50 protein-coding genes, 4 tRNA genes and 1 pseudogene are annotated in these 51,246 nt (G+C 59.1%); 30 read left to right on the forward strand and 25 right to left on the reverse strand.

Features of this window, described 5'->3' with window-relative positions; all coding sequences use genetic code 11:
* Positions 1–64: 64 nt before the first annotated feature.
* The 6 genes from BUE21_RS09835 to msbA form a co-directional block, all read right to left on the reverse strand.
* Positions 65–319 (reverse strand): hypothetical protein, encoded by a 255-nt coding sequence (locus BUE21_RS09835; RefSeq protein WP_073356514.1) that lies wholly within the window; start codon positions 317–319, stop codon positions 65–67.
* A 298-nt stretch (positions 320–617) separates the two neighbouring features.
* Positions 618–863 carry a helix-turn-helix domain-containing protein gene (locus BUE21_RS09840; protein ID WP_073356515.1) on the reverse strand — a complete coding sequence of 82 codons (246 nt, stop codon included), beginning with the start codon at positions 861–863 and terminating at the stop codon, positions 618–620.
* Between the two features lie 220 nt (positions 864–1,083).
* Positions 1,084–2,316, reverse strand: a complete 1,233-nt coding sequence (locus BUE21_RS09845; RefSeq protein WP_073356516.1) for a tyrosine-type recombinase/integrase — start codon at positions 2,314–2,316, stop codon at positions 1,084–1,086.
* Positions 2,317–2,693: 377 nt separating this feature from the next.
* Positions 2,694–3,479, reverse strand: a complete 786-nt coding sequence (locus tag BUE21_RS09850) for a hypothetical protein (protein WP_073356517.1) — start codon at positions 3,477–3,479, stop codon at positions 2,694–2,696.
* 21 nt (positions 3,480–3,500) lie between these two features.
* Positions 3,501–3,695 carry a hypothetical protein gene (locus tag BUE21_RS09855; RefSeq protein ID WP_073356518.1) on the reverse strand — a complete coding sequence of 65 codons (195 nt, stop codon included), beginning with the start codon at positions 3,693–3,695 and terminating at the stop codon, positions 3,501–3,503.
* Positions 3,696–3,793: 98 nt separating this feature from the next.
* Positions 3,794–5,578, reverse strand: coding sequence for a lipid A export permease/ATP-binding protein MsbA (gene msbA / locus BUE21_RS09860; protein WP_073356519.1), 1,785 nt, complete (start codon positions 5,576–5,578; stop codon positions 3,794–3,796).
* Between the two features lie 325 nt (positions 5,579–5,903).
* Between msbA and tolB the strand changes: the two genes are divergently transcribed.
* The 11 genes from tolB to BUE21_RS09915 all read left to right on the forward strand — a co-directional run bounded on the left by tolB (position 5,904) and on the right by BUE21_RS09915 (position 14,847).
* On the forward strand, positions 5,904–7,226 hold the full coding sequence (gene tolB / locus BUE21_RS09865; protein WP_073356554.1) for a Tol-Pal system beta propeller repeat protein TolB: 1,323 nt from the start codon (positions 5,904–5,906) through the stop codon (positions 7,224–7,226).
* 59 nt (positions 7,227–7,285) lie between these two features.
* Positions 7,286–7,855 carry a peptidoglycan-associated lipoprotein Pal gene (gene pal / locus BUE21_RS09870; protein ID WP_073356520.1) on the forward strand — a complete coding sequence of 190 codons (570 nt, stop codon included), beginning with the start codon at positions 7,286–7,288 and terminating at the stop codon, positions 7,853–7,855.
* 29 nt (positions 7,856–7,884) lie between these two features.
* Positions 7,885–8,643 (forward strand): tol-pal system protein YbgF, encoded by a 759-nt coding sequence (gene ybgF, locus BUE21_RS09875; RefSeq protein ID WP_073356521.1) that lies wholly within the window; start codon positions 7,885–7,887, stop codon positions 8,641–8,643.
* Between the two features lie 19 nt (positions 8,644–8,662).
* Positions 8,663–9,517, forward strand: a complete 855-nt coding sequence (locus BUE21_RS09880) for a tRNA threonylcarbamoyladenosine dehydratase (protein WP_084523145.1) — start codon at positions 8,663–8,665, stop codon at positions 9,515–9,517.
* Between the two features lie 109 nt (positions 9,518–9,626).
* Positions 9,627–9,702: transfer RNA gene (locus tag BUE21_RS09885), tRNA-Lys, on the forward strand.
* A gap of 80 nt (positions 9,703–9,782) precedes the next feature.
* Positions 9,783–10,220, forward strand: a complete 438-nt coding sequence (locus BUE21_RS09890; protein WP_073356522.1) for a PACE efflux transporter — start codon at positions 9,783–9,785, stop codon at positions 10,218–10,220.
* A gap of 59 nt (positions 10,221–10,279) precedes the next feature.
* Positions 10,280–11,065, forward strand: coding sequence for a serine O-acetyltransferase (gene cysE / locus BUE21_RS09895; protein WP_073356523.1), 786 nt, complete (start codon positions 10,280–10,282; stop codon positions 11,063–11,065).
* Between the two features lie 22 nt (positions 11,066–11,087).
* Positions 11,088–12,041, forward strand: coding sequence for a branched-chain amino acid ABC transporter permease (locus BUE21_RS09900; protein ID WP_073356524.1), 954 nt, complete (start codon positions 11,088–11,090; stop codon positions 12,039–12,041).
* Positions 12,042–12,046: 5 nt separating this feature from the next.
* Positions 12,047–13,345: a branched-chain amino acid ABC transporter permease gene (locus tag BUE21_RS09905; protein WP_234971114.1), complete on the forward strand. Its 1,299-nt coding sequence runs from the start codon at positions 12,047–12,049 to the stop codon at positions 13,343–13,345.
* Positions 13,329–14,129 (forward strand): ABC transporter ATP-binding protein, encoded by an 801-nt coding sequence (locus BUE21_RS09910; RefSeq protein ID WP_143164492.1) that lies wholly within the window; start codon positions 13,329–13,331, stop codon positions 14,127–14,129. The genes BUE21_RS09905 and BUE21_RS09910 overlap by 17 nt, the downstream gene beginning before the upstream one ends.
* On the forward strand, positions 14,122–14,847 hold the full coding sequence (locus tag BUE21_RS09915) for an ABC transporter ATP-binding protein (protein ID WP_073356526.1): 726 nt from the start codon (positions 14,122–14,124) through the stop codon (positions 14,845–14,847). The genes BUE21_RS09910 and BUE21_RS09915 overlap by 8 nt, the downstream gene beginning before the upstream one ends.
* Positions 14,848–14,869: 22 nt before the next feature.
* Here BUE21_RS09915 and BUE21_RS09920 read toward each other — a convergent pair whose 3' ends face one another.
* Positions 14,870–15,472, reverse strand: a complete 603-nt coding sequence (locus tag BUE21_RS09920; RefSeq protein WP_073356527.1) for a C40 family peptidase — start codon at positions 15,470–15,472, stop codon at positions 14,870–14,872.
* A gap of 253 nt (positions 15,473–15,725) precedes the next feature.
* On the opposite strand from BUE21_RS09920, the gene BUE21_RS09925 reads away from it, so the two are divergent.
* Positions 15,726–16,331 (forward strand): isochorismatase family protein, encoded by a 606-nt coding sequence (locus tag BUE21_RS09925; protein ID WP_073356528.1) that lies wholly within the window; start codon positions 15,726–15,728, stop codon positions 16,329–16,331.
* A 10-nt stretch (positions 16,332–16,341) separates the two neighbouring features.
* Here BUE21_RS09925 and rmuC read toward each other — a convergent pair whose 3' ends face one another.
* Entirely contained in the window at positions 16,342–17,853 is a 1,512-nt protein-coding gene (rmuC, locus tag BUE21_RS09930; RefSeq protein ID WP_073356529.1) for a DNA recombination protein RmuC, read from the reverse strand.
* Between the two features lie 119 nt (positions 17,854–17,972).
* Between rmuC and BUE21_RS09935 the strand changes: the two genes are divergently transcribed.
* The 6 genes from BUE21_RS09935 (at position 17,973) to BUE21_RS09960 (ending at position 21,894) form a co-directional block, all read left to right on the forward strand.
* Positions 17,973–18,674 carry a transposase gene (locus BUE21_RS09935; RefSeq protein WP_073356530.1) on the forward strand — a complete coding sequence of 234 codons (702 nt, stop codon included), beginning with the start codon at positions 17,973–17,975 and terminating at the stop codon, positions 18,672–18,674.
* A gap of 264 nt (positions 18,675–18,938) precedes the next feature.
* Complete coding sequence (locus tag BUE21_RS09940; protein ID WP_143164493.1) at positions 18,939–20,027, forward strand: hypothetical protein; 1,089 nt, start codon at positions 18,939–18,941, stop codon at positions 20,025–20,027.
* 31 nt (positions 20,028–20,058) lie between these two features.
* The gene (locus BUE21_RS09945; RefSeq protein WP_073356532.1) at positions 20,059–20,601 is read left to right on the forward strand and encodes a GTP-binding protein; all 543 of its coding nucleotides are present in this window, start codon (positions 20,059–20,061) and stop codon (positions 20,599–20,601) included.
* On the forward strand, positions 20,602–20,997 hold the full coding sequence (locus tag BUE21_RS09950; protein WP_073356533.1) for a roadblock/LC7 domain-containing protein: 396 nt from the start codon (positions 20,602–20,604) through the stop codon (positions 20,995–20,997). It abuts the gene before it with no gap.
* On the forward strand, positions 20,994–21,362 hold the full coding sequence (locus BUE21_RS09955; RefSeq protein WP_073356534.1) for a roadblock/LC7 domain-containing protein: 369 nt from the start codon (positions 20,994–20,996) through the stop codon (positions 21,360–21,362). Before BUE21_RS09950 ends, BUE21_RS09955 begins: the two co-directional genes overlap by 4 nt.
* 172 nt (positions 21,363–21,534) lie before the next feature.
* Positions 21,535–21,894, forward strand: coding sequence for a hypothetical protein (locus BUE21_RS09960; RefSeq protein ID WP_073356535.1), 360 nt, complete (start codon positions 21,535–21,537; stop codon positions 21,892–21,894).
* A 167-nt stretch (positions 21,895–22,061) separates the two neighbouring features.
* On the opposite strand, the gene BUE21_RS09965 is transcribed toward BUE21_RS09960, so the two are convergent.
* Both BUE21_RS09965 and BUE21_RS09970 read right to left on the reverse strand, forming a co-directional pair.
* Positions 22,062–23,288, reverse strand: a complete 1,227-nt coding sequence (locus tag BUE21_RS09965; RefSeq protein ID WP_073356536.1) for a CaiB/BaiF CoA transferase family protein — start codon at positions 23,286–23,288, stop codon at positions 22,062–22,064.
* 112 nt (positions 23,289–23,400) lie between these two features.
* Positions 23,401–23,844, reverse strand: coding sequence for a universal stress protein (locus BUE21_RS09970; protein WP_073356537.1), 444 nt, complete (start codon positions 23,842–23,844; stop codon positions 23,401–23,403).
* A gap of 243 nt (positions 23,845–24,087) precedes the next feature.
* On the opposite strand from BUE21_RS09970, the gene BUE21_RS09975 reads away from it, so the two are divergent.
* A tRNA-Pro gene (locus tag BUE21_RS09975) sits at positions 24,088–24,164 on the forward strand.
* 100 nt (positions 24,165–24,264) lie between these two features.
* Here BUE21_RS09975 and capA read toward each other — a convergent pair.
* Entirely contained in the window at positions 24,265–26,340 is a 2,076-nt protein-coding gene (capA, locus tag BUE21_RS09980; protein WP_073356538.1) for a caprolactamase subunit alpha, read from the reverse strand.
* 54 nt (positions 26,341–26,394) lie between these two features.
* Entirely contained in the window at positions 26,395–28,137 is a 1,743-nt protein-coding gene (gene capB / locus BUE21_RS09985) for a caprolactamase subunit beta (RefSeq protein ID WP_143164494.1), read from the reverse strand.
* A gap of 256 nt (positions 28,138–28,393) precedes the next feature.
* On the opposite strand from capB, the gene BUE21_RS09990 reads away from it, so the two are divergent.
* Positions 28,394–29,734: a purine-cytosine permease family protein gene (locus BUE21_RS09990; RefSeq protein WP_234971115.1), complete on the forward strand. Its 1,341-nt coding sequence runs from the start codon at positions 28,394–28,396 to the stop codon at positions 29,732–29,734.
* A 69-nt stretch (positions 29,735–29,803) separates the two neighbouring features.
* Here BUE21_RS09990 and BUE21_RS09995 read toward each other — a convergent pair whose 3' ends face one another.
* The 9 genes from BUE21_RS09995 to BUE21_RS10035 form a co-directional block, all read right to left on the reverse strand.
* The gene (locus tag BUE21_RS09995) at positions 29,804–30,793 is read right to left on the reverse strand and encodes a helix-turn-helix domain-containing protein (RefSeq protein WP_073356541.1); all 990 of its coding nucleotides are present in this window, start codon (positions 30,791–30,793) and stop codon (positions 29,804–29,806) included.
* A 226-nt stretch (positions 30,794–31,019) separates the two neighbouring features.
* Positions 31,020–31,532 (reverse strand): Fur family transcriptional regulator, encoded by a 513-nt coding sequence (locus BUE21_RS10000; RefSeq protein WP_159435841.1) that lies wholly within the window; start codon positions 31,530–31,532, stop codon positions 31,020–31,022.
* A gap of 283 nt (positions 31,533–31,815) precedes the next feature.
* Positions 31,816–33,138, reverse strand: a complete 1,323-nt coding sequence (locus BUE21_RS10005) for a class I SAM-dependent methyltransferase (RefSeq protein WP_073356557.1) — start codon at positions 33,136–33,138, stop codon at positions 31,816–31,818.
* 63 nt (positions 33,139–33,201) lie between these two features.
* A complete protein-coding gene (locus BUE21_RS10010; RefSeq protein WP_073356543.1) occupies positions 33,202–35,310 on the reverse strand; it encodes a TonB-dependent receptor domain-containing protein in 2,109 nt (702 codons plus the stop codon).
* Positions 35,311–35,676: 366 nt separating this feature from the next.
* A complete protein-coding gene (locus BUE21_RS10015) occupies positions 35,677–38,232 on the reverse strand; it encodes a FepA family TonB-dependent siderophore receptor (protein WP_073356544.1) in 2,556 nt (851 codons plus the stop codon).
* Positions 38,233–38,245: 13 nt separating this feature from the next.
* The gene (locus BUE21_RS10020) at positions 38,246–39,406 is read right to left on the reverse strand and encodes a FecR family protein (RefSeq protein WP_159435845.1); all 1,161 of its coding nucleotides are present in this window, start codon (positions 39,404–39,406) and stop codon (positions 38,246–38,248) included.
* Between the two features lie 19 nt (positions 39,407–39,425).
* Entirely contained in the window at positions 39,426–39,971 is a 546-nt protein-coding gene (locus BUE21_RS10025) for an RNA polymerase sigma factor (protein ID WP_073356545.1), read from the reverse strand.
* A gap of 196 nt (positions 39,972–40,167) precedes the next feature.
* Positions 40,168–40,243 (reverse strand) — tRNA-Arg (locus BUE21_RS10030).
* 24 nt (positions 40,244–40,267) lie between these two features.
* Positions 40,268–41,035: a YggS family pyridoxal phosphate-dependent enzyme gene (locus BUE21_RS10035; protein WP_073356546.1), complete on the reverse strand. Its 768-nt coding sequence runs from the start codon at positions 41,033–41,035 to the stop codon at positions 40,268–40,270.
* A 48-nt stretch (positions 41,036–41,083) separates the two neighbouring features.
* Here BUE21_RS10035 and BUE21_RS10040 point away from each other — a divergent pair, with 48 nt between their 5' ends.
* A complete protein-coding gene (locus BUE21_RS10040) occupies positions 41,084–42,127 on the forward strand; it encodes a type IV pilus twitching motility protein PilT (RefSeq protein WP_073356547.1) in 1,044 nt (347 codons plus the stop codon).
* 18 nt (positions 42,128–42,145) lie between these two features.
* Here BUE21_RS10040 and aroQ read toward each other — a convergent pair whose 3' ends face one another.
* From aroQ to BUE21_RS10055, 3 genes are read right to left on the reverse strand one after another with little or no spacing between them, the layout of a single operon-like run.
* Complete coding sequence (aroQ, locus tag BUE21_RS10045) at positions 42,146–42,622, reverse strand: type II 3-dehydroquinate dehydratase (protein WP_073356548.1); 477 nt, start codon at positions 42,620–42,622, stop codon at positions 42,146–42,148.
* Positions 42,623–42,651: 29 nt separating this feature from the next.
* Positions 42,652–43,788 (reverse strand): PilT/PilU family type 4a pilus ATPase, encoded by a 1,137-nt coding sequence (locus BUE21_RS10050; RefSeq protein WP_073356549.1) that lies wholly within the window; start codon positions 43,786–43,788, stop codon positions 42,652–42,654.
* Positions 43,789–43,847: 59 nt separating this feature from the next.
* Entirely contained in the window at positions 43,848–45,044 is a 1,197-nt protein-coding gene (locus tag BUE21_RS10055) for a phosphoglycerate kinase (protein WP_073356550.1), read from the reverse strand.
* Positions 45,045–45,369: 325 nt separating this feature from the next.
* Between BUE21_RS10055 and BUE21_RS10060 the strand changes: the two genes are divergently transcribed.
* The 9 genes and pseudogenes from BUE21_RS10060 to BUE21_RS15005 form a co-directional block, all read left to right on the forward strand.
* Positions 45,370–45,446: transfer RNA gene (locus tag BUE21_RS10060), tRNA-Ile, on the forward strand.
* 63 nt (positions 45,447–45,509) lie between these two features.
* Positions 45,510–46,604 (forward strand): integrase, encoded by a 1,095-nt coding sequence (locus tag BUE21_RS10065; protein ID WP_073356551.1) that lies wholly within the window; start codon positions 45,510–45,512, stop codon positions 46,602–46,604.
* A gap of 280 nt (positions 46,605–46,884) precedes the next feature.
* Positions 46,885–47,082, forward strand: a complete 198-nt coding sequence (locus tag BUE21_RS10070; protein ID WP_017172570.1) for a hypothetical protein — start codon at positions 46,885–46,887, stop codon at positions 47,080–47,082.
* On the forward strand, positions 47,079–47,930 hold the full coding sequence (locus BUE21_RS10075) for a helix-turn-helix domain-containing protein (RefSeq protein ID WP_011257508.1): 852 nt from the start codon (positions 47,079–47,081) through the stop codon (positions 47,928–47,930). The genes BUE21_RS10070 and BUE21_RS10075 overlap by 4 nt, the downstream gene beginning before the upstream one ends.
* A gap of 261 nt (positions 47,931–48,191) precedes the next feature.
* The gene (locus BUE21_RS14825; protein ID WP_162899400.1) at positions 48,192–48,347 is read left to right on the forward strand and encodes a hypothetical protein; all 156 of its coding nucleotides are present in this window, start codon (positions 48,192–48,194) and stop codon (positions 48,345–48,347) included.
* Between the two features lie 217 nt (positions 48,348–48,564).
* On the forward strand, positions 48,565–49,302 hold the full coding sequence (virB5, locus tag BUE21_RS10090) for a P-type DNA transfer protein VirB5 (RefSeq protein WP_084523151.1): 738 nt from the start codon (positions 48,565–48,567) through the stop codon (positions 49,300–49,302).
* A gap of 11 nt (positions 49,303–49,313) precedes the next feature.
* Positions 49,314–49,793: a hypothetical protein gene (locus BUE21_RS10095; RefSeq protein ID WP_073356552.1), complete on the forward strand. Its 480-nt coding sequence runs from the start codon at positions 49,314–49,316 to the stop codon at positions 49,791–49,793.
* Entirely contained in the window at positions 49,790–50,056 is a 267-nt protein-coding gene (locus tag BUE21_RS10100; RefSeq protein ID WP_003480886.1) for an EexN family lipoprotein, read from the forward strand. Before BUE21_RS10095 ends, BUE21_RS10100 begins: the two co-directional genes overlap by 4 nt.
* Positions 50,057–50,058: 2 nt before the next feature.
* Positions 50,059–50,832, forward strand: a pseudogene (locus BUE21_RS15005) (type IV secretion system protein); the annotation flags it as partial.
* Positions 50,833–50,902: 70 nt separating this feature from the next.
* Here BUE21_RS15005 and BUE21_RS10110 read toward each other — a convergent pair.
* On the reverse strand, positions 50,903–51,246 hold a 344-nt coding region (locus BUE21_RS10110; RefSeq protein WP_234971017.1), incomplete at its 5' end, for an integrase core domain-containing protein.

Consider the following 51,246-nt stretch of genomic DNA (forward strand, 5'->3'; position numbering starts at 1 on the left):
AAAGGAGGAAAGGCAGCAAGAAATCTGTTTCCAAACCAACGCCAGAAATGGCCGATCCAGTGTTCTATACCCTCCGGTAATGTGGGGGAACTTCAGTGACTTTGGCGGTTTCAGTATCTCCAGACATGGCGAACTCCAACTTGATCTTGTTCGGGTCAACGGTCTTCGGCTTCGTCGAAAGGCCGCGTTTCACTCGCTCCCGTTCCAAGGCGGCTTCCTCGCCCTTGCGGAAGTCCTCAAGCGCCTTGTTGCGCTGCGCCTGTTCGCCGCTGTCCTTCCAGAACAGGCCCTGGCTGTCACGCGGTGGTATTTCAGCCATTGCGCACCTCCCCGGCAGCGGGCCGCGTGCAGGCTGCATAGGCCGCGATCGGCCCCGGCTCGGTAGTAGGGTGGCGGTGGCTGCAATGCGTAGCGCGTAGCGCCCGCGCTGGTCGCTGCAAATTCTCCGAGCCGCCCGAAGTGGCTTGTCTTACGCTATACGTGCTGTGCATGTTGTTCCTCTCTCAAGCCGTCCTGACCCGACGGCTTTTTTCTTGATGGACTTACGCAGCGCTTTTCAGCGGGTGTGCGGGGGCGGCAAGTTGCGCGGCTGCATTGGGTTTGCGTCGCCATGAACGTCAAACAGCTTGTTTGGCGTTCGGCGCGTAGGCGCTGGTACTGCGGAAGGACTGCGCCTCGATGAACTCGAAAATCTTGGTGCGCAGGTAGCGGATGGGCGCGGACTTGGTGTGCCCGAGCTTCACGAACTCCGGGCCTTTGCCCTTCGTGCGCCAGATTTCGAGGGTGTTGGGCTTGATGCCGAGCAGTGCGGCAGCTTCTTCGTTCGTCAGCAGGTCGGGGCTGAGCGCGGAAAGCGTGGTCATGGGTGGAGTCCTCGGACTGTCCACCGCGCGCAAACAAATGGGCAGCGCGATGGGATCGGCCACCTGTTTCCAGATGACTGATACCCGCCGCCTGCCCATGCAGCGCGTCTTCTCCAGTCCGAACCCTTTCGGGTTATCGCGTCACGCTCGAACTGGAAAGCGAGTTAGTTGGCGTTACTATAGCAGCGCTTTATGATAAGTGTTTGATATTTTTAACTGTTTAGTTTTCCGAACGGTCGTTTACCGCCACCGCCTGCTGCTCGATCCAGTCGGATATGCGCTGCGTTTCAGGTTTGAGATATTGCAGGTGCGAAGTCTCAAGGTAATGGCGCGCTGTCACACCCTTTGGCACATGGTTCGTCAGTAGCTCGACCTTGTGCAGGTCGATGCCGCAATTGGCGATGCCGATGGTCGTAAAGGTGCGGCGCAGGTCGTGCGGCGTGATCTTCGTACCCGCGGCCTCGCTGACCTTCTTCATGGTGTCGCGTGGGTCTTTGATGTGCCCAGCCTTGCCCCAGGACGAGAACACGAACGGGCTACCCTTGATGCGCTGCCGGGTCTTGAGCAGTTCCACCGCCTGCGTGGATAGCGGCAGCCATACGGGGTTGCTGTTCTTCGGGTCGGGGATGTGAATCCAGCCTTCCTCAAGGTTCACCCGGCTCCATTCCAGTGCGCAGCATTCTCCGATCCGAAGCCCGGTCAGCATGAGCAGCATCACAAGGTCGATGCTTGCCAGGGTGTCGCGGTTGTAGGCTTGATCGCGAGCATGGGTGAGGAATGACCACACCGCGCCGACTTTGCTATCTGGCACGCGGCTGGTACGCGGCTTCAGCGGCACCCACTTCTTATAGAGCACATCGACGGGGTTATCCGTCAGCACCGGCGTTCCGTCCGGCTCGCGGTATTCGCGGATGGCGTAGTTGAACAAGGCGCGCAGCACCGCGAAGGCTTGATTGGCTTGCGCCGGTGCCGGGCCGTTGCCCGTCGTGCCCTTGGTCTTGATCTCGTTGAAGCGCTTTGTGACCGCCTCGCGGTTGATGTCCTTGAGCGGCTTCTTGAGCCATGCCTCGAAGGTTGTGGTCACATGGCGCTCAATCTCGGCCTTGCTGCTGTCCTTTAACGGTCGGTCGCGCTTGTACCCGTCCGCAACATCGCGGAGGGTGACGCGCTGTGCCGCTTCCTTCTTGGCAACGGCGCGAGGGTCGATGCCCATGCGCATGCTGCGCAAGTGCTCGCGGGCAACATCACGGGCTTGATCGACGGTGAAGACCCCATGCGGGCCGATGCTGATACGGGGCGAACTGCCGTTGACGCGCCCCTGCACGATGTAGGTGATCTTGCCGGTAGGAGTGACCCGGAGGCCGAACCCCTTGAGCGAGTCGTCCCAATGGAACGCCTCCTTGTCAGCGGGCGCGGTGATCTTGTCGATGTAGTTCTTCGTCAGCTTAGGCATATAGCGCCTCGCTGACTGGTGCGGTTGTGGTGAGATTCGAACTCACGGAAGGCGTAAACCTTCGACGGTTTTCAAGTTTCCCGGTCAACCGCTTTACCCCGCTTTAAGCAGCTATTGTAAGCCTTGCGTACCTTTACAGGTCAATGGGTTGCGTTCGCTTTTTGTTTTGTGGAACTTGTCGTAACTTTACCGCAGGCGCTTACGAACTGCTTATGAGCGCCTGAAAAGATGCGGCCGGCGACTGCGCCAACAGTCCCGACCGCGTGGTCAACTCCCTTAAGTACGAAGGAAGCCAACGTGACGATAGTAACCGCTTCCGCCAAATACAAGATTGTTCCTATCCAGAAAACCACCGAAAGGTGGTTTTTGTTTGTCTGTCAGATGGATGTGGCAGCAATTTCGGGTGATTCACTGTCCTTTGGTGGGTTCCAGTTCTGGTAAGCCTCGAAATCGAATTCGGTAGCCGAGACGATGGCATCCTGTCGCAGGGAAAGGTAGATGGCGGCTTCGGTTTCGTCGTAGTGGGTGGTGAATTTGACGGTGAGGTCATCCTTGTGGCGGTAGCCGCTCATCAGCGGCATGATGGATATGTCCTGGTCCATGCCGCTGGTCTCCGATGGTTCTCCCAGGCTGATGACCTTGCCTACGTATACCTTGCGGTCGTTCATCGTCAGCATGGCATATTTATCTTTGTGCAGCGAGAGCTTGAACAGCAGGTTGTCCAGTGGGCTGTCTTCCAGCAGTTCGCCAATGACAAATACTCTGGCGTTGCGCGTGCCAAAGCGGCGCAGCAGGCTCAGGTGTCCCCAGCCTTTGATGATGAAGGCGGCACCCAGCGTCAATACGGAGAGGATGAAGAACCACGCTAGTTTGCTCGCTTCTGTGGCCGTTGCTGCCACACCGGCGGTCTGCATGGCCGTGGCGAGTTCGGGAGCGAGTGCCAGGCTGATGCGGGTGTTGCCGATGGTCAGGGAGCTGGGTAGCCAGAAGTGGGCGGTCAAGGCGGCGATCAACGCAATGGCCAGGCATTGGATGCCGAGCTGGGCACTTTTGAGATAGAGGTATTGGCCTTCGTAACGGTGCAGGTGGTAGGCGTATATCGGGTGCAGATGGCAGGCCAGAAACCCCGCCACCAAGACAGGAAAGATCAACAACAGCAGCATGGCACTGGAATGCTCCCGCTTTTATCGGGTAGCGACGATTGCCTTGGCCTGGGCGCGTGCCTTTTTGAATTCGTCGGATCGGCTGACTTCCTGCGGATCGATCTTGACGGTTCCTCTGCCCACGACCCGAACGGAATCATAGGACTGGGCAACCAGTTCCTTGAGTTTTTTGTCGCGCTGGCTGGGAGCCAGTCCCAATGATTTGAGTATGCCCATGGTGAAAACCTCCGGTCAATAAAGTCGCCGCACGAAAAACGAGGGATGGTTTTGGGCCAGTTTAGCCCAACTTCTGCCGGTTTTCAAAGGGTGTTTTTTCATGGCTGATGGCTTCCCTGGTGGAGGCTGGCGTAAAGTCCCTGGTTCGCCAGCAACTGTTGGTGGGTACCTTGCTCGACGATTTGCCCCCGATCCATGACGATGACGCGGTGCGCATGTTCGATGGTGGCAAGACGGTGCGCAATGATGATGGTGGTGCGGCCTTGCATGAGGGTTTGCAGGGCATCCTGCACCAGCCGTTCGGATTGGGTGTCCAGGGCAGAGGTGGCTTCGTCCAGAATCAGGATGGGGGCGTTCTTGTAGAGCGCGCGGGCAATCGCCAGCCGTTGCCGCTGGCCCCCCGACAGTTGCGAGGCGTTGTGGCCGACCAGGGAGTCGATGCCGTCTGGCAGGCTTTGCACCCAGTTGCCCAGGTTGGCGGCTTGCAGGCATTTGAGCACGCGCTTGCGATCCGGGGTGCTGCCCAGCGCGACGTTTTCGGCGAGGCTGACGTGCAGCATGACCACGTCCTGACTGACCATGGCAATGTGCTGGCGCAGGCTGGCGAGTTGCCAGGTCGGCAGGGCAACACCGTCGAGCAGGATTTCGCCACTGGTAGGCTCCAGGAAGCGGGGGATGAGGTTCACCAGCGTGGTCTTGCCTGCACCGGAAGGGCCGACCAGGGCGACGATTTCACCGGGCTGAATTTCCAGGTCGAGGTGCGAGAGGGCTGCGGGCGCGTCGGGCTGGAACTGGACGCTGACGTTGCGCAGTGCCAGGTGGCCTTGCACGGTGGTGGCGCGGTGCTGTCCTTCGGGTTCGGTGGGGCTGTTGTCCAGCAATGCCAGGCCCCGTTCGAGGGCGGCGAGGCCACGCGTGAGCGGGTTGGCGACATCGGTCAGACGGCGTATGGGGGCGATCAGCATCAGCATGGCACCGGCAAACGAGACGAAGCCGCCGACGGTGACGTTCGCGCCGCTGATGCCGTTGCGGCTTTGCCAGAGGGCAATGCAGATGACCGCGGACAGGGCGATGGAGGCCATGACCTGGGTCGTGGGGGTCATGGCGGCAGAGGCAATGGTGCTTTTGACGGCCAACTGGCGCAGGCGGCGGCTGAGGCCACCAAAGCGGCTGATCTGCTGCTGTTGTGCGCCATGCAGGCGAATCATGCGGTAGGCGAGCGCATTTTCCTCGACCACATAGGCGAGTTCGTCGGTGGCGTGCTGGCTGAGTTTGGTGACTTGGTAGAGTCGGCGCGAGAGGGTTTTCATGACCCAGGCCACGAATGGCACCATCAGCGCGATGATGAGGGTCAGTTGCCAGTTCTTGTAGAGCAGGTACGACAGCAGGGCCAGCAGGGTGAAGCCGTCGCGTGAGATGCTCAACAGGGCCTGCACCAGTTGGGATGCACCGTTCTGGGTTTCATAGACGATGGTGTTGGCGAGTTTGCTGGCCGAGTGGTGGCGGTACAGGCCCATGTCGCTGAGCATGATGCGCTCGAACAGGCGGGTGCGTATTTGCAGCATGCCATCGTTGGTGATGCGTGCCAGGCAGTACTGGCCGGTGAACTGGGCAATGCCGCGCACGATGAAGATGCCCACCAGCATGACCGGAATCCACACCAGACTGAGTGTGCCTGCGGTGAAGCCCTCATCCAGAATCGGCTCCAGTGCCGACATCATCAGCGGTTCGGTGGCAGCGGCCACGATGGTGGCCAGCAGGGCCAGTGCCCAGGCCCAGCGTTGCTGGCTGAAGTAGGGGGTGAGCCGGGCCAGCCGGGTCTTGAGGGGGAGTGCCGGGGTCTCTGTCGGCACTGCGGTGGAGGTGGAGTCGGGGGCAGACATAAGGGAGAGATTCTAGAGGCTATCGGCATTCCGGCATGAATTGGCACCAGAACGCAATGGCAGGCCAAGGGAAACGCTGATTCATTCCTCCCGGCCGCCGCATTTCTCTCTCGGGCGGAATGAATCAGCGTTTCCCAAGCCGGATGCACCCGAAGGTGCGGGTGAGATAAACGATAGAGGGAACGTTTTTGTTGTTTCGAGGCACTACTGCCGGGCATAATCTGAAGCAATTTTGGGTTTTATGGCACATAATTTCGCGTTTTCAGGCTCTGAAAGCAATCTGGCGCGTGCCACGCAGATGTTCGGTTGGATGTGTATGAAAAATATGAATTTGATTTCATTGGGCAATGGTTTTGTGGGCGATCTGGCAGCACGCATCAAGCGGCGCAATGTCATTGGCGGCGCATTGGCTCTGGGCGTGGTGCCTGGGCTGTCGGCACAGGCATTGCGCGTGGAGATTTCGGGCTACGAGGGGCGGCAGTATCCGGTGGCCCTGCCGGTATTCAAGGGCGAGGCGGCAGCCCCCCAGAAGATTTCCAGCATTGTCCAGGCCGATCTGGAGCGCAGCGGTATTTTTCGCATCGTCAATGCCACTGGCGTGGAGCTGGACGAACTCTCTCGCCCGGACCTGGCGATGTGGCGGCAGCGTACAGCCGAGTGGCTCAACACTGGCAGCATCCACCGCACTGCCGATGGCCGCTTCGACATCCGCTTTCGCCTGTGGGACATCGTCAAGGCAGAAGACCTCGGCGGCCAGAGTTTCGTGGTGCCCGCTGCCGACCTGCGGCTGGCGGCACACCGGATTGCCGATTTCATTTACGAGAAAGTCACTGGCCAGCCCGGTGCGTTTTCCACGCGCCTGGCGTATGTCACCAAATCGGGAGCACGCTATACCCTGTGGGTGGCCGATTCGGATGGCGAGAATCCCCAGGCGGCATTGACCAGCCCGGAGCCGATCATCTCGCCCTCGTGGTCGCCCAACGGCAGCCAGTTGGCCTATGTGTCGTTCGAGTCGCGCAAGCCCGTCGTGTATGTGCACGAAGTGGCCAATGGCCGACGCAGGCTGGTGGCCAACTTCCGTGGCTCCAACAGTGCCCCGGCATGGTCGCCCGATGGCCAGCGTCTGGCCGTTACGCTGACACGCGATGGACGCTCGCAACTCTACACCATCAGCGCGTCGGGGGGCGAGCCGACCCGCATCATGCAGAGTGCGGGCATCGATACCGAGCCGGCTTTCTCCAGCGACGGCTCCTACATCTATTTTGTCAGTGACCGTGGCGGTTCGCCCCAGGTGTACCGGGTGCTCAGCATGGGCGGCGGTGCGCAGCGCGTGACCTTCCAGGGCAACTACAACATTTCACCTGCCATCAGCCCCGATGGCACCAAGCTTGCGTACATCTCCAGGGTGTCGGGAGGATACCGGCTGCATGTCATGGATTTGACATCGGGCACGGTGACGCCACTGACCAGCACCGGTGCCGATGAAAGCCCCAGCTTCGCGCCCAACGGCCAGTTGATTGTCTATGCGACCCGTGAAGGCGGACGCAGTGCCTTGATGACCACCACACTGGATGGCAAGATCAAGGCACGCCTGTCGGGTCAGGGAGGGGAGATTCGGGAACCCGATTGGGGACCGATCCAGCGTTGATTTTCTCGTTGTCACATCATACTTTTTGCCGCAAAGCGGTTTTTTGAGGAGCTTTTCAGATGTTTAAGCCACTGTCCTATTCCATGATTGCGTTGGCCGTGCTGGTGGCCGGGTGCAGTTCCGGGGTCAAGTTGCAAGACCCCGATGCCACGGGCACGTCTGGCGCAATCCCTGGGGGAGAGGTTTCCAGCCTGGGGACGGATATTTCAGGCCCTTCCGGCTCCAGCATTTCGGGAATCGACCTGACCACGGCCAGTCAGGTTCAGGGTGAGGGGCCAGCCAATATCACCCACACGATCTATTTCGACTTCGACAGCTACAGCATCCGCCCTGACTTCCAGTCGGTGCTCCAGGCCCATGCAGATTTTCTGCGGGCCAACCGCACCCGTGTCATCATGCTCGAAGGGCATACCGATGAGCGCGGCGGTCGTGAGTACAATCTGGCCTTGGGGCAAAAACGTGCCGAAGCCGTGCGCCAGGCACTCGATCTGCTGGGCGTGCCCGCCAACAGTCTGGAGCCTGTCAGCTATGGCAAGGAAAAACCCGCTGTGACCGGCTATGACGAAAACGCCTACTCGCAGAACCGCCGGGTGGAAATCCGCTACAACCTGCCTCCCCAGCGTCAGTGACGCCGTAACCCGTCCGCAAGATTCCTGCCATGCAACGATACAATTCTCTTTCCGCTCTGAACCGTACCCGCCTTCGCGTCTTGTCAGCCATCGTCATGATGGCTTTTTCGGGTGCGTCCCACGCGCTGTTTGAAGATGGTGATGCCCGCCGCGCGATTCTGGATTTGCGTGCGCGGTCTGAGCAGTTGCAGGCAGCCGATCAGAATACGCTCAACGAGATTCAGCAACTGCGCAACAGCCTGCTGGACTTGCAGAACCAGATTGGTGCCCTGCGCACTGAAATTGCGACATTGCGTGGCGAGAAGGAAGAACTCAACCGGCTGGTGGAACAGTACCAGCAGGGAGTGGACAGCCGTCTGCGCCAGTTCGAGCCGAAGCCGGTCGAATCCGATGGCATGGCCTTTCAGGCACAGCCTGCCGAGCAGCAGGCCTACGAGTCGGCATTGAACCTGTTGCGACAGGGTGAATTCGAATCTTCCAGAGATGCGTTCACGACATTTCTGAGGCAATACCCGCAAAGTGGCTACAGCGCGTCTGCGCGTTTCTGGCTGGGCAATGCCTACTATGCCACGCGCCAGTACCAGCCAGCCATTGAGCAGTTCAATGCCTTGCTGGCCAGCAATCCGCAACACGCACGCGCCCCGGAAGCGGCACTGTCGATTGCCAACAGCCAGATCGAACTCAAAAGTGTCGATGCGGCCCGCAAGACACTGGAGAATCTGGTAACCGTATATCCCGATTCCGAAGCGGCAGTGGCCGCCAGGGAACGGCTCTCGCGTCTGCGCTGATGCGGGTGTCATTTAGCGCATGACCGTGCAATTGCCAGAGCCGGCTGCCGCAGTGCCAGCCGGTGGCTTCTCCCATTCTGCCGATGCAGTTGATTTTGAACGCCGATTTGGTGGATTGGCGCGTCTGTACGGTCGCCAGGGAGCGCAGCAGATTGCCCAGGCGCGGGTCGCAGTGGTGGGCATTGGCGGTGTAGGCTCATGGGCAGCGGAGGCTCTGGCGCGCAGCGGTGTGGCGCAACTGGTGCTGGTGGACCTGGACAATGTCGCGGAATCCAACATCAATCGGCAAATCCACGCCACCAGCCTGACCTTGGGGCAACCCAAGGTGCAGGCCATGCGCGAACGCATCGCCCTGATTCATCCATCCTGCCGGGTGCATGAGGTGGAAGACTTTGTGGATGAAGACAATGTGGGCCAGATTCTCGGGGCCTGTTCCCTGACCGCTGTGATCGATGCCTGCGATCAGGTGCGGGCCAAGGCCGCGATGGCGTACTGGTGCGGGCAGCAACGGTTGCCGTTCATCAGTGTCGGTGCGGCAGGCGGGCGAAAAAGTGCCCACCAGATGGAAATTGCCGACCTGGGAGCCGTGACCCACGATCCGCTGCTGGCGCAGTTGCGCTACCGTTTGCGCAAACATTACGGTGCGGAAAAACGCCCCCATAAACCCTTGGGCGTTCCGTGCATATTCAGCCGCGAAGCCGTGGTGCGCGCACACCAGGCCGATACGGCCGATGGTGGCAGCCAGGCGTGCGAGGTGCAGGCCGACCACAGCCTCAACTGTGCAGGCTATGGCTCCAGCGTGGCGGTGACGGCGAGTTTTGGCATGGCGGCAGCGGGCTGGATCATGCAGCAGTTGGCGCGCAAGCGTGGTTGATACAACCGATTGGCCAGGCGTATTTTTTGGGAAAGTACAGGAATTCTGTGTGCAAGCTTGTGCTATAATCTCGGTCTTTCGCAAGAAGCGAAGCTTTTTACGAAAAGTGGGGACGTTAGCTCAGTTGGTAGAGCAGCGGACTTTTAATCCGTTTGTCACAGGTTCGACCCCTGTACGTCCCACCAATTCAAAGGGTTGCAAAGGTTTTTCCTTGCAGCCCTTTTTGCTTTTCTGTTCAGAGGGTGTGTCTCCAAGGGGTATTCCGATGCAGTTACAGGGAATCAAAAGGCGGGTGGTGTATGTGGCCTTGTACGAGGCCATTGCGATTGCGGTCTCCAGTCTGGGGCTGGCGTTGGCCAGCAGCCACGATGTTCACATGGCACTGCCTGCGGCGGTGGCTGCATCGGCCATTGCGATGGCCTGGAATTATGTCTTCAACCTGTTTTTCGAGCGGTGGGAGGCACGCCAGCAGGTCAAGGGGCGCAGTCTGCGCCGACGCATCGTGCATGCCATCGGGTTTGAAGGCGGGCTGGTATTCTTTCTGGTGCCCCTGTTTGCCTGGCGGTTCGAGGTCAGCCTGTGGCATGCGTTTGTGATGGATTTCGCGCTGATGGTGTTTTTTCTGGTGTACACCTTTGTCTTCAGCTGGTGTTTCGACAAGGTGTTTGGCCTACCGGCTTCTGCCCAGCCAGTAGCCGCCTGATCGGGCAGTTTGTCATAATGGCAGGCTGGTTGTTTATTCCCACGTTGAAATATTGACCCATGTTCTCCCGTCTGCGCTCCGATGTCCGCTGCGTGCTTGAACGCGATCCTGCTGCGCGTAACACCTGGGAGGTTCTGACCTGTTACCCTGGGCTGCACGCCATCGTGTTGCATCGGCTGGCCCACTGGTTCTGGCAGCGGCAATGGCATTGGCTGGGACGCTTTACCTCCCACTGTGCCCGCTGGCTCACGGGCATCGAGATTCACCCTGGTGCGCGCATTGGCGAGCGTGTCTTCATCGACCACGGCATGGGGGTGGTGATTGGAGAGACGGCCGAGGTGGGCGATGGTTCCACCATTTATCAGGGGGTGACGCTGGGCGGTACGTCGCTGACCAAGGGCAGCAAACGCCATCCGACGATTGGCCGGGATGTGATCGTGGGAGCCGGTGCACAGGTGCTGGGCGGCTTCACGGTGGGCGATGGTGCGAAGATCGGCAGCAATTCGGTGGTCACCAAAGCGGTGCCGGCTGGAGCCACGGCGGTGGGCAATCCGGCACGCATCATCGTGCAGAAGACCGATGCACAGCGCGAGCAGGCGGCCTCGCGCAAGGGCTTCAGTGCCTATGGGGTGACGCAGGGCGATGACCCGGTGGCCCAAACGCTGCGGGGTCTGATCGACGCCGCTGCGACGCATGAGGAGCAGGTGGCCTTGCTGTGGCAGGCGTTGGAATCCTTGCGCAGTGGCCTGGCGGCCGATGTGCCACCTCCCCCGGCTGCGGCACAGACCGATGCGCCTGCCGAAGGCTCCCAGGCAGATCGGCTGCGCGATCTGATCGGCAAGTGACGGCAGCGGGCAGGGGCGCGACATGGGCATGGAACTGCTGCTGATCGCGCTGCTCAACGGCATCGGCTATGGCCTGCTGTTGTTCATGCTCAGTGCCGGGCTGACGCTCATCATGAGCATGATGGGGGTCATCAACTTCGCCCATGCCAGTTTTTACATGCTGGGAGCCTATCTGGCCTACAGCATTTCGCAGGTGCTGGGCTTCTGGCCTGCTTTGTTGCTGGCTCCGCTGGCGGTGGGGGGGCTGGGTGCATTGTTTGAACGCTATGCCTTGCGGCGGGTTCATGCCCACGGGCATGTGGCCGAATTGCTGGTGACATTTGGTCTGTCGTTTCTGGTGCTGGAGCTGGTGCAACTGGTGTGGGGCAAGTCGTCGGTTCCGTATGAGTTGCCTCCCGCCTTGCAGGGGTCGCTGTTCTCGCTGTTTGGCGTGCAATTCCCGCGTTCGCGGGCCTTCATCATGCTGGTGGCGGTGCTGATGCTGGGCGGGTTGTGGCTGGTGCTGACGCGCACCCGGCTGGGACTGGTGATTCAGGCCGCGCTCACGCACCCGGAGATGGCGCAGGCCCTGGGACACAATGTGCCGCGTGTCTTCATGCTGGTGTTTGGCGGTGGCGCGGCACTGGCGGCACTGGCCGGGGTCATCGGTGGCAATACTTACGTCACCGAGCCGGGCATGGCCTTGTCGGTGGGGTCGATCATTTTCGTGGTGGTGGTGGTGGGTGGCATGGGGTCGCTGGGCGGGGCGTTCCTGGCTTCGCTGCTCATCGGCCTGTTACAGAATCTGGCAGTGGTGCTGGATGTCTCGCTGCTCGATGGCCTGCACCTGCTGGGGGTGGCGGTGAACGAGCGCAACTGGTCGTATCCGCTGTTGCGCATCACGCTGGCGCAGATCGCTCCCATCCTTCCTTACGCGCTGCTGGTACTGGTGCTGGTATTGCGCCCGCGTGGCCTGCTGGGCCAGCGCGAGGGGTGATGGGCATGAAGCAGCCGCACCGCAATACGGCCATCGATGGCATGTCTTTCTGGAGCCGCAGCAGCGTCGCTGGGGCGATCTGGCTTGGTTTTGCGTCGGCACTGGCGGTGGCACCGTGGCTGTTCGACAGCAGTCTGGCTCTGACCATGCTCACGCAAATCGGCTACCTGGTGGTGATCTGCCTCAGTTACAACATCCTGTTGGGGCAGGGTGGCATGCTCAGTTTTGGCCATGTCGTGTATGTCGGCATGGGGGCGTTTGCCACCGTGCATGTGCTCAACCGGGTGGGAGACGGCGCATTCTGGTGGCCGGTGAGCCTGTTGCCGCTGGTTGGTGGGCTGGCGGCGGCACTCGTGGCAGCGGTGTTGGGCTTTGTGAGCGTGCGCCGGGGTGGAACCACTTTTGCCATGATTACGCTGGGTCTGGGTGAACTGGTGGCGGCAGTGGCCCTGATGTTGCCGGGCGTATTCGGCGGAGAGGGCGGCATTGCCACCGACCGCGTGGTGGGTGAGCCGGTGCTGGGCATCAGCTTCGGCCCCCCTGTCGAACTCTATTATCTGGTCGCGCTCTGGTGCCTGGTGTGTACTGCGCTGATGTTCGCCTTCACCCGCACCCCGCTGGGGCGGATGCTCAACGCCGTGCGCGACAACCCGCAGCGCGTCGCCTTCGTGGGCTATGACCCGCAACGTGTGCGCTACCGTGCGCTGGTGATTTCTGCCTTTTTTGCGGGCATTGGTGGGGCCTTGATGGCCCTGCATCTGGAGATGGTCACCGCTTCCGACAGCTTCAGTCATGAACGCTCGGCAGCCTACCTGCTGTTCACTTTTGTGGGCGGGGTGGGCGCGTTCGTTGGCCCCATCATCGGCGCAGTGCTGATGGTGCTGACCACCATTGGCCTGTCGCAGTTCACCCTCGCCTGGAAGCTCTATCTGGGACTGCTGTTCATGCTGATGGTCATGTTCGCGCCTTCCGGTGTGGTGGGCATCTTGCGCTGGCATGGACAGGTGGTGCGCCAGCGGCGCGTGGGGTCGATGGCCATGCCCTATCTCGGTCTGTGGCTGGCTGCGGCATGGGCGGTGACGGCCACTGCCGTGCTGGTGGAAATGCTTTACCACCTGCAACTGGGCAGCATCACTGGGCATGAACTGCATTTTCTCGGGCTGGTGCTGGACGTGGCATCGCCCCGCGACTGGACGCTGGCCGTGCTGGCAGCCCTGACCGGATTGGGGCTGCTGGTGGCCGCGCAACGGCGTGCGCGCCAGCGTTGGCAGCGCATTGAAAGCGGGGATGCCCATGACGCATGATGCGCCCGTGCTGCAACTGCGCGACATTCATCGCCACTTTGGCGCGACGGCCATCATCCGGGGCGTGAATCTGGCGGTGCGGGCGGGAGAGCGCGTGGCCTTGATCGGCCCCAACGGGGCGGGCAAATCCACGCTGTTCAACCTCATCAGCGGCGCGCTTGCACCTTCGGCCGGGGAGATTCGCCTGCTGGGTCGGCCCATACAGGGCATGCGCCCCGAAAAAATCCACCGGCTTGGATTGGCGCGCAGCTTTCAGGTCAGCAGCCTGTTCGAGCAGCTCAGCGTGCAGGAGAATCTGCGCTGCGCCCTGCTGTGGTCGCAGGGCTACCGCTACAGCTTCTGGCATTTTCTGGCGCGTCAGCCGCGCCTGAATACCGCAGTGGCGCAGTGGCTGGAGCGACTGGGCTTGCAGACGCAACGCCACGAGGCCGTGCGCAACCTCAGCTATGCCCAGCAACGTGCCCTGGAACTGGGCGTGACGCTGGCCGGGGGCGCATCCGTCATCCTGCTGGACGAACCCACCGCAGGCATGAGCCGGGACGAAACCCGCCACTTCGTGGCACTGATTCGCCAGATCACCGAAGGCAAGACCCTGCTGGTCGTGGAACACGACATGGACGTGGTCTTCGGTCTGGCCGACCGCATTGCCGTGCTGGTGCAAGGCCAGATCATGGCCTGCGACAGCCCGGCGGCCGTGCGCGACAACCCTGCCGTGCAACAAGCGTATCTGGGCGCATTGCCACCATTGAGAGACGAACCGAACGGGCAGGAAAACCATGCTTGAAGTGCGCGATCTCCACGCCGGATACGGCAAAAGCCATGTGCTGCATGGCGTGGATTTCTGCATTCAGCCGGGTGACATCGTCGCCTTGCTGGGCCGCAATGGCTCGGGCCGCTCCACCACCGCCAAGGCCATCATGGGGCTGATCGCGTGCCAAGGGATGGTGCGCTGGTCGGCAGCAGCGGGCATGGTTGATCTGGTCGGGCGCAAGCCTTTTGAAATCGCCCGCCTTGGCATTGGCTATGTGCCCGAGAACCGCGATATTTTTCCGCGCCTGACGGTATTGCAAAACCTGTTGCTGGGGCAGAAATCGGGCGGCCAACGCTCTGCGTCTGCGGCCGGGTGGATGTTGGACGATGCGTGGAGTCTTTTCCCGGTACTGCGTGAACGCGCGGCGGTGCAGGCCGGGCGTTTGTCGGGTGGCGAGCAGCAGATGCTGGCCTTGTGCCGCACCATGATGGGAAACCCGCAACTGGTGCTGATCGATGAGCCATCCGAAGGACTGGCCCCGCAGATGGTGCAACAGGTTGCCCGGTTCATGCTGGCCCTGCGCGAGCGCGGAGTGGCCGTACTATTGATGGAGCAGAAACTGCAATTCGCGCTGGAAATTGCCAACCGCTGCCTGCTCATGGGACATGGTCGCATCGTCTTTGATGGCACTCCAGCACAGTTGCTGGCCGATGCCACGCTCAGCCGCCAGTGGCTGGAGGTGGCGGGGTGAAAGTGGATGTGGTGGAAGGGGCTCAGGCAGAAGCAGTGGTCACCCGGCGGGCACCATTGAAGCGTTGCTTCCAGTAGCTGATTTCCATGTTCTCAATGCGGATCACTGCGCCCGCGCGCGGTGCATGGATGAAGCGGCCATTGCCCAGGTAAATGCCCACATGGCTGTAGCGGCGTTTCATGGTATTGAAAAACACCAGATCGCCGGGGGCCAGTTCGTGCTTTTCGATCTTCTCGGTGGCATGGGCCTGTTCGGCGGCGGTGCGCGGCAGTTTCAGGCCCAGTGAACGCTGGTAGAGCGACAGCACAAAGCCGCTGCAATCAAAACCCTTGTCCAGGCTCTGCCCACCATAGACATAAGGCTTGCCCAGATAACCCAGTGCCGTGACCACCACATGCGACATTGGCTCTGTACCATGCCGTGCCCGTGGAGCCTGAAGCTGTGCCCGACCGGCTGTGGTGGGGGTGCTGCTGCCCGGCAGGGACTGAAGGGATGTGGCAGCTTTCAACTGTTTCTGCGCAAAAGCCCCCAGCGGATCGTCGGCGAGGGGGGAGGCATGGCTGGCGTGAGAGGACAGTCCCAGAAGCAGGGCTGCAAGGCATGAAGAAATGGCTGGTTTTTTCATGGGGCAGAATATTAGCACATGATGATAAATTGAAAATCAGAAAAAACATTCAATTATTTGATTTGATTGAATGTTTTTGTTGATTTTCGGTGAGAAAGACCGCGCTCGCCATGGGCGGACAGAGCGTGAATGCGGGAACAGGGCACTGCGTGTACGGCTTTTGTCGCTGGTGTGAGCGATTCCCGCTAGCATACACGCTGTTTTCATCATTTTTACGGTTTTTTATCTCCAATTGGAAGAAGGATGTTTGCCGATGTTGCTTGAAGCCGATCAATCCCAACTGGTCTTGGTGGATTACCAGGAGAAGCTCATGCCTGCCATCCATGAACATGGGCAGGTGCTGGACAATGCCGTGACGCTGGGCAAGCTGGCGCAGGTGTTCCAGGTTCCTTGCTGGGGCACGGAGCAGAACCCCGAAAAACTCGGTGTCAATGCCGATGTCATCCGCGCACTGTGTCAGCAGACTGTGGCCAAGATGTGTTTCGGTGCAGGCTACGATGGCTTGCTGGAAGTGTTGCGTCCGCCCGTTCGCCAGCCATCGGGCAATGCCCGCAGCCTGCCCAAGCATTTGCAGAGGCCGCGCGAGGAGCAGGGCGAAACCCGCGACCAGATCGTGATTGCCGGTTGTGAGGCGCATGTATGCCTGTTGCAGACTGCACTGGAACTGCTGCAAGAGGATTTCGTGGTCTGGGTGGTGACGGATGCGTGCAGCTCGCGTACCGAGCGCAACCGCGATGCGGCCTTTGACCGGCTGGCCTCTGCGGGAGCGGAACTGGTCACGACTGAAATGGTGGCTTTTGAGTGGTGCCGCTCGGCGGAAAACCCCCGGTTCCGCGAAATGCTGGAACTCATCAAGTAATTCGGATGGTTCAGGTCATCGTCGGTGGTGTGGCCTGTGCCTCTGTGGCATCCTCGCCTGCACCCACTTGCACGGCGTGCAGCAGCACTGATGCCGGAATGCTTTTGCTGGGGCGGATGCCCAGTTCCTTGAGCATTTCGGCCTGTCGGATGACGTTGCCGCGCTGCTGGCTGAGTTTGGCCAGCGCGCTGTCGTAGGAGCTTTGGGCCATGCGCAATTGCTGGCCGACCTTTTCCATCTCGGTGACGAAGGCGGCCAGCTTGTCGTAGAGTTCCGCACCACGCTTGGCGATCTCCTGTGCGTTGCGTGTCTGTGCCTCCTGTCGCCACAGGTGGGCGATGGTGCGCAGCACGAACAGCAGCGTGGAGGGGGTGGCCAGCAGCACATTGCGCTCCCAGGCTTCCTGGCTCAGGCGTTCGTCTTCGTGGATGGCCAGCATGAAGGCCGGTTCGATCGGTACGAACATCACGACGAAATCCAGCGATTGCAGGCGGTGCAGCTTCTGGTAATTGCGTTCGGACAACTCGCGGATATGCCTGCGCACGGATTCGATATGCTGGCGCAGTGCGGCCTTGCGCTCGGATGTGGTGCCATTGTCCTCGCTGGTCTGTGCCAGATTGACGTAGCGTTCATAGGCGGTCAGCGAGATTTTGGCATCCAGCACCAGATGGCGTTCCTGTGGCAGGTGGACGATCAGATCGGGCTGTGAGCGTCTGCCATCTTCCAGCGTGAACGAGGGTTGCAATTCGTAGTCGCTGCCCTTGCGCAGCCCGGCCTGCTCCAGCACGCGCTCCAGCAGCATTTCGCCCCAGTTACCCTGGGTCTTGGTGGTGCCTTTCAGGGCTTGTGTGAGGTTGTGGGCTTCGTCGCTGAGGCGGCGGTTCAGTCCCATCAGGTCGTGTACCTGTTGCGACAGGGCGGCGCGTTGCTTGCCTTCCGCGTCGTAAAACTGTTCCACGCGCCCCTGAAACTCGTGCAGGCGATGGCGCAGCGGATCCAGTAATTGCCCCAGATGCTGCTGGTTCTGTTCGGTGAATCGCTGGGTTTTTTCTTCCAGGATGCCCTGTGCCAGTTGCTGAAACTGGGCCTGAAGGCGTTCACCAGCCTGTTCCAGGAATTGCAGTTTTTCCGCAGCATTCTGCTGGCCGAGTTCGTGCTCGGTTTCCAGCGCGGCCAGGCGGCTTTGCAGCTCGGCAATCTCGCGCTGGGCAGTATGGAAATCCTGCTGGCTGGACAGCAACTGGGCTTCCAGCACCGGCACGCGCTGGCCACGTTCCTGCCACTGGGCGCGTTCTTCGCGCAGGGTTTGTGTGGTGTCTCGTGCCTGGGTGAGTTGCGCTTGCAGGGCATCTGTCGTCTGTTGCTGCTGGTCGAGCCGGGCCTGCCATTGCAACTGCTGTTGGGCGTTGCGCTGGGCTTCCTGCCGCTGTGCCAGCCATCGCCCCAGCCCCGCTCCTGCCAGTGCGGCGAGCAGTACCAGAATCAGGGTGAGCGGCAGGGCAGTCCAATCGGAAGCAATCATGGGGTGAGGCAGTGGGTGGGGGAAATACAATGGATATTAACCGCTCAACGCCCTAGAGCACGCAGCAGGTTTTCTCTTTCCGATTGGCCATTTCTGTTCCAGAAGGTTTTCGTCACCGCATGGCACGACTTCCCCGTTTGATCGTCCCCGGCCTGCCGCACCATGTGGCATTGCGGGGCAACAATTCGCAGACCATTTTTGCCGATACGCAGGACTATGAGGCGTTCCTGCAAATGCTGCCCACGGTGCTGGGCCAGCACACTGTCGCACTGCACAGCTATGTGCTGCTGTCCAATGCCTTGTATCTGTTGCTCACCCCTCCGGATACGGTTGCGCTGGGCAAGCTGATGCAGGGCCTGGGGCGCAGCTATGTACGCTACTTCAACCAACGCTATGCGCGCACCGGCACGCTTTGGGAAGGCCGGTTCCGTTCCACGGTGGTGCAGCCTTCGCCCTATGTGCTGGGGGTGATGACTTTTCAGGATATTCTGCCGGTGCGCCAGGGGCTGGCTGCCAGTGCCGTCGATTATGCCTGGTCCAGCCATCGGCACTATGTCGGGCAGGAGAGCCGCCGGTTCCTGACCGCCCATCCGCTGTTCTGGCAGTTGGCCGATACCCCGTTCGGGCGCGAGGCGGCCTACAAGGCGGTGGTGGATGCCGGCATTGGATCGACCATGACCGAACAGATCCAACAGAGTGTCATGGGTGGCTGGGTGCTGGGCAGTGACAGTTTCGTGCAGGAACTGGGCCTGAAAACCAGCCGCCGTCTGGAGAAGCGCAAGGCCGGGCGGCCGCGCAAGACGCAGCTTGTGTCTTCATGATGGGGCCGTTGTCGGTGCCGGTGCTTCCATATGCCCCGACACAGTGAACGTGTACGGCATGCTTTATGAATTTTTAACCGAATTACGCTTACAATAAATTTCCCAAAATGTGTCTGCTGATGTTTTTTGTAAGAAACATGTATTTTTCCTACAGATTCAGCGTGTTCGTCTGTTTAAAAAAGGGGCTGTAAAGTGGAGACTCATTTCACCGGGCGTTTGGGGGTGGCGTGGCTCAGGCCCGAAGACCGCATTTTGATCAAGACCATGTTGCAGCTGCATTCCTTGCGCCATGGAATCAGTTTTGCCAAACCCCGCTGGAATCTGGTCACAGAAGCCCCCTATGATGCCATTGTGGGTGATGTTCTGTTGCTGCCTGCGGACTCCGATGTGGGCCGCACGCTGTCCTGTCCTGTCTTGCGTATCGTGCCGTATGGCACCGATGCCGAGGATGCCGACAGCATTGCCCGTCCGCTTACTGCCGACACACTGTATGTCTGGGTGACCCGTGTCTGGGAAGCCTGCGCGGTGGCGCGTGGTATTGCACCCTCCGGTTCATTGCCTGAAAAAATAGCCACCGGCTCGCCTCCCGTGGCTGCGTCGCCGAAGGCAGGTGCCAGCCCCAGTGCAGTTGCGGCCACTCAGGAAAAGGTTCGCATCGATCCTCCACTGGATCGTGTCGGTTCCGAACCGAAGGCTGCTTCACCTGTTGCCGCCACGGTGCCTACCCCTCCAGTCCCTGCCACTGCCGCCAGGGCACAGGACGAGCAGCCGCAACAATCGGAGCAGAATGCTTATTACAAGCTGAAGCGATGGCCGCCTACCCATCTGCTGCAAAACGACGCGCTCAATATCCGCATGGCTTCCCTTTTGTCGCGTCATCCGTTGCAGGTTCGCGATCTGGAGTGGCTGACGGGCGTGGATCTGGAGCGTTGCCAGCGTTTTGTGGATGCTTTGCTGGAAGCGGGCTTGCTGGTACTGCACCAGAATGCGGTAGAAACGCCGGTCGATTCCAAGGTGGCAGCATCCCGGGTGTCTGCGTTGGGCGTGGGTGCCATCATGCCCAGTTTCTCGCGCACTTCCAGGCATTCTGTGGCCAAGGAGGCTTCTGCCTTTCTGCAAAAGAGTTTGCAGCAACGCGGCATGGCTCCTGCTGCGGGGGCGGTTGCAGCCCCCTTGGTCTCGCCGTCACAGGGGCAAACCGATGTGCTGCCCAATGCAGCAACCAGTTCTGCCACAGCCCACGTTCCGGACATCCCTGGAGGCACGGATCACAATCCAGCACCGGCTGCATCTTCGCAAGGCTTCTTCAGGCGTGGCCTGATCGGCAGTATTCGCAAAAAGCTCGGCATCTGACCCTCTTCCTTGCCAAAGGCCTGATACTTTCATGACTGAATACAAGATATTGTTTACCGGCACGATGGGTGCCGGGAAGACCACTGCCATTTCCAGTGTCAGTGATACCCCGACGGTGGTGACCGATGTGGCGAATAACGACTCTTCGGTGGCCAAGGAACGCACCACCGTGGGGCTGGACTTTGGACTGCTGACCCTGGATTCGGGCGATCGCATTCGTCTCTTTGGTACGCCAGGGCAGGAGCGTTTCAGCTTTCTCTGGGACATCCTGGCCAAGAATGCCCTTGGAATCATCATCCTGACCGACAATTCACGCCCGGATCCTGTGCAGGATATGCTGGTCTATGTGGATGGTTTTGCCGAGCAGTTGAGTCGGCTGCCCTGTGCGGTGGGCGTGGGGCGCACGGAATCTCATTCATCCCCCAATCTTGACGATTACAGCGAGGCCCTGAGCCAGCGTGGTTTCGTCTTCCCCGTATTGCCCGTCGATGTGCGGCGGCGTGAGGATGTGGTGTTATTGATCGACACCCTCCTGTCACAACTGGAAACTTTCATATTAATGGAGAATCGATAAATGGCGGTATTAAGTCAATTGCCTGAGGCAGTCAGAGTGCTGGCACAGGTAGAGGCCGACAAGTTGCTTGCAGACATCTTCAGCCTGCAAGCCGTTGTCATTGCGTCCGAGGACGGATTTGATGTGGCATCGGCTGCCAGGGATGGCATTGACCCTTCTCGCATTGCGGCCATGGCCAGTTCGATTGCTGCCATCAGTTCCGTTGTGTCACAGGAAGCTCACCTGGGCCGCAGCCGCAGCGTGACCATTGACACGGATGCCGGTTTTGCCGTGGTATTCACCGTGCGCCGTTCGGATGTTCAATTGGTCATCAATATTGTGGCTGGGCCTGATGTGCTGATTGGCGAAGTCATGTACCGTGCCGGTCAGTTGGCGCGTCTGCTGGCACAGTCATGACCATCGGGGTGCGTTTGCGGGAGGAAGTGGAGCGCATGGCGCAGACGCCCCAGTTCTCGGGCTGCGCATTGGTGGAGGTCGATACCGGCATGGTCTGGCACAGTGCCGGCAGATTGCAGGGGCTGGATCAATTGGGAGAGGCGGTCAGTGACTACTGGCGGTTGAACCGTCGGCTGGCTGGGGCTTTCACCGAGCTTGGTGACTTGCGAATCAGTGTGTTCCTGCACACGAAGGGCCGTGTCACGTCCATGCCATGTGGTAGCGGAATGATTATTGTGGCACTCTCTGAACATCAGGCTCCAATTGACTGGGGTTTGTGGCGCACACATACCCGTTTGATTGAATCCTTGGTTCAGCAGCTTTGATTCTGGCCCTGCTGTCAGGGCACTTCCACGTTTTTCTCCATCTGTTTGGTTTTTTCAGCGTATGCCTTATGGCGTACACTCAAGGCTCACAGGCCTTCCCACTGGGCAAAGCATTCAACATTGTGTTTTGCCTGCTTTTTTGATCTTGGTTCTACAGAAAGGAAATGTAAAAATGGCGACAATTAAGCAAACCCTGGATGAAATCCTGACACTGGACGGTGCCATGTGTGCTGCCATCGTGGACTCCACCAGTGGCATGATGCTCGGCTCTGCCGGTTCTGGCGTGGATATGGAAGTGGCCGCAGCCGGCAATACCGAAGTCATGCGTGCCAAGAACAAAACCATGCGCGCATTGGGTTTGAATGATCTGGTCGAAGACATTCTGATCACTCTGGGCAAGCAATACCACATCATCCGTCCTGCTTCCCGCAAGGAAGGCGTGTTCATTTATGTGGTGCTGGACAAGCAACGTTCCAACCTGGCCATGGCTCGTCGCAAGGTGCAGGATGTGGACAAGGAACTGGCCTTCTGATCTGGCAATCCAGGTATTGAAGACCGGCGTATCCGGGAAGGCGTCAGCCATAGGCGGTGGTATCCCGTTGTCGCGTGATTGTTCGGACCGCTTGTTCTGCTGGTGTGCACAGCGCATCCAGGGAGCAGGCGGTCTTTGTTTTTTGGCATGGGATGAATGCAGGCACATCATGCAATGATCTTGCGCTGGTACCAGTCTTGCAGGGCCGTATCGGGAATGCCCAGTGAGTGCAGGATTTCCTGGGTATGTTCGCCCAGGGCAGGGGGATTGTGTCGTGTGTGCAGGCGTTGATGGTTCAGGCGCAGGGGCAGCAATGCGGCGTGTACCGGCTTGCCTGCATGAATGCCATCCACCAGATGCACGGTGTCCAGCCCGTGCGTGGCCGTCAGGTGGGGGTCATCCAGCAATTGTTCGGGCCGGGTGATGCGTGCGTAGGGCAGGCCGTGCTGCTCGAACAGTGAAGTGATTTCTGTCATGGAGCGGTGCGCCAGGCGTTGTCGCAACTCGGCCAGCAGCCAGGCATCGCGGGCGCGTACCCGGTCGTTATTGCTGGCCAGAGATGCGTTGGCCAGAAGGTCCGGCCAGTCCAGAATCCGGCACAGGGTTTGCCAGTGGCTATCGCTGACGGCTGCCAGAAAAACCTGCTGCCCCTCCTGCACGGTGAAAATATCGTAAATGCCCCAGGGTGATATGCGCTCGGGCATTGGTGAGGCGGCTTGTCCGGTCACTTCGTATTGCAGAATGTGCTGGCCGACCAGGAATACATTGTTCTCGAACAGGGCGGCATCGACCTCCTGGCCTTTGCCAGTGCGAGTGCGTTCCAGCAAGGCGGCGAGGATGCCAATGGCACCGAACATGCCACCCATGATGTCGTTCACGCTGGAGCCAGCGCGCAGCGGATCGCCGGAACGTCCGGTCATATAGGCCAGTCCACCCATCATCTGCACCACTTCGTCCAGTGCCGTGCGATGTTCGTAGGGGCCAGGCAGGAAACCACTGTGATTGGCGTAGATCAAGCCTGGGTTGTGCTGGCGCAGGCGGGCGTAGTCCAGCCCCAGTTTGTCCAGCACGCCGGGCTTGAAGTTGTGCAGAACCACATCGGCACTGGCACCAAGCTGCAAAGCGATCTCTACCCCTTCCACGCTCTTCAGGTTCAGCCCCAGGCTCTTCTTGTTGCGATTGAACATCGGGAAGAAGCCTGCGCCCGCTCCCAGCAGCGTGCGGGTCTTGTCGCCCCCGATGGGTTCGACCTTGATGACTTCTGCGCCCAGATCACCCAGAACCATGCCGCAAGTGGGCCCCATGACCATGTGGGTGAATTCAACGACACGAATGCCTGCCAGCGGCAGAGGGGAGGCCGCCGCTGCATGGGTAGTGGAGGAGTTGCTTTGCATGTTGTGGGGGCTGGAGCAGGAAAAAGGCAGCCTAAGCTGCCTTGCTGGGAGCGTGATGGTGGCCGGGAACGGGTACAGGAGCATCCCGCTTCCGGCTTCCAATGTCAATTCATCAACGCAGCACCAGTACCGGAATATTGGCGTTGGTCAGAACGTGTTGGGTTTCACTGCCCAGCAGCAAACGGGCAATGCCCTTGCGGCCGTGCGAAGCCATCACGATCAGATCGGCACCCTGTTCCTTGGCGGTTTCCAGGATGGCATCGGAAATATTGTCATTGTTCACAATGACAGGAGTGACGAGAACGCCCAGCTTGGCACCATCTTCCTGGATGCTGTGCACATATTGCTGGGACTCGGCACGCCACTTGGCCTCGATTTCCTTGGCTTGCTCGGCGTTGATGGGCATACTGCCTTCCAGGTAGGTGACAGGGTAGGCGGGTGTGACGGTCAGCGCGATCAGGGATGCGCCAGTGGACTTGGCCAGTTGCAGCGCATGCGAGGCTGCTTTCTGGGAAAGTTCGGAGCCGTCGGTCGATACGAGGATTCGTTGGTACATAGGGTATCTCCTTGTGTAGCAGGTGATGAACAATCGGGAATGTCTGAAGTGGTCTTTGCCATTGTCGCTGTTGCCTCCCATTCTGGGGGAGTGGCCCACATGCGACTTTGATTTCCATCAGGGGTGTTTCTATTGTACGGATAGTGCCGCCTTCTGGTGCAACCGAATGCAGACGGGGCATTTTCTGAAATTTTTGCCATTTCCCCAAGTGGGCTGAAAAATAGCATATAATTTACAGCTTGTCGGAGCGTAGCGCAGCCTGGTAGCGCATCTGCTTTGGGAGCAGAGGGTCGCGAGTTCGAATCCCGCCGCTCCGACCACCATACCATCAACGGGTTGCAGTATTTACTGCAACCCGTTTTTATTTGGGTCCATGACTTGAACTGTTTAGCACAGTAGGCCAATCCCGTTGATCCAGTTCTAATTTTGGTTTTGGGTCATTACATAGGTACCGCTGGCATCCAGTCGCAACGTCCAGCCGGGATACACCACAATGGTGGTGGTGAGTTCTTCGACTACAGCCGGGCCCTCAATCACGTCACCTGCTCCCAGGCGTTCACCATCGTAGACGGTGGTCAGTACTGTGGGCGTATTGGCATGGAAGGTCATATGGCGGCGCGTTCGGACAGCATCGGTCACACGTCCGCCGTCGGCCAGTCTGGGTGGCTGCAACGGTTGCGTTTGACCGATGGCAACGCACTCGATATTGATGATTTCAATTAGGCTTTCGGGCTCGTTGTAGGTAAAAAGCTGTTGGTGCAGATCGTGGAATCCCTGTGTGATGAGTGGCAGATTGGCGGCATCGACTGGCAGGGTACCGATATCCACGGTGCATTCGTGTACTTGGCCAACGTAGCGCATGTCAATGCTTCGGCGGAAACGAATGCGTTCTGCTGGTGTGCCTTCGGCACGCAGTGTCTCGAAAGCCGCTGCTTCCAGCTCCAGGAAGCGTGCCTCAATGGCAGCGAGATCCGCGCTGGTATCAAGGCGCATCGGTGTGGCTGCCATGTGGTTGTAGCGCACGTCGGAAATCACCTGGCCGAAGGCGCACAGTCCTGATGCAAGCTTTGGCACCAATACAGTGCGACAGCCGATGTCTTGTGCCAGTGCGGTCAGGTGCAGGCCTGTGGCACCGCCTGCCCCGACCAGCGCAAAGTCGCGTGGGTCATAACCGCGCTCAATCGAGACGCGTCGAATGCCATTGGCCATGTTGTTATTGACGATGTTGTAGATGCCATGTGCAGCTTTCTCAACGCTGATATTGAGTGGTTCGGCAATGTGCCGGGCAATGGCCTGGCGTGCAGCGGAGGCATCGACTTCGAGTCGGCCTCCCAGCAGATGTTCAGGGTTGAGGTAGCCCAATGCCATATTGGCATCGGTGACGGTTGGCAAGGTGCCGCCGCGTTGGTAGCAGGCAGGTCCGGGCTGTGCACCGGCTGATTGTGGGCCGACATTGAGGATGCCCATCTGGTCTATCCAGGCGATGGAGCCGCCACCTGCTCCCAGCGTTTCGACCTGGATCATTGGTGTGCCAATGCGATAGCGCAGAAAGTCAATGTCCTTATTGACGTTGGTTTTGCCTTGGTGGGTCAGTGTGATATCGAACGAGGTGCCACCCATATCGACGGTGATGTAGTTGGAAATACCCAGTGGCTCGCAGAAGTAGGAGCCAGCCATCGGTGCCGAGGCTGGGCCGGAGTTGATGGCATTGACTGCGCGCGAGACCATGGCCTCGCGTGAGGCCATGCCACCGTTGGACTGGAAGTAGCGCACTGGTACCTGAGTGCCTTGCTCGCGGTAGAACTGGTCGATGCGGTCTACATACGCCTTGAGTACCGGCCCCAAGTAGGCGTTCACCACGGTAGTGGATGTACGGGTGTACTCGCGCATCTGTGGGAATACTTCCAGTCCTGCCGAAACATAAGCTTCGGGCAACATCTCGCGCACAATTTCCACGGCACGCCGTTCGTGTCGGTCATTGGCGACTGACCACAGCAGCGATACGGCCACAGCTTGCACGCCTTCACGCTGAAACAGTTCACAGGCTTGGCGCACATCGTCTTCGTTCAACGGTGTGTGGACACTGCCATCTGCCAGGACGCGCTCACGCACAGGTCGCCGCAAGTGGCGATCGACCAAGATGCGGGCGGCTGGATATTCAGAGTCATAACGATAGCCCTCTTCCTTGTGGCCCAGGCGAATCTCCAGAGAGTCTTCATGGCCTGCGGTACAAATCAGGCCAGTCTTGACACCCTTGTGCTGAATCAGTGCGTTGAGGGCGACGGTGGTGCCGTTCACACACAGTTCGGTGTCAGCCAGAATTTCACGCATGGGCTTTCCGATTTTTTCGGCGATCTGTTGAAAGCCTTCGGCAATAGCCCGGGTGCCATCCTCTGGAGTGGAGGTGGCCTTGAAGAGGTGAATGTTGCCCTGATCATCTGCCAGGATGAAATCGGTGAATGTGCCGCCAGCATCCACGCCCAATCGATAAGTCATAAGATTTTCGCTTTCTTTGTGTGTCTGAAAATGAGGGGAATGAGTCAATAGGCATCAGGCTGCGCGGCGTTCGCACCGCATGCCGCTCCAGTTGCGGGTGTCCACGTCCACGCCGTATTCGATGCGCGCGGCCTCAACCGAGACATAGCCATTGCGCACATCGGCTACCACGCGTGCAATCTCGCGTTCCAACGGCAGACCCCAGCCACCGCCACCGGGATTGATGGTGCAGACGCGCTCGCCTGGCTGAATGGTCATGACGGTATTTTTGCGGCGCACCTCTACCACTTCATCGCCATGTTTGAGTTCTACCCGGCCCAGCGTGCGTTCTGGTTCGACGCTGGCAGCACCATTGGCTCCGATGGAGGGGTGGATGCGCCCCTCGCCGAAACTGACTGCCGTCATGGCATGGTTGCGCGGTTCTACCTCCCAGGCTGTCGCGCAACCGCCTCGGTAATAGCCAGCACCACCGCTGTCGGTCACCAATCCGTAGCGGTGAATCTGGATGGGGTAGGAATACTCCAGTACCTCAATGTCGCCTGAACTCAATGCACCGAAGCAGCACTGTGGCCCCACCGAGTTCCAGCCATCCATGTGGGCGGTGGCACCAGCACCGCTAATCAACGAGGCCAGCACCATGGTGACGTATTCTTCCTGGGTGCGTGAATCGAACCCTGCAATGTTGATACCGCTGGAATGTCCCCAGGTGCCCACGGCCCGTTCCGGTGCAGATTGTTCCAGTGCCAGTCGTACGGCATCGGCCAGTGTCTCCATGGGTGTGGTGGAGCAATTGACGTGAGGTGCCGGAATCTGGGCGTTAAGCAGTGTGCCTTTGGGGCCGACATCCACCGATATGCAGCGGTACAGTCCCTCGTTGTAGGGGGGCGCGACCTTGGCAAACATCATCAGCCCCAAGTACACGCCAGCGTAGGTATTGCCTTCGTAGGAGTTGATGAAGTAGGGAATCTGGGGTGGGCTTTCCAAAGCGATGTGGCAATTCTCTCCATCAATCGTCACTGTGGCACGCAGCGTGATTTCGCCCAGACCGTGGCCTGCATCTTCCAGTACGGCCTCCGAGACATAGCGGCCATCCTGGACACTGGCGATGAGCGCGCGCATGGATCGGTCGGCCATGTCCATCAATTCATCAATGCTGCGCTGTACAGCATCCAGACTGTACTTTTTGACCAAGGCCAGCAAGTTGCGCTCCCCGATGGAAACCGCACCGTACTGCGCGCGCAAATCCCCTTCCCAGTCGCGCTGTGAACGCACATTGGCCAGCAGCAGTTTGATGACATCTTCGCGAGGCACGCCTTTGTCCCAGAGCTTCACAGGTGGAATGCGCAGACCCTCTGCGTAAATTTCCTTTGCATCGGGGTTGTATCCGGCTGGTACTGGCCCACCAATGTCGGTGACATGGCCCTTGCAGACACTCCAGAACACCAGCGTGCCTTCATGGAAGACGGGTTTGTACATGCAGCAGTCCAGAATGTGGCTGCCCATCATGGCTGGATCGTTGTGGTAGATCACGTCGCCTTCGTGTACGTCGCCGCCGAAGTAAGCGATCACCGCTTTCATCGCCTGCATCAAGCCTCCCAAATGAATGGGAATGTCTTGCCCTTGCAGGATCATTTCTCCACGGTGGTTGAACAACGCATTGCTGTAGTCGTGTGCCACGTTGAATACGCTGGAGCGTGCCGTCTTTTCCAGCGTCAGTGTCATTTCGCGCTGTGTTGTCTCCAGCGCGCCACGCACTACTGCCAGCGTAATCGGATCAATTGCATCATTGGCTTTCATTGATTTCTCCATAAAGCAGAAAAAGTGATGAATAAGTCACCACACCATCGCATTCAAGCACTGAAGGTGTGTACGACTTGGAGATATTCTGAAGACTGGATGTAAAAGTGGGTTGAACCACAATGCACCATTGATTGTCTATGTTTGCACCTGGTTTTCCATGATGAATATTTTGGATCAGGGTCGTGGGCGGTGCAGGCATGTGCAAGAAATTGTGCAATTGAGTGATAGTTGAAAATAGAAGCCCCATGCTATCTTGAATGCCTTCAACATTTCTTGGGGTTTGAAAATGGCTAACGTTATGGAAAAGTCGATGAAGATGGAGAAGTATTCATTGACGATGGCGTGGTGGGGAGTTTGCAGTGCAATGTTCTATTTGGTGGTTGCTGCTGCATTGGCAGTCGGATTCGGTACTCGAAATGCCATTATTGGAATGACTTTGTCGGTGCTGTGTTATGGATTGATCAATGGGGTAATAGCAAGGTATGCCATCCGAACGGGGTTGTCGGTGGCTGAATTTTCAAAAATAATTCTTGGTAAAACCGGTGCCACGCTGGCAACCTTGATTTTTGCCAGTACGGCTGTGTATTACGGTATCTTTGAAGGATCCGTGATGGCCGTGGCCCTGCATAGTTATGCGCCATCCATTTCGATGGAGTGGGCTATATTAATAGTGGTGCTCTATAGCACTGTTCTGGTGCTGGGAAAAACGTTGCGCTGGCTGGATAAGCTCAATGGAGTGCTGTTGCCACTTTATCTTCTGGGATTGTGTGTGTTGGTTGGTGTTGCTGTAAACGAGTATGGTTATTCTTCCGACTGGTTGCGTATGGAGCCATCTGATGGAGCATCGCCATTGGGATGGTGGAACTGTTTCACCTATTTCATGGGGGTCTGGGTGCTCATGATGTATACATGGGACTACGCCCGTTTCGGGAAAGCCGAGGACAGTCGTTTTCTTTCATTATTCAGTTTTGGTATTCCGTTCTATCTTGTTGCATTCTTGTTGAATGGTTTGGTCGGAATATTCCTGGCTGCAACCATTGCATCAGGATCTGAAATAACTGAAGTTTCAGTGGTGTTGGCCATCGTGCAACTGATGGGGTTTTGGGGGCTGTTGTTCGTGTGGATTACACAGACCCGTATCAATACTGGAAATTTCTACATGGCCATTACCAATCTACATGCCTTCTTTGCCCGCTATGGTGCAGGGAGGGTGCCACATGCGGTATGGGCAGCAGCAGTGGGAGTAATTGTTTACATGGCTATGCACTTCGATGTGTTTTCGTACATTCTTCGAGCATTGACCTATCAAGCTATTTTTATAGTGGGTTGGGTTGGAATTGCCATGGCTCATATTTTGACGCCATACTACGAAAGGAAATTTAATGCTGTACAGCATGTGAATTCTTCTGAGTTGCCGGATTTTAATAAGGTGGGTGTGAGCGTTTGGTCGATTTCGGTTGTTTTGGGTGTTATGTTGAATCTTAGTGATAATTTATTTTTGAGCGCGTGGTCGGCACCTTGTGCTTTTTTGGTGGCATTCTCTGGGTACGCATTGCTGATGAGGAAAATATCGGTAAGCTGGTTTGTCAAATAAAATAACCGGGCCATTTTGGTGGAATGGCCCGGTTATTTGTCATGTGTTGGCAAGGGGTTGTGTATCGATTTATTCTATTTCTGTTTTGATGGACTGGTTTGCTATGTTGCGATTGTTTTTTCTCAATTCAGTGGGGGATACGCCGAATTTGGTTTTGAACATTCTTGAAAAATGGGCTTGCTCATTGAATCCATGTGCATATGCAAGCTCCCCAATTGGAATGCTGGAACGCCAATCGACCAGTTTTCGGTGAATGGATTCAAGCCGTTTTTCGTATAGTCGTCGTATTGGAGAGATGTTTCTGCTGGAAAACAGTTTGTAAAGATATCGTACGGATATGCCACAACCCTTGGCGATTTTCTCTGGTGTCAGTTCTGGATCGGAAAGGTGCTGATCCATGAATTTCTCTACTTTGGCCAGATGGAACGCAGTCAGGCTGGATTCCTCGCTGCCGAGGATACGCTCGTCGTTTTGAACGATCAGGCAGAAAGTATCAATTAATTGTTCAATCAGCAGTGACTTGGATGCGGCATCAATGCAATTGAATTCGGTATGGATGGATCGAATTTTTTCGAAGAAAATTCTACCCAAGCCACTGCTGCTGCTGAATGAGAGTCCAGCATAACGCAAATGGCCTCGAATGCGGTTATGTACCATTTTTTCGGGAATCTTCAGCACCATAACCTTGTTGAAATTCCGATAGCCGAAGCGGTAAGGCAAATCGCTTCGTTCAACAATGAAATGGCCCGGCTGACAATCAATATGCTGTCCGTCTTGTTCGAAATAAATCCCTGTCAAACAGGGAATGGTAATCAAATAGTATGGTTCATCGCTGCTTGCCATGTGCGCACGATTGCGGAAATAGCAGGTTGGTGAAGACTCAAGGCTGGAGAGCGAGACTGCACTGTCGGATAGTTTCCATGCGAGCAGCACACCATTGACGGGCACCTGTGCATCCACTTTCAGACCCAGTTGGAAATAGGTGTCGCATACTGCATAGTTCCAGTACTCAAGCTGGTTGCGCTGTGAGATTTTTCGCGTATCGATCAGGGTTCTCATGGGCAGAGGGGCAAAATCGTTTGGAAAACTGGCGTTCTGTTGGCCTCAGCTTCACGAAACGCGTGACCATAGCTTGCCATTCTGCACATGCTCAACAACTACCAGCTACAGGATATTCCCGATGTCAAGCAAGTTATATGCCATGTTGATATTCATGCCACCTGGGTTTCTCTGCTGATCGTGTGTTGATTTCAAGAGTGAGATCTGACGATGTCAGGGAGATGCCTCATGAGTGCACATTGACACTGCTGGGTTTGGCTGGGGTTTTGTGGCGAGGCAGGTGCTCGCAGGCCTTGCAGATGCCTTCTATGACCAGAGAAAACTGGTTCATCTTGAAGCCATTGTCTTGGCAGATGGTCTGGATATGTGACTCGATGCTGGAGTGCTGGGGCCATGACAGTTTCTTGCAGTGGCTGCAAATGATGCGGCACGACTGGTTTTCGGCACTGAGGCAGTAAAAGCTTCTGGGTTCGTCATCCAGCCGAATGCGCGTGATGACTCCGTATTGCTCCAGTTTCTTGAGATTGACGTAAATCGTGGACAGTTGGGTTTCAACCCCTTGATTGACCTGAATGGTGTAGATTTCCTGTGCCGTCAATGCCTTGTCGCTCTGGTGGATGATGTCGAGCAGTTTCAGTCTGGGCAATGTGATGTGAATGCCGATGTTCTTCAGGATTTGAACCGATTCCTGATGCTGGCTGTGGGTGCTGGCGGTATGGCTTTTTCTGTTTTCTTTCATGGGATGCCCATACGGGATTTTCTGGAGGGTTTGCATGTGGTTTGATGAACGGTTCAATCATTGCAGGGTAGTATCGTCTGGATTTTTCTGCGAAAAATGAATGGAATGAATATTCGATATACCCGGTTTCGGCATTCCACGTCAGGGGGGATTGGCACGCGCGGTCACGCCTGACAACGCATGTACCCGAGGCTCTGTCTTCAGCGGCTCTGGTGCTGGTCGAAGGCCGTTTGCAATTGGGCAATGCTCTGCTCCAGCAGTTGTCTTGCGATGGCTCTGGTGTTCAGGCTGCATCCGTTGGCGGGGTGGATGGCGTTGGATGGGGGCGGATGGCCGTGCCGCATGGTTCGATGGTTTGCAGCGAGATGCCATTGCGCCGGAACCATTGCGTCAGTCGCTCTGCGTGGGCCGTGGTGGTGGCGGGAGCTGGTTTCAGCGGATGCACGATTTCCTGCCGCATCAGCAGTTGCAGGGCTTGCAGCAAAGCTCCGGGCTGCCCTGCAAAGGCCGGGAGCTGTGCCAGTCGGGCAAATGATGCCGGGCCTGTCGCCAGGCTTTGCAGCAGTGGCGAGAAGATGTTTTCCGGGCCTTCGATGTTTCCGATGGGGGTAGCAAAGGAAATCGGGCCTTGCGTCGGTGTGTCTGGCAGTGGCTGGAACAACATTTCACCGAGTTGGGCGAGGTGTTTTTGCTGGCCCAGTGGTTGCGGCTCTCGCTGGAATAAATCCATGCGCTGGTGGCTGTGGCGCGCCATGTCCTTGAGGGTTTCGGCCAGCGCGGGTGCCTGGGTCTGCCGGATGACGGCTTGCATGGGGCCGGGCACAGACAGCGATGTGTCCAGGTTGTGAAACACATCCGCGCTGCCCAGGTAGCCCAGGCCAGCCTGGCCGATGCGCTGGTGTACTGCCACGGAGTGCTGTGGTTGCCAGTGGTCGGTGAGGAATTCGTGGGCCACATGGTTGGGGTTCAGCTTTTCCAGATTGCGCAGGTGCTTCAGCACTGCCGGTTGATCGGTGAACAGGCCCCGGTCGCTGAGCTGGCGCAGCAGTTTCAGTCCGGTGTGGGCGCGCTGGGCCGAGATGCCGGGAATGTGGTGGGCGAAAAGGTTCAGGAAGTGTTGCAATGTCGCCAGCTCGGTGGAGCCGGGATGGCACATGTAATGCAGATAGAAAAGTCCGCCTGGTTTCAGGTGGCCTTGTACGCAGTCCAGCAGGCTGGTCTGGTGTTCGGGCGCGATCCAGGACCACACGCCATGCGTGGTGATGAAGTCGAATGGCGTGCGATGGCCGGTGGCGAATTCCTGGAAACTGCAACCGATGAACTCCACGTTCTCCAGTCCGCTGGAGAGCGCGGCAGCGCGTGCGGTTTGCAGATGGTTTTCGTTGAAGTCCACGCCCACAAAGCGTGCCTGCGGATGGCTGGCGGCGGCCACCAGCAGGTTGGTGCCGGTGCCACAGCCGAGTTCGCAGAAGGTGAATGGCCGGGTCAGGTCGGGGGCGGCAAAGCCCAGGAAATGCGCCACGCAGCAGAGCCACACCGGCTGCATTTCCTTGTAGAAGAATGCCGGGTAGCTGACATCGGTGGTGTAGCCATTGGTTCGGTTCATGGCAGTCCTTTCCATGCGGGGCAGCCCGGCCATGAATGTGCCGGGCTGTGTGTGCCATGTCGATCAGAAGCTCAGGCTCAGCGATGCGCTGTAGCGGCGACCGTCCAGCGTGTAGGCAAAGCCATCTTCCGGTGTGACGGTCTTGTTGGCGACGTTGTACACACCGAACTTGAGGCGAAGATCACGCGATACCGAATAGACCAGACCGACATCGAAGAAGGTATAGGCCGGATAGCGCACGTCGTTGGTGCCGGAGCCGCTGGAGGCCACGGCCCGCCCGGAGGTGCGGCCCCGGTAGTTGGCCTGTGTCCACAGGTTCAGCTTGTTGGTGGCACGCCAGTCCAGCGAGGCGTTGAACATGTGCTCGGGTATGTCGTTGAGCGGACTGCCTGCGTAGGTGCCGGAGGTTTGCTCGGACTCGGCAAACGTGTAGCTGTGCCGGTAGGTGAGGTCGTTGCGGATGTTCCAGTCCAGCGTCCATTCCAGACCTTGCAGTTCGGCGGAATCGACGTTGATCATGGTGGTGTAGCCGAACTGGTGGGCCGGGTAGGTGATGCCGTTGTACACGCATTCCTGATTCTGCATACAGCCCGATGTCACGCCCGGCAGCAAGCCTCTGCCGGTGCGCAGCAGCTTGTCCTTGAACTTGCTCTTGTACACGGTCAGGCTGCCGGAAAGCCCGTTGTCGTAGTTGCCGTAGTTCAGGCTCAGCTCGATGTTGCGCGTGGTTTCGGGCTTGAGGTCGGTGTTGCCGATGACCACGCCACCCATCGAGGTGCTGCCAAAGTCGGTGGCGGCACTGCGCAGGCTGGGGGTCTTGTAACCGGTGGTCAGGCCGCCCTTGAGGGCCAGGTTGTCGGTGATGTCATAGACGGCATAGACCTTGGGGCTGAAGTTGCCGCCGAACTGGTCACTGTGGTCGTAGCGGCCACTGAGCAGCAGCGCGAGTTCGTCGGTCAGTTGCCAGTTGTCTTCGGCAAACAGGGCGTACATGGTGCGGTCCATCGTGACCACGTCGGTCGGCACCACGAAACCGGGCGGGTTGAGGCCGTTGGAGGCACCGTCCTGGAGTTCTTCCCTCTTGTAGTTGGCCCCGACAGTGAGGGCATGCTGGCCCAGGAACCAGGTCGCCTGGCTGTTGGCCGTCAGGCTGTCGAAGCCGATGCTGTTGCCGGTGGTGGCGTTCACGCGCGTGGGGTTGTCCGAGGTATCGTAGTTGATGTAGGTTTCCCACAGCATGTCTTCATAGCGGCCTTCGTGGGTGGCAAAGAAGTTGTCGCGCAGGGACTTGCTGTAGCTGGGGCTGGCCGTTTCTGCCAGGCTCTTGCCGGGGTTGTGCCAGCGTTCCTGGCGGGTGTGGGTGCCGCCCAGGGTGAAGGTGTTCTGCTCGTCGAGCTTCCAGCTCAGCTTGGCACCGACGTTCTTGCGCTTGAACTCGGGGTCGGCAGCGGCACTGTCGCCACCGCCCACGAAGTCGGCCTCGTCCTGGTTGCGGAATGCACCGGTCAGTTGCAGCGACAGCGCGTCTTTCACGATGGGCAGGTTCAGTGCCATGCTGGTCTGGAAGCCGTCGTTGGTGACATCGTTGCCGCGCCCGGATTTGATGTATTCGGAAGTGATGCTGCCGCCGACTTCGTTCACCACGCGCTTGGTGATGATGTTCACCACACCCCCAATCGCATCGGAGCCGTACAGCGACGATGCCGGGCCGCGCACTACTTCGATACGCTCGATGGATTCCAGCGGTGGCAGGAAGTTGATTGGCGTACCCGCCTGGGCACCATTCAGGCCAAATGCCTGGTTGTCCTGCTGTGGCCTGCCATCGACCAGGAACAGGGTGTAGTCCGCACTCATACCCCGAATCATGATCGATTGCTCCACGCCGCCGCCCTGAATGTGCACACCGGGCACGTTCTTGAGCACGTCGGTGATGTCGGTATAGGACTTCTTCTCGATCTCGCTGGCGGTGATGACCGTGATGGCGGCAGGTGCTTCCTTGACACTTTGCTCGTAGCCAGCGGCCGTGATGGTGATTTCCTCCAGTCGTTGCACATCCTCCTCTTCGTCGGATTGCGCGGCGGCATGGGGCGCGACGGCATACAGGCTGGACATGACGGCCACCGCAATCAGGCGGTGGCGGAACGTCGGTGGATTCTGGAAGAGGCGGGACATTTCTCGGATACCTTTCTAATCAATGGACAGACAAAAACGATGCCCGCGTGCCTGGGCAGGCACGCATGGCACAGCAATCGGGGTAACGGGGCAGGCCACACAGGCTCAGGCGTGGTGGGCCATGCCTGAATGTGTGGAATGCGCGTGTGCATGGGCCTTGCCTTGACGGCGTTCACGGTCATTGGCAAAGCAGGCCACTTCTACATAGACGGATGACCCTGGCCAATATGCACCTGACCATACAAACTATTACAAATAAGAGTGATTTTCGATTTTATAAACGTTGCGCCCATGCGCATCTCCCGATGGGCTGGGAAGCAGGGGGCAGTGATGGCACGCGCCAGCCATCAGAACGTGTTTACGATCTCAGAACGAGGTCGATAACTGCACGTAGTAAGAGCGTCCAGGCTCGTTATAGGATGCGGCGGCACTGGTTGCGGCGGTGCCTGCGGTCTGGCTGATGGAAATGACCTCCCGGAACAGCCGCTTGTCCAGAAGATTGCGCACACCAAAACCGAGGTGGGTAGAGGCATTCAGCCGCTGGCGGGCACTCAGGCCAATCAAGTGGTAGGGCGCGCGCTTGGTGAGCGTATGGCGGGCCTGCGCACCTTGCAGGGTGAGGGTGCGTGCTTCCTGCACGCCGTGAAACGTGGCCGTCAGTTGCAGCGACAGCGAGGGCGAGGCGACCCAGTCCAGGGTACTGTGCAGGGTGAAGTGGGGAATCACGGACAAGGGTTGGGCATTGCTCTCGTTGTGGTTCTTCTGCATGTAGGTGAAGGTGTTGAGCAGACGCAGCCGCTGCTGCCCGGCAGAGCCCTCAGAGTGGGAAAGCGGCAGGTTCAGATGCCCTTCCAGCCCTTGCACGATGGCCCTGTGGGCGTTGCCCCAGCGAAACAGATAGGTGCTGTCATCCAGAATCTCCGGCTGGATGCCATCGAAGGCTTCGGCGTGGATTTTGTTGCGGTAGTCATTGCGGAACCAGTTCAGGCTGGCATCCAGCCCGCGCGGGTGGCTGTAGGCCATGCCTATTTCCTTGTTGATGCTGTGTTCGGCCTGCAACTGCGGATTGCCCTGGATATAGCAGCCATCTCCCAGGCGTGGCCAATTGACCGGACAACCATTGCCCGTGCTGTAGAACAGGTAATGGGGGTTGGCCTGGTACAGATCGGGGGCCTTGAATGCCTTGGCAATGCCCGCATTCAGGCTCAAGCCTGCTCCCACTTCATAGGTGCCGTGCAGGCTGGGGCTGCCGTTGCTGCCCAGCCCCTTGTGGTGATCGAAACGAAACCCCGGTGTCAGGACGATGCGCCCTGGCAGTTCCAGATGGCTCTCCAGATAGAGGGCGTAGGAGCGGGCACTGGCACGGCCTGAGCGCGGTGTCTCCACGCCCGGAATCGGTGCCCCGGCTGAAGCCGATGCAGTCATCGAGGCCGGATCGTCCAGACTTTGATTGCGCATTTCCAGGCCGAACGTAGTCAGCTGTGGAATGCCACCGGCCTGCCACGATGAGGTGCCTTCGAGTTGCACAAACACATTGTCCAGAGCCGATTTGCCGGACTTTTCAGCCGTATTGATATGGCCTTCGCCACTGCCCATCAGCCCGGTGGGCGTGTAGAGCCGGTCGGCCTCCTCATAGGCCAGCACCATTCTGGACGAACCCTCTGACCATTGGCCCCGGTGTGTCAGCGAAGCCGTGCGCCGGATGGTGCTGTTGGTTTCTGCACCCGCGCGGGCCAGTGCCTTTGTCAGCGCAGTATTGCCTTCGGTGTTGGGGCGTTCACCGGTGTAGATATTGCCCTGCCGGCTGAAGCCGACCTCCATGTCCAGCGTCTGGCTGGGGGTGAGTCTCCATTGCAGCAGGCCGTTGAGATCCCGGTTGCGCACACCTGCGCGTCCGGCAGGCGGGATGGACGTGGGCGAGAGTGGCGTGCCCGATGCCGTGGCATTGATGGCCAGATCATCGGCTGTGCTTTTGGCAACATTGCCGTACAGCCGGAACGAAACAGGCTCTGCCAGCGGGCCAGAGATGCTGAAGCTGCTGCGCCGGCTCTCCTGTTCCTCACGGTGTTCGGCCCGATCGACATAAACGTTCCATGAACCGGACAGTTGATCTGCTGGCTTTCGGGTGATGATATTGACCACGCCACCCGCCGCCCCTGAGCCATAACGGGCAGCGGCAGGCCCCCGGATGACTTCGACGCGCTCGACCAGATCGGCAGGCACCCAGTTGGAATCCCCACGGGTATCCCTTTCCCCGTTGCGCCGCATGCGCACCCCCTCGCGTGCCAGGACAGGCTTGCCATCGATCAATATGAGTGTGTTGTCCGGCCCCATGCCGCGCAGATTGATTTGCCGCTGGTTGCCGTGTTGCCCGGTGGAGCCACCGGTCGTCAGACTGACACCCGGCTGGTAGCGCACCAGTTCGGCCAGATCGTTGGCTGGCGGATTGCGCTGAATATCGTGGGCCGTGATTGTGGACATGCCAGCAGCCACTGGCCATCGATTCTGCGCCTGGCTGGTGACGAGCACCTCGTCCAGCACCCCGGCAGAGCCATCGGGCAGGTGCTGTGGTGTCGTTGCCGTGGGGGCGGTGGGTGGGGCAGATGGGGTGACGATGAACGTGCCACCTTCTCGCACGGCAATCAGGCCACTGCCAGCCAGCAGCCGATCCAGTGCCTGTTGCAGCGTCAGCCTGCCGGAGACGGCAGGAGCATTCTTGCCGCTGACGAGTGCCGAAGAATAGGTCACCGGGTGCTGTGTGGTGCGCACCAGCTCATGGATGGCCGTGGCCAGCGGTTGTGCGGCAATCTGAATGTGCACGGGGTGAGTCGCTGCACCGCCTGTCTGGGCATCGGCCAGCATTGACAGGCTGGCAGCGGCACTCAACACCAGCCACCGTGCCAGCGTGGAGCCGGATGGCATAGGCGCAGTCATCCTACCTGGAGGGGGAGAGGCGGACTTCGTGGCGGCCATCGCTTTGCCGAACCAGGTGTACGGGCAGTATGCGGGTCAGAACCTGCGCGAACTGCTCGGGGTGCTGCGTGGGGTAGCTGCCACCAATGCGCAAGGCCGCCACGGCTGGGTCACGAATCACCAGACCGGTGGGGCCATAACGCCCCAGCTCGGCCAAAGCCTGCTCCAGTGGCATATCCTCGAAATGCAGCAAGCCGCTGCGCCACGATGCAATCTGGTTTTCTGGTACCGCCAGCACCGTGCCGATGGCCCTCGAGGGGGATACGCGAACCGCCTGCCCGGCCGACAGCTCGATGGCATCTGCCGATGGAGCCATGCCGGTACCGGCCTTGTGGCGCACCCGCACCCGCCCTTCTTCCACCGCCACATCCACCGACTGGGCATCGGTGCCACCGGTCAGATAGCGCACCGAAAAGCGGGTGCCCACCACCGTCGCCCGCGCATCGCCTGCCAGCACCTCGAAAGGCTTGTCGGCATCGGAAGCAATATCGAACAGGGCTTGACCGTGGGCCATCTGCACCTCCCTGCGACCAGCGAAGAACCGCACACTCAGGCGGGTGTCCGTGTCCAGCAGCAGATGGCTGCCATCGGGCAGGTCAATGCCCCGGCTTTCCCCCACCGACGTGGCATAGCGTTCACTGAAGGATGGCGACTCGGGCCAGTGTTGCCAACCCAGCCAGCCCACCAGCAGCACACTGGCCAGCAGAGCAGCCATGGCCTGCTGGCGAGAAAACAGCAGCAGGGAGGCTGGCCACCGACGAGGGGAGGGCGTGCGGGTGTGCACAGGCTGGCAATGGCGCACAGGCACCGTGACGGGGCGTGTCGCGCGCAGGCGCAGCCTGTCGGCTTCGGGCAAATCTCGTAACAGCTTCATGCTGGTTTCGAGGCGTTGCATGGCGGCACGGTGCAGGGGATTGGCCGCCAGCCACTGGGCCAGTTCTGCTGCTTCCTGCGGATTCAAGCCCAGTTCCTGGCGGGTGTGCCAATCGACAGCGGCCTGATGCACGGCATTGTCTGTCAGTGCCTCGTCATGGGCAGCACCATGCCCATCGCCACTGGCTGTCGGGGGGCCGGCTGGTGTACCAGATGGGGAGCGGCTTATCGTGCGGGGAGTATGCGGCATGGCTTGATGTCCGGTGCAGTCATGCAACGTCGGTATCCGCACCATTGGCACGCACGCCTGGAGGATTGGCGGAGACACCATCCAGGGCTTCCTGACAGCTCAGGCAAGCCAGCTTGCCCCGCCGGACGTACTGATTCGCCATGCTCAGCGAGATGCCCATCTGCCCGGCAATCTCCTGCGCCGACATGCCATCGAAAACGTAAAGAGAAAAGGCTTCGCGGCACCGGGGAGGCAGGCCGTCGATGGCATGCTGATAGGCTTGCAGTGCCTGTCTGGAAGCATACAGCTCGTCTGGCTGCATGCAGACCGGAATGGCGGGTTGCCTGTCTTCTTCCAGAGCCTCAATGCTTTCGTGCTGCCTGTGCGCGGATTTGCGCCCCATGTCGATGACGATGCGCTGTGCGATCTTGCGCAACAATGCACGGGGATGCCGCACCGATTGACCCGACTGCTCCATGGCCAGAGTGCAGGCATAGGCTTCCTGGACGACATCTTCGGCAGTGGCATCGTCCCGCACCAGTCGTCGGCAAAACTTCAGCGTCTCTCGATAGTAGCTGATGAGCATAAACCAAATGATGATTGGAAGTCACTGGAGGGAACTAGGGCGTGTCATAACAGCCAAGAATATTCTACCGACAAAAATAATAATTGAAATTATTTGCTTTATTGGATTATGGGAGCAAGCCTTGTCTGGAAATTGCCCAGGAAGAGCGGCCATAAAAAAATGGCTTACGACAAAAATCGTAAGCCATCGATATAGGTGGCGCGGCTGGCGGGGATCGAACCCACGACCCTTGGCTTCGGAGGCCAATACTCTATCCACTGAGCTACAGCCGCACTGCAATTGCATCAAGGGCGTGATTATGGCATGAGTTGCCCTGCCGTGTCGGGATGCGCACTGCGTTGCCCGAAGATGGCTGTGCCGATGCGCACCATGGTGCTGCCTGCCGCAATCGCCGCTTCCAGATCGCTGCTCATGCCCAGCGAGAGGGTGTCGAAGTGGGAGGCTGCGGTGGGCTGGTGTTGTTGCAAGTGGTCTTTGACCTGGTCGAACACGGCCTTGACTTGCTGGTGGCTGTGCAGTTGGGTGGCGAAGTCCGGGGCAGGTTCTGGGATGGCCATGATGCCGCGCAGTTGCAGCCGGGGCAGGGCAGCGATGGCCAGTGCCAGTTCGGTGGCAGTGGCTGGGTCGATGCCGGATTTGTTCGCTCCCCCATCGGCATTGACCTGAATCAGCACTTGCAGCGGTGCCCGTTCGGATGGACGTTGTTCCGAGAGGCGTTGGGCGATTTTCAGGCGGTCGATGGTGTGAACCCAGTCGAAGTTCTCGGCCACGCTGCGGGTTTTGTTGCTTTGGATGGGGCCGATGCAGTGCCATTGCAGGGCAGCATGGGCAGGACTGCGCAGAGCTGCAATTTTGTCCACGGCTTCCTGGATGTAGTTTTCACCGAAGGCGCGCTGTCCGCAGGCGTAGGCGGTGGCAATGTCGGAGGCAGGGAAGGTCTTGGAGACGGCCAGCAGTTGCACAGCATTCGCGTCACGCTCCGCCTGCTGGCAGGCGGTGTGGATGCGCTGGTGAATGTGGGCGAGCTGGCGGGCGAGGATTTCGGAGGACGCAGGGGCGGTCATAATGGCAGGGTTGCGTGTATCGGTATCGAATTGATAGAAGGTGTTTCCATGGACATTACCCAGCTTCTGGCGTTCAGCGTCAAAAACAAGGCTTCCGACTTGCATCTGTCGGCGGGTTTGCCGCCCATGATTCGGGTGCATGGCGATGTGCGGCGCATCAATGTGGAGCCTCTCGATCATAAGGCCGTCCACAGCATGGTGTACGACATCATGAACGATGGCCAGCGCAAGGCATTCGAGGAGTTCCTGGAGATTGACTTTTCGTTCGAGATCAAGGGGCTGGCACGTTTTCGGGTGAATGCCTTCAACCAGAACCGGGGCGCGGCGGCGGTGTTCCGTACCATTCCAAGCAAGGTCTTGACGCTGGAGCAACTGAACGCGCCGAAGATTTTTGCCAGTCTGTCCGAGAAACCGCGCGGGCTGGTGCTGGTGACCGGGCCGACGGGTTCGGGCAAATCGACCACACTGGCGGCCATGATTAACCATCTGAATGAAACCGCCTATGGCCACATTCTGACGGTGGAAGATCCGATCGAATTCGTGCACGAGTCCAAGAAGTGCCTTATCAACCAGCGTGAAGTGGGGCCGATGACGCTGTCGTTCACGGCGGCCTTGCGCTCGGCCCTGCGGGAAGACCCGGATGCGATTCTGGTGGGGGAATTGCGTGACCTGGAAACCATCCGGCTGGCCCTGACGGCGGCGGAAACCGGGCACTTGGTGTTCGGTACACTGCACACTTCCAGCGCGGCCAAGACTATCGACCGTATCATCGACGTGTTCCCCGCAGAAGAAAAAGAGATGGTGCGTTCCATGCTGTCGGAATCGCTGGAGGCAGTGATTTCGCAGACGCTGCTCAAGACCAAGGATGGTGCCGGGCGGGTGGCTGCGCACGAGATCATGCTGGGCACGCCTGCGATTCGCAACCTGATCCGGGAGGCCAAGGTGGCGCAGATGTACTCGACGATTCAGACCGGGCAGGGTGTGGGCATGCAGACGCTGGACCAGAACCTGCTGGAGTTGGTGCGGCGCAATGTCATCAGTGCGCAGGATGCCCGCCAGAAGGCCAAGACCCCGGACAACTTCCCGGCCTGAAACTGAAGTTCCAGCGTTTCAGGTGTGGATGCTGGGTGGCGCGTTCCATTGCGCCACCGCATCGATGGCCAGCGCGTACCCGAACACACCCAGCCCGCAGATCACGGCACGCGCCACCGGCGCAATGTACGAATGGTGGCGGAAGGCTTCGCGGGCGTGGACGTTGCTGATGTGCAGCTCGATCAAGGGCACGTCGGTGCCCTTGATGGCATCGGGCAGGGCCACGCTGGTGTGGGTATAGGCCGCAGCATTGAGCACCACCCCAGCCAGCGCGCCTTGCCGGTGCAGTTGCCCGGCTTCGTGAATCCAGTCCACCAGTTGGCCTTCATGGTTGCTTTGCCCGAAGCGCAGTTGCAGGCTGTGCTGCTGGCAGCGTGTTTCGCACAATTGCTGCACGTCGGCCAGGGTGTGGTGGCCATAGACCTGCGGTTCGCGGCTGCCCAGCAGGTTCAGGTTGGGGCCGTTGAGGACGAAAACGGTTGGGTATGTGCTCATGGAAGATGTTGGCCTGTTGGAACAGGGGGTCAGATGATCTCGAAATGCTCTGTGCCCGCCGCCAGATCGCTGGACTTGGCGCGTTCGCTGTGCAGCTTGATCTGCAAGCGCAGATCGTTGAGCGAGTCGGCATTGCGCAGGGCATCTTCGTAGGTGATGAGACGCGCCTCGAACAGATCGAACAGGGCTTGATCGAAGGTCTGCATGCCCTGGTTGCGGCTGAGCTTCATCACCTCCTTGAGTTCGGTCACTTCGCCCTTGAAAATCAGGTCGGACACGCGCGGGCTGTTGGCCATGATCTCCAGCGCGGCCACGCGGCCCTTGCCGTCCTGCTTCGGAATCAGGCGTTGCGAGATGATGGCGCGCAGGTTCAGCGACACGTCCATCAGCAACTGGGCGCGGCGTTCTTCCGGGAAGAAGTTGATGACGCGATCCAGTGCCTGGTTGGCACTGTTGGCGTGCAGGGTGGCCATGCACAGGTGGCCGGTTTCGGCGAAGACGATGGCGTGCTCCATCGTGTCGCGGTCGCGGATCTCGCCCATCAGGATCACGTCCGGGGCCTGGCGCAGCGAGTTCTTCAGCGCACTCTCCCAGGAATCGGTATCCAGTCCCACCTCGCGCTGGGTCACGACGCAGTTCTTGTGCGCGTGCACGAACTCCACCGGGTCTTCGATGGTGAGAATGTGGCCATAGGAGTTTTCGTTGCGCCAATCGACCATCGCCGCCAGCGTGGTCGATTTGCCCGAACCGGTCGCCCCCACCAGAATGCACAGGCCGCGCTTGGCCATGGTGAAATCCTTGAGGATTTGCGGCAGGCCCAGTCCATCGATGGTGGGCAGCTCCATCGGAATCACCCGCAGCACCATGCCCACATGCCCCTGCTGCATGAATACGTTCACCCGGAAACGCCCGATGCCGGTGGGGGAAATGGCAAAGTTGGCCTCTTTGAAGCGTTCAAAGTCGGCCGCCTGGCGGTCGCTCATGATGGAGCGTGCCAGTGCCATCGTGTGCGCCCCCGTCAGAGCCTGGGGCGAGACCTTGGTAACCTTGCCATCGACCTTCATCGCTGGCGGAAACTCTGCCGTGATGAACAGGTCACTGCCCTTGCGGTTAATCATGAGTCGAAGCAGATCATTGACGAATCTGCTGGCCTGATCGCGTTCCATGGTCGATAGCCTTCCAGGTAGTGGGGGAGGGACGTGCAGCGGGGCCGAAACTGCCTGAATCAGGCAGCGTGGCGTTTTTCCAGAATCTCGAAAGCGGGCAGCACCTTGCCTTCCAGCACTTCCAGGAAGGCACCGCCACCGGTGGAAATGTAGCCGATGTCGGCCTCGATGCCGTACTTGGCAATGGCCGCCAGCGTGTCGCCACCGCCTGCAATGCTGAAGGCGGGCGAGCTGGCAATGGCCTGTGCGATCGTGCGGGTGCCATTCTCGAACGCCGCAAACTCGAACACCCCAACCGGGCCGTTCCAGACAATCGTGCCTGCCGATTGCAGTTGCGCCGCCAGTTTGGCGGCAGTCTGCGGGCCAATATCCAGAATCAGATCATCGTCGGCCACCTCGGTGGCAGCCTTGACGGTGGCCGGGGCATCGGCGGCAAACGTCTTGGCGACCACCACATCGACAGGAATCGGCACCTGCGCGCCGCGCTCCTGCATCAGTGCGATGATGGCCTTGGCTTCATCGACCAGCGAAGTCTCCACGATGCTCTTGCCAATCGGCAGGTCCGCAGCCAGCATGAACGTGTTGGCAATGCCGCCACCGACGATCAACTCGTCCACCTTGTCGGCCAGACTGCGCAGAATGGTCAGCTTGGTGGACACCTTGGAGCCTGCCACAATCGCCACCAGCGGACGGCGGGGTTGCGACAGTGCCTGGCTGATGGCATCGATCTCGGCAGCCAGCAGCGGCCCGGCACTGGCAATCGGTGCGTACTCGGCAATGCCGTAGGTCGAGGCTTCGGCGCGGTGCGCGGTGCCAAAGGCATCGTGCACGAAGATGTCGGTCAGGGCCGCGAGTTTCTGTGCCAGTTCGGGGGTGTTCTTTTTCTCGCCGGGGTTGAGGCGCGTATTCTCCAGCAGCACCACCTCGCCGGGCTGCACCTGCACACCATCCACCCACTGGGTGCGCAGTGGCACTGGACGGCCCAGCAGCTCGGCCAGACGCTGCGCCACCGGAGCCAGGCTTTCATTGGGGCCAGCCTCGCCGCCTTCGGTCGGGCGACCCAAGTGGCTCGTGACCATGACAGCGGCCCCGGCGTTCAGGGCCTGTTCAATCGCGGGCAGCGAAGCGCGGATGCGGGTGTCCTCGGTGATTTCACCTGCGTCATTGAGCGGCACATTCAGATCGGCACGGATGAAAACGCGCTTGCCTGCGACCTCGCCTTGCTGGCACAGGTCGGTAAAGCGAATGAACTTCATGGAAAAAGGCTCCTTGTGGAATGAATGGGAAAAGCCGGGCGCATCCGGCCTGGGGCAGGCAACCGGCGGACGGTATTGTAGAACCTGTTGCCCCCCGTTTTGGCAGGGCAAATTGGCATTACAATCAACGCCCTGCCGGCATCGGGAAAACCCCGCAAGGCACCCAGCACCGCAAGCCTGCCGGTGCTTCCTGAATATCCATCATGCGTGGGGCGTTAGCTCAGTTGGTCAGAGCAGAGGACTCATAATCCACTGATCGAGGCCAGATCGGCGAGGCAGAATTGAGCGGGGCGGCCACCCTTCCGCCCCATCAAAAAAGCAAAAAGGGCCTATAGCTCAATTGGTTAGAGCAGCGGACTCATAATCCGTTGGTTGCAGGTTCAAGTCCTGCTGGGCCCACCATCTTTGCTTGCGCTGGCGCGTCGGTACAGTGGCGGTACACGAGCCCTGTTCTGGAGCAACCGAATGGCGACCATCGTCAAGACACCCTCAGGCACGTGGAAAGCGCTCATCCGCAAGACGGGATGGCCGGCCACAGCCAAGACCTTCCGCACCAAACGCGACGCCGAGGATTGGGCGCGGCGCACCGAAGACGAAATGGTGCGCGGCGTCTATATCCAACGTGCGCCGTCCGAGCGCATGACCATCGAGGACGCGCTCAAGCGCTATCTATCCGAAATCTCACCAACCAAGCGCCCGGCATCGGCCGACAGCGACGCGAGACACGCGAAGCCGCTGATGCAGAACCTGGGCAAGTATTCGCTGGCCGCACTGACACCGGAGCTGATCGCCAAGTACCGCGACGACCGGCTCGCTGGCCTGGATCGCAAGGACGCCAAGGGCAAGCCTGCCCCCAAGCCCCGTTCGCCCAACACGGTACGTCTCGATCTCGCATTGCTCGGCCACCTGTTCAACGTGGCGATCAAGGAATGGGGGATCGGCCTGACCTACAACCCCGTGCAAAGCATTCGCCGTCCAGCGCCAAGCCCTGGGCGGGATCGACGGCTCACGCGAGAAGAAGAAACCCGCCTGATGGCGGCGGTCGATGCTCACTCGAACCCAATGCTCGGCTGGATCGTGCGCATCGCGCTCGAAACAGGAATGCGTTCTTCGGAGATCACAGGCTTGCGCCGGAACCAGGTCGATCTTGACCGGCGCGTGGTGCGTCTCCAGGAAACGAAAAACACGATGTCGCGTACCGTTCCTCTGACGGTCGAGGCAACCCGGCTGTTTCGTGAAGCGCTGAACAACCCGGTGCGCCCCATTGATACCAACCTGATCTTTTTCGGTGAGCCTGGACGTGACAACAAGCGCCGGGCTTACCAGTTCAATCCGATCTGGACGCGCATCAAGAAGGATGCCGGCGTGCCGGACTTTCGCTTTCACGATCTGCGCCACGAAGCCGTCAGCCGTTTTGTGGAAGCAGGCTTGTCCGATCAGGAGGTCGCGGCCATCAGCGGCCACAAGTCGATGCAGATGCTCAAGCGCTACACCCATCTGCGCGCGGAGGATTTAGTGGGCAAGCTCGATCAGGTGGTGAAAAAGACAGGAAATCCATGAATTATTTCAATGAATTTTCTTATTTCCATAGCTGACGCAATTATTTGATTTGAAAAGATATTTTTCTATCCGCGAAATGCTCGACGCCAAGATACCTTATTTTGGTAATCGAGGATGGTGCATTTTGGTATGGTGAGATAGTTAATTTTGGCTTTAAAAATCAATGACTTAAATTTGACCAATAGCCATATCAGTCAAAAAATACGCCCATCTACTCATTATTTCGGTGGATGTATTGATGACAACGGAAGAATATCTACTTCAACGGTATGGCCCACTCATGAGTCTTGGCGACGTGGCGGGGTTGCTCGGTCGCTCGCCAGACGGTATCCGGGTTGCGCTGTACTCGGATACTGATGTCGCCCGCAAGCTCAAGCCCACGATGCTGCGGGTTGGCCGGCGCGTCTACTTCCGCACTCTCCAAGTCAAGGACGCGCTCGCACTCGATAGCAGTGCGCAAGGAGCGCTGGCGCGATGAGCATCAAGGCGATGAACTGGGCGTGGGAGCAGCGGCTACCACCCAATTCAAAGCTGATCCTGATGGCCTTGGCTGATTCGGCCGATGAGATCGGGAAGTGCTGGCCGCGCGTGCGGCTCATCGCCGAAAAGTGCTGTGCGTCTGAGCGAACGGTGCAGCGCGTTTTGAAAGAGCTGGAAGAACGCGGCTTCCTTCATATCGAGCGCAGGTTTCGAGGCGACGGAGGGCAATCCTCGAATGCCTATTACCTGTGCCTCGAATCACCCCCCGTCAATTTGTCATCCCCATCTCTCACCCCCTCCGACAAGTTGTCACCGGGGGGCGACGCGGCCGTCACTCCCCCGGTGACACGACAGACATCCCAGGGCGACAGAACTGTGTCACCCCATGAACCACCAACCAGAACCATCAATAAATCGTCACTACAACTACCGGCGAAAGTTATCCACACGCCGCCCCCTTCGCCCGTGCCGGGCGAGGCGGAGAAAGGCGCCTGCGGCGCATTGGTGTGGCCTTCACGCCTGAATGAGCGGGAGCGCAGTGCCATCGCCTCCATGGTGAGTGGCCTTGATGCCAACGATGCACAGATGCTCCTGGACGAACTCGCCGGGGTAATGGCAACGCAGAGCATCAAGACCAGCCCGGAACGCTGGTTTCGCGCGGTTCTGGATCGCTTTCATCAAGGACGTTTCGCACCGTCGGCCGGTCTTGCCGCGAAGGAAAAGAGATTGCGGATTCAGAGCACACCAGCCGAGACACCAGTTCAGACAGCTTCGCCCGAGGTCATTCGTCATCACTTGGAGCGCATCCAGACCATGCTGGGCAGAAAGGGGGCCACCGTCGAATGACTACCCGGCCGCAGAGCCGCCGCCCGACTGCGACCTTGCGCTATGGAGACCTGGATGCTTACTGCGACAGCTTGGAGCGAACGGGGCTCGTGCGCGTGATCCTGAAAGCGAATCGGCGGCACGGATACGCATTGAGCGTGGAGAACGCCGGAGACTTCCGGCGCGTTGTTGATGGCCACGGACGTCAACTCTGGTTCAGAACCGTGGATCAAGCCTTGGAGGAGCTTGCTAATATTCCGTATTTGAGCGAAGAATTCAGTATTGATCGAACCGATTGGTAAATCGGCCGGGTTGTCCCCGGTCACCGTATCCCCCAAGGGGGACGCTTGTTTGCCCCAAGAGCGCTTCGGCGTACCGGGCTGCCGGCCTGAAAAGAAGGGCCTGATGATCGGGGAAGGCATCAAGATGCCGATCTGACCCGCCGAAAGTGGCGTGACCGTGGGAACCGGAAAAGACGGCCCTGACGACGCGGAAAGACCGTTGTGATTAGCCCAAAGCCCGTGCAACGCGGACAGGGTGCCGCCCCAAGTAATACGGGGCTGACTGCCGGGAACAGTAGCTCGAAAGAGCCGGCAGACAGGTCGGAAAGACGGCCAGCGTCCCCTCCTTCCCACCGAAAAGGAGTGGCAATCACATGAGCACAATCAAAGTCCTGGCCGTCCTCGGCGTAGCCGGCTGGATGATCTTCGGCAACCACGAGGCCAAGGCCCAAATCCCGGTCACCGACGGCGCTTCCATCGCGCAGCAGATCGCCAATCAGGTCGAAACCATCGCCAAGTGGAAGATGCAGTACGACCAGATGACCAGCCAGATCAACCAGATGAAGCAGCAGTACGAGTCCCTGACCGGCTCGCGCGGCCTCGGCAACATCCTGAACAACCCGGCGCTGCGCGAGTACCTGCCGGCCGATTGGCAGGGCGTCTATGACGCCGTGAAAACGGGCGGCTATGCCGGCCTGAGCGGCCGGGCGCAGTCGATCTATGAAGACACCAAGGCATTCGATGCTTGCGCCCATTTCAAGATCGCGGACCAGCGCACCGCATGCGAGGCCCAGGCTGTGAAGGGTGCCCAGGACAAGGCTTTCGCCCTGGACGCCTACGACAAGGCCAAGTCACGGCTGAGCCAAATCGACCAGCTCATGGCGAAGATCAACGACACGCCCGACCCCAAGGCGATTGCCGAGCTGCAAGGCCGTATCGCGGCCGAGCAGGCCATGATTCAGAACGAGCAGACCAAGCTCCAGATGTACGCGATGGTGGCGGCGGCTGAGGATCGCTTGCAGGAACAGCGCGCGCACGAAATGAACGTGCGGGATGCTGCGAAGCGCGACGGCCTCAAAGTTCAGCCCATGAACTTTTCGCTGCGTCCGTAAGGGGGACTGTCATGATTTACGTCCTCTCCGGCCTGCTCGCGGGCCTGTACGCGGCAATGGTTATCGGCTTCTGGCGCGACGTGCGCCGCTTCGGCAAGTGGAAGGAAACCATCGGCCGCGAAGTGCATATGTTCGCTATGGATGGCGTGTCCATCTATGCGGCCTTGATGGTGGCCTACTTCGCCGCGCACGACTGGTACGGCTTCACCTTGCCGCTGTTCAGTCAAGGCCAGCTCATGAGCTGGCAAGCAACGCTCCTGGCGGTCGCCTGCGCGGTTACCAGTCTGTCCATCGGCTACTTCAATGGTCGGGAAAGGTTCCTGACACCAACCTATGCAGGTCGCCGGGAAGCAAAGCTGCGCTTTCTCGCCTCTCGCCAAATCATTGAAGCGGCCGAAGTAGCTCATGCGCTGAAAGTCATGCAGCAACATGAAGCCCGGCAATCTGCCGGCCGCACCATCGAAGCCGAAGCGCGGGAGGTCGGAAAATGAGAAAGCTCGCCCTCTCCCTGATCGTCGCGGCTGTCCTGGTCGGCTGCACGGAACCGGCCGAACCCGTCCAGTCGGTCGATTGGTACAAGGAACACGCAACCGAGCGGGCCGACCGTTTGGCGAAGTGCCGGGCCAATCCTGGCGAGCTGTCCGAAACGCCGAACTGCATCAACGCGGAACGCGCTGAAAGCCTTGCCGATGCGGGCAAGCGGCGCGGCCTCAACGTCCAGCCCATGACGGGCGTCAAGATGGGAGGCAAGTAGCCATGCCCGCAACAACAAACGTCTTCCAGGGTATCGGCGGCACCCTGGACAATGCCACGACGACCTTTGTCACGAACGTGGCCAGCGACACCATTGCAACGGTCTATCCCTGGGCACTCGGTGCGCTGACGCTTTACATCACCCTGTACGCCTACATGATGATGACCGGGCAAGTTCAAGAGCCTTTCAAAACGGGGCTTTTGAAGATGGTCAAGGTCATGATCGTGGGGACGATGGCACTGAATGCCGATATGTACCTGAATGGTGTTGTCGAAGCCTTTCGGGGCATCGAAGAAGGGCTAACCTCCGCCTTCTCCGGCTCGGCTGGTGGCTCGATCTACGCCTCTCTGGACAGCAGCTTGAGCAAAGGGCTTGAGCTGATCATGCAGTGCCGAGAAAAAGCACAGGCGGCCAGTTGGCGGGAGATGGGGACGATCTTCATGTGGTACGTCATCATGGGGATTCTTGCCATCGGCTTTGCCTTGGTCGTGGTGTTCGGCGGCATCGCCATCCTGATGTCCACCATCTACCTGAAAATCCTCTTTGCCATCGGGCCGGTATTCATCATGTGCCTGATGTTCCCGGTCACGGCGAAGTTCTTCGATTCCTGGGTGGGCTTCGTGCTGAACCACGTTCTGATTGTTGCGCTGACGGCGGTCGTGCTGACGCTCGGCGTCACGATCTACGACAATGAAATATCGAAGGTCGTCATCGACTCCGATCAAAACATGCTCATGGTGGCCCTGGAGCTGCTTGTAGTGGCAGCAATCCTCTATGGCATCGTGAAGGGTGTCATGCCGATGGCGGCGGCTCTGGCTGGCGGTATCTCGATGAAGTTCCCCCACATTACCGGAGGGTATAGAACACTGGATCGGCCATTTCTGGCGTTGGTTTGGAAACAGATTTCTTGCTGCCTTTCCTCCTTTTTTCAAACTCTACAGGCGACAGGTAACCGATGCCTGAATGCAGCCGGTGCGGGTTGTACCAGCCCTCGATCCAGCTAAAGATGTCGCGCTTGGCTCCTGCCTTTGTTGGCCAACTTCTCCTGTCAATCAACTCACATTCCAGACTCGCAAAAAAGCTCTCAGCCATGGCGTTGTCGTAGGCATCACCCACCGTCCCCATGGAGGGCGTTACCTTCATTTCTTTGCAACGCTGGCCAAACGCCAAGCTGGTGTATTGGCTGCCCT

It is taken from the genome of Lampropedia hyalina DSM 16112 (assembly GCF_900129055.1).
In the GTDB taxonomy this organism is placed as follows: Bacteria; Pseudomonadota; Gammaproteobacteria; order Burkholderiales; family Burkholderiaceae_C; genus Lampropedia; species Lampropedia hyalina.

Bases quoted from the DNA above. Each gene is read 5' to 3' on its own strand.
- BUE21_RS09835 (WP_073356514.1), bottom strand. From the start codon at position 319: ATGGCTGAAATACCACCGCGTGACAGCCAGGGCCTGTTCTGGAAGGAC.
- BUE21_RS09840 (WP_073356515.1), bottom strand. From the start codon at position 863: ATGACCACGCTTTCCGCGCTCAGCCCCGACCTGCTGACGAACGAAGAA.
- BUE21_RS09845 (WP_073356516.1), bottom strand. From the start codon at position 2,316: ATGCCTAAGCTGACGAAGAACTACATCGACAAGATCACCGCGCCCGCT.
- BUE21_RS09850 (WP_073356517.1), bottom strand. From the start codon at position 3,479: ATGCTGCTGTTGTTGATCTTTCCTGTCTTGGTGGCGGGGTTTCTGGCC.
- BUE21_RS09855 (WP_073356518.1), bottom strand. From the start codon at position 3,695: ATGGGCATACTCAAATCATTGGGACTGGCTCCCAGCCAGCGCGACAAA.
- msbA (WP_073356519.1), bottom strand. From the start codon at position 5,578: ATGTCTGCCCCCGACTCCACCTCCACCGCAGTGCCGACAGAGACCCCG.
- tolB (WP_073356554.1), top strand. From the start codon at position 5,904: ATGAATTTGATTTCATTGGGCAATGGTTTTGTGGGCGATCTGGCAGCA.
- pal (WP_073356520.1), top strand. From the start codon at position 7,286: ATGTTTAAGCCACTGTCCTATTCCATGATTGCGTTGGCCGTGCTGGTG.
- ybgF (WP_073356521.1), top strand. From the start codon at position 7,885: ATGCAACGATACAATTCTCTTTCCGCTCTGAACCGTACCCGCCTTCGC.
- BUE21_RS09880 (WP_084523145.1), top strand. From the start codon at position 8,663: ATGACCGTGCAATTGCCAGAGCCGGCTGCCGCAGTGCCAGCCGGTGGC.
- BUE21_RS09890 (WP_073356522.1), top strand. From the start codon at position 9,783: ATGCAGTTACAGGGAATCAAAAGGCGGGTGGTGTATGTGGCCTTGTAC.
- cysE (WP_073356523.1), top strand. From the start codon at position 10,280: ATGTTCTCCCGTCTGCGCTCCGATGTCCGCTGCGTGCTTGAACGCGAT.
- BUE21_RS09900 (WP_073356524.1), top strand. From the start codon at position 11,088: ATGGGCATGGAACTGCTGCTGATCGCGCTGCTCAACGGCATCGGCTAT.
- BUE21_RS09905 (WP_234971114.1), top strand. From the start codon at position 12,047: ATGAAGCAGCCGCACCGCAATACGGCCATCGATGGCATGTCTTTCTGG.
- BUE21_RS09910 (WP_143164492.1), top strand. From the start codon at position 13,329: ATGCCCATGACGCATGATGCGCCCGTGCTGCAACTGCGCGACATTCAT.
- BUE21_RS09915 (WP_073356526.1), top strand. From the start codon at position 14,122: ATGCTTGAAGTGCGCGATCTCCACGCCGGATACGGCAAAAGCCATGTG.
- BUE21_RS09920 (WP_073356527.1), bottom strand. From the start codon at position 15,472: ATGAAAAAACCAGCCATTTCTTCATGCCTTGCAGCCCTGCTTCTGGGA.
- BUE21_RS09925 (WP_073356528.1), top strand. From the start codon at position 15,726: ATGTTGCTTGAAGCCGATCAATCCCAACTGGTCTTGGTGGATTACCAG.
- rmuC (WP_073356529.1), bottom strand. From the start codon at position 17,853: ATGATTGCTTCCGATTGGACTGCCCTGCCGCTCACCCTGATTCTGGTA.
- BUE21_RS09935 (WP_073356530.1), top strand. From the start codon at position 17,973: ATGGCACGACTTCCCCGTTTGATCGTCCCCGGCCTGCCGCACCATGTG.
- BUE21_RS09940 (WP_143164493.1), top strand. From the start codon at position 18,939: ATGTTGCAGCTGCATTCCTTGCGCCATGGAATCAGTTTTGCCAAACCC.
- BUE21_RS09945 (WP_073356532.1), top strand. From the start codon at position 20,059: ATGACTGAATACAAGATATTGTTTACCGGCACGATGGGTGCCGGGAAG.
- BUE21_RS09950 (WP_073356533.1), top strand. From the start codon at position 20,602: ATGGCGGTATTAAGTCAATTGCCTGAGGCAGTCAGAGTGCTGGCACAG.
- BUE21_RS09955 (WP_073356534.1), top strand. From the start codon at position 20,994: ATGACCATCGGGGTGCGTTTGCGGGAGGAAGTGGAGCGCATGGCGCAG.
- BUE21_RS09960 (WP_073356535.1), top strand. From the start codon at position 21,535: ATGGCGACAATTAAGCAAACCCTGGATGAAATCCTGACACTGGACGGT.
- BUE21_RS09965 (WP_073356536.1), bottom strand. From the start codon at position 23,288: ATGCAAAGCAACTCCTCCACTACCCATGCAGCGGCGGCCTCCCCTCTG.
- BUE21_RS09970 (WP_073356537.1), bottom strand. From the start codon at position 23,844: ATGTACCAACGAATCCTCGTATCGACCGACGGCTCCGAACTTTCCCAG.
- capA (WP_073356538.1), bottom strand. From the start codon at position 26,340: ATGACTTATCGATTGGGCGTGGATGCTGGCGGCACATTCACCGATTTC.
- capB (WP_143164494.1), bottom strand. From the start codon at position 28,137: ATGAAAGCCAATGATGCAATTGATCCGATTACGCTGGCAGTAGTGCGT.
- BUE21_RS09995 (WP_073356541.1), bottom strand. From the start codon at position 30,793: ATGAGAACCCTGATCGATACGCGAAAAATCTCACAGCGCAACCAGCTT.
- BUE21_RS10000 (WP_159435841.1), bottom strand. From the start codon at position 31,532: ATGAAAGAAAACAGAAAAAGCCATACCGCCAGCACCCACAGCCAGCAT.
- BUE21_RS10005 (WP_073356557.1), bottom strand. From the start codon at position 33,138: ATGAACCGAACCAATGGCTACACCACCGATGTCAGCTACCCGGCATTC.
- BUE21_RS10010 (WP_073356543.1), bottom strand. From the start codon at position 35,310: ATGTCCCGCCTCTTCCAGAATCCACCGACGTTCCGCCACCGCCTGATT.
- BUE21_RS10015 (WP_073356544.1), bottom strand. From the start codon at position 38,232: ATGCCATCCGGCTCCACGCTGGCACGGTGGCTGGTGTTGAGTGCCGCT.
- BUE21_RS10020 (WP_159435845.1), bottom strand. From the start codon at position 39,406: ATGCCGCATACTCCCCGCACGATAAGCCGCTCCCCATCTGGTACACCA.
- BUE21_RS10025 (WP_073356545.1), bottom strand. From the start codon at position 39,971: ATGCTCATCAGCTACTATCGAGAGACGCTGAAGTTTTGCCGACGACTG.
- BUE21_RS10035 (WP_073356546.1), bottom strand. From the start codon at position 41,035: ATGACCGCCCCTGCGTCCTCCGAAATCCTCGCCCGCCAGCTCGCCCAC.
- BUE21_RS10040 (WP_073356547.1), top strand. From the start codon at position 41,084: ATGGACATTACCCAGCTTCTGGCGTTCAGCGTCAAAAACAAGGCTTCC.
- aroQ (WP_073356548.1), bottom strand. From the start codon at position 42,622: ATGAGCACATACCCAACCGTTTTCGTCCTCAACGGCCCCAACCTGAAC.
- BUE21_RS10050 (WP_073356549.1), bottom strand. From the start codon at position 43,788: ATGGAACGCGATCAGGCCAGCAGATTCGTCAATGATCTGCTTCGACTC.
- BUE21_RS10055 (WP_073356550.1), bottom strand. From the start codon at position 45,044: ATGAAGTTCATTCGCTTTACCGACCTGTGCCAGCAAGGCGAGGTCGCA.
- BUE21_RS10065 (WP_073356551.1), top strand. From the start codon at position 45,510: ATGGCGACCATCGTCAAGACACCCTCAGGCACGTGGAAAGCGCTCATC.
- BUE21_RS10070 (WP_017172570.1), top strand. From the start codon at position 46,885: ATGAGTCTTGGCGACGTGGCGGGGTTGCTCGGTCGCTCGCCAGACGGT.
- BUE21_RS10075 (WP_011257508.1), top strand. From the start codon at position 47,079: ATGAGCATCAAGGCGATGAACTGGGCGTGGGAGCAGCGGCTACCACCC.
- virB5 (WP_084523151.1), top strand. From the start codon at position 48,565: ATGAGCACAATCAAAGTCCTGGCCGTCCTCGGCGTAGCCGGCTGGATG.
- BUE21_RS10095 (WP_073356552.1), top strand. From the start codon at position 49,314: ATGATTTACGTCCTCTCCGGCCTGCTCGCGGGCCTGTACGCGGCAATG.
- BUE21_RS10100 (WP_003480886.1), top strand. From the start codon at position 49,790: ATGAGAAAGCTCGCCCTCTCCCTGATCGTCGCGGCTGTCCTGGTCGGC.